The sequence below is a fragment of the Aeromonas sp. s11 genome (genome assembly GCF_040907945.1).
GTDB classification, from domain to species: Bacteria; Pseudomonadota; Gammaproteobacteria; order Enterobacterales; family Aeromonadaceae; genus Aeromonas; species Aeromonas veronii.
Genome location: NZ_JBFOCU010000004.1, coordinates 1 through 53,135 on the forward strand (window position 1 = coordinate 1; position 53,135 = coordinate 53,135).

Below are 53,135 nucleotides of genomic sequence, written 5' to 3' on the forward strand. Positions count from 1 at the left end.
CAATCTGCTCGACCAGCGCCAGTTTAAAAGTCAGCGAGTAATCGCGCTGTGTCCGTTTCACACCTTGTCCCATCGGGTTCTCCATTTATTGGGGGAAAGGTGTAAACCATATTCAGGACGGGACAAAACCATGAAAAAGGCCCCCTCGCCAACGCGAGGGGGCCTTTTTATCGGCTAGCGATCAGTGGGCTATTAGCCCTTGATGCGTTCGATGCGGCCACCCAGACCCTGCAGCTTCTGCTCGATGTCTTCGTAGCCACGGTCGATGTGATAGATACGGTCGACGATAGTGGAGCCTTCGGCCACGAAGCCGGCCAGTACCAGACTGGCGGAGGCGCGAAGATCGGTCGCCATCACCTGGGCACCCTTGAGTTGCTCGGTGTCACGGCAGATGGCCACATTGCCCTGCAGTTCGATGTCTGCACCCATCCGTACCAGTTCGGGAACGTGCATGAAGCGGTTCTCGAAGATGGTCTCGGTGACCATGCCGGTGCCTTTGGCGACGGCGTTCAGCACAGTGAACTGTGCCTGCATGTCGGTCGGGAAGGCCGGGTAGGGGGCAGTCTTGATGGTGACCGGCTTGAGGGTGCGGCCAGTCATGTCGAGGGTGATCCAGTCTTCACCCTTCTCAATCAGGGCGCCAGCCTCTTCCAGCTTGACCAGTACCGCTTCCAGCAAGGTCGGGTCGGTCTTGCGGCAGGTGATCTTGCCGCCGGTGACCGCTGCACCCACCAGGAAAGTACCGGTTTCGATGCGGTCAGGCTGCACACTGTAGTTGCCGCCGTGCAGACGCTCGACACCGTCGATGGTCAGGGTGTCGGTACCCGCGCCCTGAATCTTGGCACCCAGGGTATTGAGGAAGTTGGCCAGATCGACCACTTCCGGCTCGCGCGCAGCGTTTTCGATCACGGTGCGGCCATCAGCCAGGGTCGCAGCCATCATCAGGTTTTCGGTACCGGTCACGGAGACCATATCCATCAGGATGTGGGCGCCTTTCAGGCGGCCATCGACACGGGCCTTGATGTAACCATCTTCGATGGTGATCTTGGCACCCATCAGCTCCAGACCGTGGACGTGCAAGTTGACCGGACGGGCACCGATGGCGCAGCCGCCGGGCAGGGAGACATCAGCAGCGCCGAAACGGGCAGCCAGCGGGCCCAGCGCCAGAATGGAGGCGCGCATGGTCTTCACCAGCTCGTAGGGAGCGACATGGTTGTTCACCGCACCGGTCAGCACGGTGACGTTGCCGTTGACCTTGGTGGTCGCGCCCAGCATCTCCAGCAGCTTGATGGTGGTGCCCACATCTTTCAGGCGCGGCACGTTGGAGAGGTGTACCTCTTCATCACAGAGCAGGGTCGCGAACAGGATCGGCAGGGCGGCGTTTTTGGCGCCGGAGATGGTCACTTCGCCGTTGAGAGTACAACGACCATCGATTTTGAATTTGTCCATTTTTTACTTCGTTACCAAATCAGGAGGGCAATAGGAATTTACGTTCGCGTTTCCACTCGGCGTCGGTGAACGCCTTGATGGAGAGGGCGTGAATGGCGTTGCTGGCGATCTTGTCCATCAGCGGGGCATAGATGGCCTGCTGCTTCTTGACCCGGCTCATGCCGTCAAACATGTCACCGACGGCGATCACTTGGTAGTGACTACCGTCCCCTTTGACATGGACTTCGGACAATGGCAGAGCCTCAAGGAGTATCGCTTCAATTTCAGAGACTTGCATTATGCGTCCTCAGTTGTGAGCGGGGTTGACTGAAACAGCCCGGCCACCCCGTAGAGGTTGGCCAGGGTATAGAAATCACTGGAGGCGCCCACCAGTTGCGGTGTGGCGCCTCGCGCTAATACGGCTTTGGCCCATTTGACCAGCAGGGCCAGTCCGGCGGAGTCGAGGGTGGTGACGCCGCCGAGCTCGAGCTGGTCGTCCTGCCACCATTCGGCGCGGCGTTGCCACAGGTCATTGACCTGTGGCGCCTGCAGCTCACCGCTGAGAGTCATGGTTTCAACACCAGCGGCTTGGCGTTGTGTTCGCGCAACTGGGCGATCACCGCATCGATGCCATTCTGGCGAATGAGGCCGCCCAGCTCGCTCTGCTTGGCGGAGAGCAGGCTGATCCCCTCTGCCACCATGTCGAAGGCTTTCCACTCGCCGGTCTTGTTGTTCTTGCGCAGCTTGAACTCGAGGAAGATGTCCGGCTTGCCGGCCTCTTTCACGCTGACGTTGACGGCGGTGATGTTGCCGCTGGGAGCTTTGCCCGGCTCGACCTTGACGGTCTGCTTGTCAAAATGGGCCAGCGCATCTGCGTAGGAGCTCACCATGTACTCGGTGAACACCTCGACGAAGGCATTGCGCTGCGCTTCGGTGGTCTCTTTAATCTGGTTGCCAAGCACCTTGTAGGCGGCGAAGCGGTTGTCCACATAGGGCAGCAGCTCTTCGCGGATGATCACCCGCAGGTGATCCGGATTGCTTTTCACCTGGGCCTGATCGGCCTTCAGGCGGGCAAAGGTCTGCTTGGCAGCCTGATCCACCAGCGCGTTGGGGTCGGTGGCATCGACTGCGGCCTGGGCAGACAGGGAAAAGAGCATGCTGGTCATCAGACCCAGCAGCAGGGCGATTTTCTTGAACATGGTTACTCCTTCTTGCTGTCTGATTTGCTGTCGGAGGATTGGCTGTAGAGGAATTTGCCAATCAGATCTTCCAGCACGATGGCGGATTTGGTGTCTTCAATCAGGTCGCCATCCTTGAGCATCTCGGTGCCCATCTCCTCATCGCTGAAGCCGGGGGCCAGACCGATGTACTGCTCGCCGAGCAGACCGGAGGTGAGGATGGAGAGGGAGCTGGTATCGGCGAACTCGCCAGCGCTCTTTTGCATCATCAGGGTCACTTCGGGCACCTGGGTTTTCGGGTCCAGTACGATGTCGCTGACCCGACCGACCACAACGCCGCCGACCTTGACCGGCGAACGGACTTTCAGGCCGCCGATATTATCGAAATGCGCGCGCAGGGTATAGGTTTCTCCTTCCGGTTTGAAGCTCAAACCGGCCACTTGCAGGGCCAGTGCCAGAATGGCACCGATGCCAGCCAGCATGAAGGTGCCGACCAGGAATTCTACTTTGCTGAACTTCATCTTTACCTTATCCAAACATGACTGCAGTGAGTATAAAATCCAGGCCGAGCACGGCGAGGGATGAGTGGACCACAGTTCGGGTCGTGGCCTGACTGATCCCGGCCGAGGTCGGCTTGGCATCATAGCCGTTAAAGAGCGCAATCCAGGTGACCACCAGGGCGAAAATCAGGCTCTTGATGGCGCCCTGCATGATGTCTTCATGCCAGTCGACGGAGGCCTGCATGGCAGACCAGAAGCCCCCTTCGTCCACGCCGAGCCAGTCCACGCCGACCAGCTTGCCGCCGAAGATGCCGATCAGGCTGAACATAAAGGCCAGCAGCGGCATGCTGATGACGCCAGCCCAGAAGCGGGGGGCAACCACCCGGCGCAGTGGGTCGACCGCCATCATCTCGAGGCTTGAAAGCTGCTCGGTGGCCTTCATCAGGCCGATTTCAGCGGTCAGGGCCGAACCAGCACGGCCGGCAAACAGCAGTGCCGTGACCACAGGACCCAGCTCCCGCAGCAGGGAGAGGGAGACCAGCGGCCCCAGACTCTGTTCGGCGCCGAAATCCTTCAATACGTTGTAACCCTGCAGCGAGAGCACCATGCCGATGAACAGGCCGGAGACAAGAATGATGGCCACCGATTGCACGCCCACCACATAGAGCTGCTGGACAAGCAGCGGGAAGTGCTTGCGCGGCTCGGGTTTGCCCGCCAGCGCATGGAACAACATGATGGTGGCGCGACCGACGGAGCTGATAAACCGCACTCCGACCCGCCCCAGCTTGCTTATTTGACTTATCAACATCAGAGATCCTGTAGCAGATCGCCTGCCGGAAAATGAAACGGAACAGGACCATCGGGCAATCCTTTGAGGAACTGCTCGACTTCGGGATTGTGCTCCTCGCGCAGCTGATCCGGCGTACCGTGCGCCACCACCTTGCGATTGGCGATGATGTAGGCGTAATCGGCGATGCTCAGCACCTCTTTCACATCGTGGGTGACGATGACGGAGGTGATACCGAGGGCATCGTTCAGCTCCTTGATCAGTTTGACCAGCACCGCCATGGTGATGGGGTCCTGCCCGACAAACGGCTCGTCATACATGATGAGGTCGGGATCGAGCGCGATGGCCCGAGCCAGCGCCGCCCGGCGCGCCATGCCGCCGGAGAGCTCGGAGGGCATCAGTTTCGCCGCGCCGCGCAAGCCCACCGCCTGCAGCTTCATCATGACGATGGTGTGGATCAGCTCCTCCGGCAGGCCGGAGTGCTCCCGCAGCGGGAAGGCCACGTTGTCGTAGACCGTCATGCCGGTAAACAGGGCGCCGCTCTGGAACAGCATGCTCATCCGTTTGCGCACTTCATAGAGACGCGAACGGGAGAGGGTGGGGATATCTTCCCCGTCAAACAGAATGTGACCGGACTCCGGCTTGAGCTGGCCACCGATCAGCCGCAGCAGGGTGGTTTTACCGATGCCGCTCGGGCCCATGACGGCGGTCACCTTGCCACGAGGAATGGTCAGGTTGATCCCGTCATACAACAGCCGATCTCCGTGACTGAAGGTCAGATCGGAGATGGTGATCAGGTCATTGTTCAAACAATTGTCCATCCGGTGTAAATGAGGTGCGAATTTTATGGGGTAGTCTAGGTCTAAGCAACAGCAAGGAACAACTATTGAACAGGCTGCAAGCCCATTTGCACGACAGTTTTCTGTAACAAAGTGCGTCATTGAGAGCGGGACTTGCCATCCGATTCGCTTATCCGGGCAGACTTTTTTATAATCCCGCAGCTAATTTCGGCCCGGAGCTGTGTCTTTATGTCTGTAAAGCCTGAGAAAGTGTCTGAACTGTTCGATTTTCGTCGCAGTGCCCGCGCGGTGCTGGACACAGAAAAGCAAGCCATTGATGGACTCTATCAGTATCTGAACGACGCCTTCGACAAGGCGTGCGAAATGGTGCTGCGCTGCGGTGGCAAGATAGTGGTCACCGGCATGGGCAAATCGGGCCATATCGGCAGCAAGATCGCCGCCACCCTCGCCAGCACCGGCACTCCGGCCTTCTTCCTCCATCCGGGGGAAGCGAGTCATGGCGATCTGGGGATGATCTCCAGCGGCGACCTTATCATCGCTATCTCCAACTCCGGCGAGAGCGACGAAATCTTGGCCTTGCTGCCGGTACTCAAGCGCCGCGGCATTCCGCTCATCTGCATGACCGGCAATCCCGCCTCCACCATGGCCAAAGAGGCCAACGTGCATCTGTGCATCAAGGTGGAGAAAGAGGCCTGCCCGCTGGGGCTGGCACCCACTTCCAGCACCACGGCAACCTTAGTCATGGGCGATGCCCTGGCGGTCGCTCTGCTGGAAGCGCGCGGTTTTACCGCAGATGACTTCGCCCTCTCTCACCCGGGCGGTTCCCTTGGCAAGCGTCTGTTGCTGCGGGTCGGCGATCTGATGCACAGCGGTGAGCTGTTGCCCCGGGTAGGGATAGATGCCACCATCAGCCAGGCGCTGCTGGAAGTGAGCCGCAAGGGGCTCGGTATGACAGCTGTGGTCGATGGCAATGGCCTGCTGGCCGGGCTCTTTACCGATGGCGACCTGCGCCGCATTCTTGACCAGCAGATCGACATCCATCACACCCCCATCAGCCGTGTGATGACGGCCAACTGTGTTACCGTAGGTCCAGAGATGATGGCTGCGGAAGCCGTCAAGCTGATGGAAACGAGAAAAATCAACGGATTACTGGTCGTGGATGAAGAGAAACGCCCGCTCGGCGCCTTCAACATGCACGACCTGCTGAAAGCCGGAGTAATTTGATGCAAAACGTACCGACCCTCTATGGTCCGGTGACGCGCAGCCAGTTCGACAAGGCGGCGCAAATCCGCCTGCTGGTGTGCGATGTGGACGGGGTGCTCTCCAACGGCCTTATCTACATGGGAAACAACGGCGAAGAGCTGAAAACCTTCTGCACCCGTGATGGTGCGGGCATGCGAGCACTGCTCAATGCCGGGATCGAGATCGCCATCATCACCGGGCGCAACTCCCGAATCGTCAGTGATCGGATGAAAAGCCTGGGGGTGGCTCATGTGGTGCAGGGGGCTGATAAAAAGCTGCCTCACTTCGAAGCGCTGCTGGCCAAGCTGGGGCTGACTGCTGAACAGGCCGCCTATATGGGCGATGACACCATCGATCTGCCGGTGATGGCCGCCTGCGGCCTGGGTATCGCGGTGGCCGATGCCCATCCGCTGGTGCTGAGTCGTGCCGATATGGTGACCCGGCTTGGCGGTGGCATGGGCGCGGTGCGCGAGGTGTGTGACCTCATTTTGCAGGCGCAGGGCCACGACGATTATCAGCCCGAGGCCTCGGTATGAGCAGACAGACCCTGTTGTTTGCCCTGCTGTTTCTGGTCGCGCTGGTTGCCTGGCAGTTGGGCAAGGTTGAGCTGGTGCCGGAGAGCGCCGTCAAAATCGAAAACTATCAGCCGGATTTTGTCGCCAAAGATCTGGTGACCACCCGTTTTGATATCAATGGCAAGCGAACCGAGCGGTTGGAGTCGACCTACGCCGAGTATTATCAAATCCTCGAGCAGGCCACCTTCGACAAGCCGGTGGTCTACATGTATGACGATCAGGGTGCTGCCGAGTGGAAGGTGACCGCCGAAACCGGCGTGCTCAACACTGGCGACAACGTCATCCTGCGGGACAAGGTGCATCTGGATGGTCTGCTGCCCACCTCCTTTATCTCCACACTGGATACCCCCTATCTGGAGCTGGATCTGGTGACACAGGATGTGCGCAGCAACCGGGAAGTGAACATTCTGGGTCGGGATTTCCAGACCCAAGGGGTTGGCCTCAAGGGCCATCTGGACCGCAAATATTTTGAGTTACTGGATCAAGGCCATGCCATCTATTTCAATGAAAAACGCTAATCTGGCCCTCGCAGCCCTGTTGTTGTGTGGTGCGGTGACCGCCAAAGAGTCCGACTTTGCCGAGAAGGTCTACGTCGATGCCGTCAAACAGGTGGCCGAGATGCAGGACAACCGCATCACCTTCGAAGAGGATGTGACCATCAATCAGGGCACCATCAAGATCAAGGCTGACAAGGTGGTGGTGACCCGTTCCGGCGAGAAAGGGGCCGAGGTAATGACCGCCTACGGCAAACCCGCCACCTTCTTCCAGATCCTGGATAATGGCAAGCCGGTCAACGCCCATGGCAACACCATCCGCTACGAGCTGAAGAACCGGCTGGTGACCATCACCGGCAACGGTCAGCTCAAGCAGGAGGATAGCCAGGTCAATGGCGATCTGATCCGCTACGACATCGTCAAACAGAAGATGATTGCCGAGAGCAAGAGCCCGAACCAGCGGGTCAAGACCGTGTTTCTGCCGGATCAGGTAGAGAATTTCGACAAGCCCGCCGATCAGCAGAAGCAGGGAAAATAAGCCATGGCAGTGTTAAAAGCAGTGGGCCTGCAGAAGAGCTACAAACGCCGCATGGTGGTGAGTGACGTCAGCCTGGAAGTGGGCACCGGCCAGATTGTCGGCCTGCTCGGCCCCAACGGTGCCGGCAAGACCACCTCGTTTTACATGATCGTGGGGTTGGTGCAGCGCGATGCCGGTCTCATCACCATCGACGATCAGGACATCAGCCTGCAGCCCATGCATGTGCGGGCCCGCAACGGTATCGGTTACCTGCCGCAAGAGGCCTCCATCTTCCGTCGCCTGTCGGTGTTCGACAATCTGATGGGGGTGATGCAGACCCGCAAGGGGTTGAGCCGCGAGGAGCGTGAGGACAAGGTTCAGCAACTGCTGGAAGAGTTCAACATCACCCACATTCGCGACAACCTGGGTCAGAGCCTCTCCGGTGGTGAGCGCCGCCGGGTCGAGATCGCCCGCGCACTGGCGGCCGAGCCGCGTTTTATTCTGCTGGATGAGCCATTTGCAGGGGTTGACCCGATTTCTGTGATAGACATCAAGAAGATCATTCAGCATCTGAAAGATAGAGGCCTTGGCGTCTTGATTACCGACCACAACGTCAGAGAGACTCTGGACGTATGTGAGAAGGCCTATATCGTCAGCCACGGCAAGATGATTGCCGAAGGTGCACCGGCTGACATCCTTGCCGATGAGCAGGTCAAGCGCGTCTATTTGGGCGATCAATTCAGTCTATAGTAAGGGGGCATGCCTTCATTTCCTTTGACGAGTGCCTCGCTGAACATAAGGATATCCCGACGTAGATGAAGCCGACATTACAGTTGCGTCTCGGTCAGTCCCTGACCATGACGCCGCAATTACAACAAGCGATTCGTCTGCTCCAGCTCTCCACTCTGGAACTTCAGCAGGAAATTCAGCAAGCGCTCGAAAACAACCCTCTGCTGGAGCAGGAAGAGAGCGAGGCGCAAGAGACCAGTCCGGAAGCGCCGGTCGATGCCAGCCAGCTGGATTCCAGCGATGCCATGGCCCAGGAGCAGATGCCGGATGAGTTGCCGGTGGATACCACCTGGGACGAAGTTTACTCTGCCGGCACCGCCCAGAGCGCGGGCCCCATCCACGATGGGGAAGATAGCGTCTATCAGGGTGAAACCACCGAAAACCTGCAGGATTATCTGCTGTGGCAGATGCGGCTCACACCGTTCAGCGATGTGGATGCCGCCATCGCGCTCGCCATCATCGACGCCATCGACGAATCCGGCTATCTGACCGTTGCGCTGGAAGACATTCAACAGGCGGTGGGTAGTGACGAGCTGGAGGTCGAACTCGACGAGGTCGAGGCGGTGCTCAAGCGTGTGCAGCATTTCGATCCGGTCGGCATTGCCGCCCGCTCGGTGCAGGAGTGTCTGCTAATTCAGCTGGAGCAGTATGACCCGCAGACCCCCTGGCTCAATGAGGCCAAGGAGGTGATCCTCGAGCACATGGAGCTGCTCGGCAACCGCGATTATCGTACCCTCGCCCGCAAGACCAAACTCAAGGAGAGCGACCTCAAGGAGGTGCTGGATCTGATCCAGCTGCTGGAGCCGCGCCCCGGTAACGGCATCATCCAGAGCGACTCCCAGTACGTGATCCCCGATGTTTCCGTGGTCAAGAAGGGTAACAAGTGGGTGGTCGAGCTCAATCCCGATTCCGCTCCCCGCATCCGGGTCAACGAGACCTATGCCGCCATGGCCCGCAACGCCCGCAGTAGCACCGACACCCAGTTTATCCGCTCCCATTTGCAGGAAGCCAAGTGGTTCATCAAGAGCCTGGAGAGTCGTAATGACACCCTGCTGAAAGTAGCCAGTTGTATTGTCGAGCAGCAACAGGGCTTTTTCGAGTATGGTGAAGAGGCGATGAAGCCCATGGTGCTCAACGACATCGCCGAAGCGGTGGAGATGCATGAGTCGACCATCTCCCGGGTGACGACCCAGAAGTACATGCATACCCCCCGTGGTATCTTCGAATTAAAGTTTTTTTTCTCCAGCCATGTGAACACCGAAGGAGGAGGAGAGTGCTCATCGACCGCAATTCGCGCGCTCATCAAAAAGCTGGTCACGGCAGAGAACCCTGCCAAGCCGTTAAGTGATAGCAAGATCGCGGATTTGCTGGCCGAACAGGGTATTATGGTGGCGAGACGCACGATCGCTAAGTATCGCGAATCCTTGTTTATCCCACCTTCCAATCAGCGCAAACGCCTGGTTTAGGCAAAACAAAAGGATGATGTTATGCAAATTAACCTGACCGGACACCATGTCGAGATCACCGAAGCTCTGCGTGATTATGTGAACAACAAATTTGCCAAACTCGAGCGTCACTTCGACCACATCAACAATGTTCACGTGGTGCTTAGCGTGGAAAAACTGAACCAGATAGCGGAAGCCAAATTGCACGTCAGCGGTGGCGAAGTGTTTGCCAACTCTGAACATGCCGATATGTATGCTGCGATAGACACCTTGCTCGACAAGCTGGACAGGCAGATCATCAAGCACAAAGATAAGTTAAATAAAAAATAACCATGCAACTTGAACACATACTGAGTCGGGACTGCACCAAGAGTGCAGTCCCTTGTACCAGCAAGAAACGCGCCCTCGAAATCATCAGCGAGCTGGCCGCCGAACGCCTTGGCACCTCCCGCCAGGCGCTGTTTGAATGCTTGCTGGCCCGCGAAAAAATGGGTAGTACCGGGATCGGTGCCGGTATTGCGATCCCCCACGGTCGCATTGACGATGAGTTCCCGCCAACCGCGATCCTGATGACCTTTGCCGACCCTATTCCTTTCGACTCCATCGACAATCAACCGGTTGACCTGCTGTTTGCCTTGCTGGTGCCGGAAAGCGAGTGCAAGCAGCATCTCAAGACCCTTTCTCTGATGGCTTCCAAGCTGGGTGACAAGGCGGTTTGCCGCCAGTTGCGTCAGGCAACCAGCGACGAAGAGCTCTATCAGATCATGACCTCGGCCTGACAGCAGGCCAAGGATGAGACACCCGTTTTGGCGTGAGGGAACAAGATGCAGTTAATCGTGGTAAGTGGACGTTCGGGCTCCGGTAAAACGGTAGCCCTGCGAGTGCTGGAAGATCTGGGTTACTACTGTGTGGACAACCTGCCGGTCAATCTGCTGCCCCAGCTGATTGTTTCGGTCGAGAGCCAGTATGACAAGCTGGCGGTCAGTATCGATGTACGCAACCTGCCGAGCGATCCGGAGAAACTGGAAAATCTGCTGGTTCAGGTGCGCAATGAGGGGCGGGTAGAATTCTCCAGCTTCTTCTTTGACGCCGACAACGGCACCCTGCTCAAGCGCTATGGCGAGAGCCGCCGTTTGCACCCCCTCTCACGCAACAAGCTGTCGCTGGATGAGGCTATTCGGGAGGAGACCCACCTGCTGGCGCCCATCTCCTCGACCGCTGACCTGCGCATCGACACCACCACCCTCAGCATTCATGACCTGAGCGAGCTCATCAAGACCAGGGTGCTTGGGAAGAAAGAGAACGAGCTGGTGCTGGTGTTCGAGTCGTTCGGCTTCAAGTACGGCATTCCCAAGGATGCCGACTTCGTGTTCGATGCCCGCTTCCTGCCCAATCCGCACTGGATCCCCGAGCTCAAGCCGTTTACCGGCAAGGATGAGCCGGTTGCCAACTACCTCTCGGCGCAGGCCGACGTGATGCTGTTTACCCAGCAGATCGAAAATATGCTGGCGACCTGGTTGCCCCATCTGGAGCGCAACAATCGCAGCTACCTCACGGTCGGCATCGGTTGCACCGGCGGTCAGCACCGCTCGGTCTTTATTGCAGAGCGGCTGGCCAGTGCATTCCGTTTGCTTGGCAAGAACGTGCAGATCCGCCACCGCACTCTCGACAAGAGTGCCCCCCAATCCTGACGGACCAATAGGACGACCCGATGACTGTTTCCGCCTCGGTTGAAGTGAAAAACAAGCTGGGTATTCATGCCAGACCAGCCATGATGCTGTTCGAGCTGGTGCAGGGTTTCGATGCCCACGTGCTGCTGCGCAATGAAGATGGTGTGGAGGCCGATGCTGACAGCATCATCGGCCTGCTGATGCTGGATTCCGCGCAAGGGCGGCAGGTGGAAGTGCAGGTTGAGGGGCCCGAAGAGGTCGAGGCCCTGGCCGCCGTGGTGGAGCTGTTCACCTCCGGCTTCAATGAGGAGTAGTCACTCCTCGTTTTATGTTATGAACCGGTACGCGCCAGCGCTTTGAAGCTGGCAAAATCGCGACAAGCCAGCAAATTCCTGCTGGCTTTTTCGTTCATCAGTGCCAGAAACAGGTCGTAGAGACCCATCGCCTCCTCGTAGTCGGCCTTGCTGATGGCCAGCACGAAGATGAGCGTCGCGATTTCTCCGTTGCCCCAGTCGATCCCCTGCGGGGCCAGTACGGTGTAAACCAGAGTGCGGCGCGCCAGCAGACCGAGGGAGTGGGGCAGGGCGATCCCTTCTCCCAACATGGTGGAGACGATCCGCTCCCGCTCCTGCAGTGAGGCTCTGAAGCCGCTTTCCACCAGCTCTTCCGCCTCCAGCTGATCACAGATACGGGTAAACAGTTCGGCCTGGGTTAGGTGCTCTTTGACCACCATGAAGTGGTCGGCATCGAAATATTTGTCGAGCATGTAGGGGCGGGTGCGGTCGATCAGCACCAGCTTGCCAAGCTGCTCCAGCTGGTATTGGGTCGGGAAGGGGGCAACGAGTACCACGGGGGCGTTTTTTTCGTTCACCTTGACGGTACTGATGACAAAGTCCTGCGCGATCTGCGCCAGACCTTCGTAATCCTGCACCGATTCAAGCGTGGTCAGCTGTAACTGGGGATACTCCCGCTTGATGCGTGCTTCCAGTAACCGGAAGGTGGCGTTTCCTGCATCGCAAAGCAATAGCGCCTGCGGGCGTCTGGTGTAGCCGATATCGTAGTGGCGCTCCAGCCCGACCCCGATATGGATCACCAGATAGCCGATCTCGTGGTGGGTCAGTCTGTAGGGGGTCTGCTTGATCCACTCCGAAATGGCCGCCAGCGTGATGTCGTAGGCGAGGGGGTAGTACTGCTTGATATGATCTGCCAGCGGGTTGTGGTTGCCAATCTGGTATTTGACCCGTAGCAGCATGGCGCTGATATGGGTTTGCAGGTCGGCCCGCAGCTGTTGGTCGCCTCGCAGGTCGTAAGGGTAGTGTTGATGAATGTAGGTCAGCAGATGCTCCACCAGCTGTTCGCTCTCGGCGGCCATCGCCGGGCTGAGCTGGGGAGTATCGGCAATCAGGCGCGCCTGGATCTGGATGGCGAGACCGGCGATCTCGTCCTCTACGGGGGGCGTCAGGGTTGGCAATACCGCATATATATCGCGAGATACTGCCAGCAGCGGCAGAGTCAGATCCTCGCTGGCGAAGTGGCGCAACTCGTGACCGGATGCCTGACGCAGCAGGGCAACGGCGCAGTAGATGGCGAGCTGCTGCAAGCTCTCGTCAGCGAGACGCAGCTGATGTCGGGCAAGCTGGGCATGGATATGATTGCCCACTACCTCCATCGTCTTGCTGGGGCAAAGGTTGGGCAACAGGGTTTGCAACTGGTTGTTGTGCAGCAACTCCTGATAGAGCAGTTGGGTTAAACAGGCACGGATCGCCGTCTCCTCCCCCTGAATGCGCATCCCCAGGCGGGGTTTGCTCTCGACGCTGAGCCTGAAGTGGCTGAGTTGCTCACGGACTTCCGCCATATCCCCTTGCAGTGCCGCCCGGCTCAGATACCAGGTATCAGCCAGCTCATCGAGCTTGATCCCCTGCTCTGCCGTCAATAGCAGGATCTGCAGGTGCAGCACCCGCTCCCGGCTGGTGCGTGGCAGGCCGCTATCCTGACCCTGGGCCGCCAGCAGAGCCTCGAACAGTCCCTGATTGTAGATTTTCAGCTGATAGCCGCTGCCACGCTGGTGGATCAGGTGAGCGCCGTGCGTGGCAATCAGTTCGTTGAGGGTCGCCACATCGGTGCGCACCGTGCGGGTGGAGACATTAAGGCGACGAGCCAGCTCCTCCTGTGGCAGTGGTTCGGCATGGAGCTGGATCAGCAGTTGATGGAGCCTGGGGTGTGGCAGCTTGATCATAGGGGGTATGCAAGACTCCTGTTGCGAGATAAAGGGTCGATGTTAACAAGTGGGTCATCAACAAGCCAGGCACCGGTCAGTGATTGAACCGGCGCCCGTGACTGCCATCAGGCCAACAGTCGTTTCACTATGGCCAGCAGAGTCCGCACATCCTCGGGGCGAGTGTGCCCGCTCGCGCTGTCGATGATGGAGCTGTAGACGTGCGGGATCACCTTCTCGACTCCGGCGTCCAGCGCAATCCGCACTATCTCCTCGAAGTTCTCTAGATCGATGCCACCAGTCGGCTCTAGCCAGAAGTTGTTGCGGGCACAAGCCTCGGCCACTGCCTGATACTCGTCGCGGCAGGCCAGCCCACCCATGGGGAAGAACTTGACCGAGCTGCCGCCCATGTCCTTGAGCAGGGCGATGGCGGTATCGATGGGCACTATGCCATCCGGCTGCCCGGCGCTGAGTGGACCGGTGGAGATCTTCACCATGCCCGGCATGCCGGTAGGGGAGATCAGCCCATTCACCAGCGTTTGTGATTGGCCGAGCAGCGCCCGGCTGGCGCCAACACCAGTGAACACCTGGTTGACGTGCTGGGGCTGCAGCTGGCAGGCCAGTTCGGCAACCATGGCGGATTGGCGCGGATCGCCGGCGCCCAGCCCGATGGAGAGGGCGTTGTCGATAAGCTTGGCGTACTCCTTCATATCGGCAACTGCGGAGGGAATATCCGGGTAGTTTTTGGAGAGCACACCGACCAGCACGTGGCCTTCGGCTGCGTCGTACACCTCGACGGCATTCTCTTTGGAACCTGCCAGCACGTTGAGACAGATCCGATCACGGTAGTAGTTGGGGGTAAGGGACATCAGCGATTCTCCTGAACAAGGTTGGCAATGGCGGAGTGGATTTGGTCGAGTTGGGGCACGGTGACGCTGCGCACATCGATCTCGATATGCCCCTCGTTGGCCTTGTAGCCGCGGCAGTAGATGGCAGGCGTGCCCTGTTGCAGACGGGTGACGACCTGCACTGTGGTCATGCCGAGCTGCTGGTGGTCAAAAGCGATATCGGTGCGGGCAATGTCGCGTCCTGCGCTGTCCCATACCACCTTGGCGGTGACGCCGGGCAGCTGGTTGAGGCGCTCGATAAAGGGGCTCATCTTGGCGACCATGGCGGCTCCGCTCTCTTTCTCTTTGGCCAGATAGCGCTCGATGGCGTGGGTCAGGCCGAGGATACCCTCCTTGCCCACCTTCATGGCGCGACCGATACCATTGGCCTGCTGTTTGACCCACTCCACGTACTGACGCTTGCCGAGCACCAGCCCGCTGGTGGGCCCTTCAATGGCCTTGGCGCCGCTGTAGATGACCAAGTCCGCACCCTGGTTGTAGTAGAGGCGCAGATCCTCTTCGGCAGCCGCATCGACGATGAGCGGGAGCCCGTGGGTCTTGGCGACCTCGGCGGCCTCGGCCACCGACAGAATGCTCTTCTGCACGCAGTGGTGGGATTTGATGTAGAGGATGGCTGCTGTGTTGGCATTGATGGCTGCTGCCAGCTGGGAAGGGGAGCACTCGTTGGCGTAACCGGCTTCCACTACTTTGCCGCCCCCCAGGTTGACCATGGTACCGACCGGGGCGCCGAAGTTGACGTTATGCCCCTTGGGCAGCACGATTTCGCTTGGCACGTCATGGGGGTGGGCATGCAGGTGCTCAAGGCGATAGGGGTCGCCGCGCACTATCACTGCGGCCACTGACTGGGCGATGCCGGCGCTGGCACACGAAATGACCACTGCATCTTCCACTCCCAGCAGGCCAGCCAGGTAGGCGCCGGTCTTGTTGACCAGATCCTTGACCTCGAAGTAGTGGCCGAGGCCGAAATTGACCGCATCGACCACCTCCTGCTCGGGGGTGGAGACGCCGAGAATGGTCATGCGCCCGGAGGCGTTGATCACCGGTTTGAGCTGATATTTCTCATAAACAGAAGGCATGGTGTGATTTCCCATAGTGAGTCAGAACCAGTTCGCCACCGACCAGGGCGGCGAGGGGCTGCAGTTGTTGGTCACCGCTGCGGGACTGGGCTTCGGTATCCATAAACAGGGTCGGGCCGCTGGCGACCTCGAACAGGGTCAGATCGGCATCGGCGCCCACCTCGAGCCGCCCCTTGCCGGAAAGGCGCAGGGCATCGGCGGCCTGATGGGTGACGCAGGCGAGCACCTGCTCCAGCGTCATGCCGATGGCGAGAAACTTCGACATCACGTGGGCCAGACTGTAGACCGGCCCCTTGATGCGGTTCTTGCAGTAGATGTCTGAGCTGATGGTGCGGGGCAGGATCCCCTGCCGGATAGCCAGCTCCGCCACCTCGAAACTGAAGCTGGCGCCGCCGTGGCCGATGTCGAGCAAGAGGCCCCGTTTCATCGCCTCGCGCACCGCGACCCGCAGCTCGCCATCCCCCAGCAGGGCGACGATCTCGTCCAGATCCGGCGGCGTGTTGCCCACGTGCACCATCAGCGGTAGCTGGCCGTGGGTCTGTTGCAGCGCCTTGGCCATGCGCAGCGGTTGCAGACCGTTCTCACCTACCACGCTACCGCTCATCCGCGCCTTGATGCCGACGATAAAGTCGGGGTGGCGGCGAATGGCTGCCGAGGCGAGATCCATATCCAGATCCTGGCTATCCGCCAGCTCGTTCTGGCGTAGCAGACCGATGCGGGAGATGTTGAGCAGGGCATGCACCCGGGTCTTGCAGCCCGCAGCGATCTGCTGGAAGTCATCCACATCGTCGGCTCCGGTGCTGCCGGCGTCGATGACGGTGGTGACGCCGGACTCTACGCCCACCTTGTCCGGCTCATCGTGATAGATGGGGGAGGCGGGGTAGCAGTGGGTGTGGCCATCGATCCAGCCAGCGCTCACATGTACCCGGCCGCCGAGATCCAGGATCTGCCGCGCCGTTGCCATCTCCGGCAGGGAGCCGATGGCGGCGATTTTGCCCTCCTTGATGGCAATATCGACGAGCTGGCCATCTCCCTGGCGCCCGGCTCTGATGATCATGTCGTACATGCTGATAACCTCTGGCGAGCCGCCCCGCAGGGCGGCTGGTACTTACACAAGGGCGACCGGGAAGAAGGTACCCAGCAGCATGGCTCCCAGGATGGCACCGCCGGTGATGGGTTTGCCCCACACGTAGAACAGCAGCGCACCCAGCAGGGAACCGATACCGATGGGGATGGAAGCGCCCATGGCAGAGAGGATGATCAGGGGGCCGAGGAAGCGGCCAGAGCTGTTGCCAGCACCCATCATCACGTCAGCACCGTAAGTGGAGTTGCTCTGGTTGATGGTGAACTTGCGCGCCAGAATGATGACGTAGCCGATGGCCAGACCAATCCCCATGCCGGTTGCCAGCGAGGCGCCGAAGTTCTCCACCGGATAGACGATGCCGGCCCCCAGCAGCAGGGCGGGAACGCCCAGTCCGACCCCGGTCTGGATGGCACCGCCGATATCCAGGATCCCCACCAGGGATCCCTCGATGATGCGGGCGAACAGGAAGCTGGCACCGAACGCGGCCACCGCGCCGTAGGCACCCGTGTCCATTCCGGCTTTCAGCATGGCGACGAAGGCTACCTCGTTGAAGGCACCAACCCCGTACAGATAGAACATGTGGGTACCGGCAAAGACCCCGGCCGAGAGCAGGCCGACGAAGATGGGGAATGACCAGTCGGCATACCAGAAGTTGTTTTTCAATTTCTCATCCATGGTGTGACCCCTTATTTGCCGCTCAGCAGGTTATGGACGTTTTCCAGCCACAGGGGGACGCCCATATGGAAGGATTCAATCAGTTTCATGTCGAAGCCGCGGAAGAAGCCGCTCAGCACGAACAGCAGGACGATGGCAGCCATCATCACCTTGGTGACATGGTTCCAACCGCTCTCTTCCACACCCTTGCCGATCAGGATGCCGAGCACCAGACCCGGTACCGCGTTGCCCATGATGAGTTGGGCCAGACCGCCGAAGATGGTGGCCCAGAAACCGGATTTCTTGCCCGCTTCGATGGCGGCCAGCCAGAAGATCACCGGCATGACGGTGTTGACCAGCAGGTTGGCGGCCGGTACCAGCACCTTGACCGCAGTGACCTGCAGGGCGGCCGGGACGGCTGCGGCCGTGCTGTTGAGGAAGGCAACCACGATGGCACCTATGATGCCGCCGGCGATGGCCATCTTTTTCGGGTCGTGCAGAGTGGTGGCGAGATCCCGATTTTTGAACAGCAGTGCCGCCGTGGCCCAGTGCGGGATGATGCGGTGATCCACATCCTGGGTGAAGGCGCCTGCCGCCACGGTGGAGGCCCAGGCGTTGAAGAAGAAGCCGAGACCAAACGAGAAGTGGGAAGCGGGATCCCCTTCGCAGGAGTTAAGTTCGCCCAGGGTGCGGAAGGCACCCATGCCCTGTACGGTCGGGGCGTGGAACATCCGCGCCGCGCCGGCCCCCACCCCGACGCCAACCAGGCCGCCAATGATGAGTGACTTGATAAAAATGATTAGAAACATCCAACGCATCCTTCTTGTGGGGTTGTGCCTGCGCAGGCATCACACCTGGGTGAACGTCACCTTGGCGACATCCAGACTGGTGACCTGAACCTTGATCTCCAGCTGGACGCGGTATTCGCGGCGCTGGCGCGGCAGGAAGAAGAACAGGAACTTCTCCACCCGGACCGACTCCTCGGCTTTGAGCACCTGTACATCGACCGGCTCAATGCGCAGCAGTACCTGCTGGTTGTCCTTGAGCAGTGTGGGTTGCACCTGGCTGAGGGCGGAGGCAAACGCCTGCTGGCGGGTCGTCCCCTTGCCGTTGACGGTGACCTGGGTGGTGAAGTTCTCTTTCATCAGGCGCGTCCGTGCTTCTTGGCGAAGGCTTCGACCAGCTTCTGGCCCAGCTCTTCCTTGTCCATGAAACCGAAGCCCAGCACCACGCACCCTTCGTTGATGGCGGTGACGCCCTCTTCAACAGAGCGCATGCCGTAGCGGCACTTGTAGCCGTATTTGGTCTGGGCGGTGATGGCACCGGCGCCGCCGCTGCCGCAGAAGGAGATGCCGAGATCCGCCTGCTCCTTGTTCATCACGTCGCCGAGCTTCATGTCAGCGGCCATGCCTGGGATGATGGTCACGTTGGCTCCGGCTGCTTCCGCGCCTGCGCCCACTTTCTGACCCTTGCCGAGACGGTCTCCAATCACGAGTTTGATGGCTGTCATATCGATTTCTCCTTGAGTTACGGGTTCTGCACCGAGCTGAGTTCGTTTTCTTTGGCGACTTCAAAATGGACGGACAAGAGGTGTGCCTCCTCATAAGCAAGCTGATCCAGCCAGCTGACGACCTGTTCGGCGAGACGCAGTGAGAGGGGGGAGATCTCTTCAAACAGGCTGAGGTCAACCTCCGGCAGGGGCTCGCCACTGTGGGAGCGCCACACCATGGCTTTGACATGGGAGGCCAGCATCTGCCGTTGCACCTCGTTGGGGGTGATGCCCTGTTCGGCCAGCAGGGGATAAATGCGCGCGAGGATATGATCGGTCTGGCGCAGCAACTCCGGGCTGTTCGGGGTCAGGGTCTGGTCGTGAGTCTCTGTTTGCAATGTCTGCTCTCCAAGGCTGGCAGAAGGTATGGCGTTACCCTAAGCCTGCGCGTCGATGTGGAGGAGGCAGCGTTTTTCCGATTCGAAGCGGAAATTCCTGAGGAAATGGCCCCGAAGTGATCGTTTGGATACTAAAAAGGCAAAAAGAGTGCTTATTGAAGCTGGTTTTGTGTGATCGGTAGCGCACAAATCGGGGGGCGGGGGCAGGGCAAGCGTTGCGGGAAACTGTGAGTCATCTCACGGTAGAAACGTTGCCGAGAGGGCAGATATGGAAAAGGGCGGTTTCCCGCCCTTCTCATAACAAGGAGTGACGCTAGCTGGCCGATGCTGCGCTCGAGCTGGCCGTTCTCTGCTGATAGCGCAGGTCTTCCTCTATAGTGACCACCACTTCCAGCGGCTTGCCGGAGCGGAATACCGAGATGGTCAGCTTGGTGCCTGGGCGGCTCTCTACAATCTTGTCCATGGCGCTGCGTACGCCACTGATGGCCTCTCCGTTGATCTTGAGCAGCACATCCCCTCGCTGCAGGCCGCCTTTGGCCGCCGGGCCGTTGGGATCCAGACTCTCCACCACCAGACCACGCAGGTCGCCGAGGTTCATCATCCGCGCGACTATGGGGTTGATCTCGACACTGGAGATCCCGAGGTAGCCGCGGATCACCCGGCCGTTGGCGATCAGCTCATCCATGATCCGTTTTGCCAGCCGGTAGGGGATGGCGAAGCTGATGCCGTAGCTCTCCTGATTGCCGTTGAGGTGATAGGTTGCGGTGTTGATACCCACCAGATCGCCACGGCCGTTGACCAGCGCGCCGCCCGAGTTGCCCTCGTTGATGGCGGCATCGGTCTGCAGCAGATCCTGACGGCCATTGCTGTCGGGCCCCATGCTGGAGAGGCCGGTGCGGCCGGTCGCACTGATGATGCCCTGGGTGATGGTCTGGCCGACGTTGTAGGGGTTGCCGATGGCGAGCACCACATCTCCCACTTCTGGCAGTCGTTCGGGATCCTGCGGGATCACCGGCAGGTTGTCTGACTCGATATAGAGCACGGCGAGGTCGGTGAGCTGATCGGTTCCGACCAGCTCGGCACTGAAGACCCGACCATCCTGCAACGCGACGATGATCTGGTCGGCATCGGCAATGACGTGGTAGTTGGTCAGCACATAACCGCGTTGGTTCATGATGACGCCGGAACCCAGCCCTTGCGGGCGCAGTTCCCCCTGATTGCCCTGATTGGGGGCAAAGCTGCGGGTGTAGATGTTGACGACGGCAGGGCCTGCCCGATGGGCGGCATAGGAGAAACTCAGTTCACGGGCATTGGTGATGATGCCGGGCAGTTGGGCACCACCGCGAAAATGGGGAAACAGCAGCAACAGCAGCGCCGCGACGGTCAATCCAAAACCGACAGACTTGCCCAAGTAACTGACTAAAGGGGGGATTTTCATGTCATTCTCATCCGTACAGGCTGCGCGCAGAGAATAACACTATCGATGGATAAAAATCACCCGCGGTGAAGGCCGCGGGTGATAGAGGGGTTGGCGAACAACTTGAGCGTTAGCGGATCACCAGATAGAGCGAGGAGTCGCCGCGCTGGATGTTGAGTGCCAGTACGTCAGGCTTGTTCTTGAGCGCCTTGGTCAGCTCGCCCAGGGTGTTGATGCGCAGGCGGTTGACCCCGATGATGATGTCACCCTTCTGCAGGCCGGAAGCAGCTGCCGGAGAGCGAGGATCAATATCGGCCACCGCGACACCGGAGACCGGGTCGGTAGTGGTGCTCAGCTTGGCCCCTTCCAGTGCCGGATGCAGCGCGCTGGCGCGTACTTCGCTGTCATCGGCCTGCTTCAGGGTCACTTTGGCAGTTTGTGACTTGCCATCGCGGATCAGCCCCAGTTCGACCTGCTTGCCAGCGCCCATGGTAGCGATCTTGGCGCGTAGCTCACCGAAGGAGCGAACCGGTTTGCCATCGATGCTGACGATGATATCGCCAGCCTTGATGCCCGCCTTGTCGGCCGCCGAATCAGGCATGACCTGATTGACGAAGGCACCATCCTTCTTGTTGTAGCCGAAGGTTTTGGCGATGTCTGAGGTAAGCTCGGTGCCGGTAATCCCCAGCTGGCCGCGACGCACTTCACCGTACTTGACGATCTGCTCGGTCAGATCCCGCACCATGTTGGAGGGGATGGCAAAGCCGATGCCGATGTTGCCGCCGTTCGGGCCCAGAATCGCGGTGTTGATACCGATCAGCTCGCCACGCAGGTTGAGCAGGGCTCCGCCGGAGTTACCGGAGTTGATGGCCGCATCGGTCTGGATGAAGTTCTCCAGATTCTCGATGTTGAGGCCGCTGCGACCCAGCGCACTGACAATACCGGAGGTGACGGTCTGACCCAGACCAAACGGGTTGCCGATGGCCAGCGCATAGTCACCCACCCGCAGCTCGTCGGAGTCGGCAAACTTGATCTGCACCAGATCCTCGGCCTTGATTTGCAGCAGGGCGATGTCGGACTGTTTGTCTTCACCGATCTTCTTGGCCGCATATTCACGACCATCCTTCAGGTTGACCTTGATCTCGTCCGCCTCGTGAACCACGTGGGCGTTGGTGATCACGTAACCCTTCTTGGCATCGACGATGACACCGGAGCCGAGCGCCTGGAACGGCTGCTCGCTCACCTGTTCATCGGGCATGTTGGGGCCGAAGAAGAACTTGAACTGTTCCGGCAGACGCTGACGGGTAATTTTTTTGCCAGAAACCGAGATATTGACCACCGCCGGGGTGACCTGTTCGAGAACAGGCGCCAGGCTTGGCATCTCCTGATTTGAACCTAACAGGGAAGGCAGTGCAGCCTGAGCAGGGGCCGCAGACATGGCGATACCGACACTGAGGGCTAGCACACTGAGCATGGAAAGAGGTTTACGCATATGAAAAACAGCTCCCAGAAAAAGTTGCATTGCAATCGTCAAGGTCAGACCACGGGACTGGCCAATTAGTTCCGCGAGGAACTAGTTTGGTTGCTTGAGCAGTCCGGAAGAGGCGCCAGCATAGTCGCGAGGCGGAACGCCCGGTTCTTCTGCCACATTGGCAGGGGCTTCTTCTACCAATGACTCGCGGAACAGCGGTTCCTGCGCCTTGGCCAGGAATTTGCTCTGCTCGGCCATGTGGCGATAGAGGGTCTGATACTGCTCGGCCAGTTGCTCCATCAGGGCGGCACTGTCGGCGAAGTGGGTGTTGATCTGGCCCTGATAACTCTCGAGCTCCTTGTGGGCCTTCTTCAGTTCCTGTTCCAGACGGCCAGCATCGCGGCTACGTACCGAAAAACGGCCGAGAACGATACCGATAATCAAGGCCGCGACAGCCAGCAGGATTCCAGTTAACAGACTCATAGATGCTCCTTGTTACAGCTAAAACAGAGTGGGTTTATGCGGTCGTCATAACCGCCATGCCTTGATGGCACTATACCGTGCGTCCTGAGGCCGTGATACCATTTTGTCCTCGATTCAGGGACTTGGAGAGGCGCTCAAGGATGACACCGCAGCAAAAATACCAGCAGGATCTGCTGCGCCCCGGCTTTGTGGCCGACCCCGCACAGGGGATGGCCATTAGCAGGCTGGAGCGACTGTATCAGGATTTGCTACGGCGCCCGACTCCGACCAGATCTCGAGGGCTGCTGGGTTGGCTGCAAAAGCCCAAGCCGCCGGAGCCCGTCCTCGGTATCTATATGTGGGGCGGAGTGGGCCGAGGCAAGACCTGGCTGATGGATACTTTTTTCGACAGCCTGCCTGGGACGCGCAAGATGCGCAGCCATTTCCACCGTTTCATGCACCGTATTCACGATGAACTGCAGGGGCTGAGCGGGCAGTCCGATCCCCTCAAGCTGGTGGCCAGCAAGCTTGCCAGCGAGACAGACATCATCTGTTTCGACGAATTTTTTGTCTCCGACATCACCGATGCCATGTTGCTGGGCACGCTGTTTCAGGAGCTGTTTGGTCACGGTGTCGTGCTGGTCGCCACTTCAAATATTCCGCCGCACGATCTTTATCGCAACGGGCTGCAGCGAGCCCGTTTTCTGCCAGCTATCGAGCTTATCGAGCGTCATTGCGAGGTACTTAACGTGGATGGCGGTATCGACTATCGCCTGCGTACGCTGGAACAAGCCGAGATTTATCACTGCCCGCTGGATTTGCAGGCAAAAGCCAATCTTGACCACTATTTTCAGCAATTAACCGGTGGGTACACGGCTTGCGAGGGGACGTTCGAGGTCAATCATCGTCAGCTGGCGTCGCTCGGGATGGGGGAAGGGGTGCTCTATATGGAATTTGAGCAACTTTGTTGTACTCCCCGCTCCCAGAACGACTATATCGAGCTGGCCAGGCTGTTCCATACTGTTCTGCTGGCCAATGTGCAACCAATGGGCACAGGCACAGATGACGCGGCTCGCCGCTTCATTGCCATGGTTGATGAGTTCTACGAACGGCACGTCAAGCTCATCATGTCGGCAGCTGTTCCCATGGCAGAACTCTACGGCGAAGGGCTGCTGAATTTCGAATTCCAACGCTGTCTTTCGCGGCTTCAGGAAATGCAATCGCACGAATACCTTGCCAGAGTGCACCTTCCTTAGTCACAATACCGCGCCTGCCAGTCGGATGGGCATCTGCGGCAGGTAGGGCCGGGCGACATTTGCTGGTTTCATGGCAGTGAAATTAGCAGGTGATATTTAAGGCAACTTCACTTATAATCGCCCGGCCCACGTTACAGCTGTCGATAAGACAGCAACACTTTAAGCTTTACTTGTATTCGAAGGGGTACAGGTAGGCCATCGTTTGTTGTTTGTGGGAGAGCCCCCATAAGCAATTGGGTCTGTAACAGGTAATTGGGTTTAACTTAATGAAAACTTTCGTTGCCAAGCCAGAAACCGTAAAACGTGACTGGTACATTGTGGACGCAGAAGGTAAAACTCTGGGTCGTATCGCAACCGAGATCGCTGCTCGTCTGCGTGGTAAGCACAAAGCTGAGTACACTCCGCACGTTGACACCGGTGATTACATCATCGTTGTAAACGCTGAGAAGGTACACGTAACCGGTAAGAAATTTACCGACAAAATGTACCACGCTCACTCCGGTTTCCCGGGTGGTATCAAGTCAATCAGCTTCGACAAGCTGATTCAGCGTAAACCGGAAATGGTAATCGAAGCAGCCGTCAAAGGCATGCTGCCGAAAGGTCCTCTGGGCCGTGCCATGTTCCGTAAACTGAAAGTTTACGCAGGCGCCGAGCATGCTCATGCTGCTCAGCAACCTCAAGTACTGGATATCTAATCGGGAACTGGCAACATGGCAGAAAATCAATACTACGGTACCGGCCGTCGCAAAAGCTCCACTGCTCGCGTATTTATCAAAGCGGGTAGCGGCAAGATCGTAATCAACCAGCGCTCCCTGGAGCAGTACTTCGGCCGTCCGACTGCCCGCATGGTAGTTCGTCAGCCGCTGGAACTGGTTGAGATGACCGAGAAACTGGACCTGTACATCACCGTTAACGGTGGTGGCATCTCCGGTCAAGCTGGTGCGATCCGCCACGGTATCACTCGTGCTCTGATGCAGTACGACGAAACCCTGCGTTCCGAACTGCGTAAAGCTGGCTTTGTTACTCGTGATGCCCGTAAGGTTGAGCGTAAGAAAGTCGGTCTGCACAAAGCTCGTAAGCGTCCGCAGTACTCCAAGCGTTAATTCGCTTTTGGTACTCACTCTTTCGAGTGTCAAAAAAGCCTGGCAACCGCCAGGCTTTTTTTATTGGTAATATTACCGACATCAATGCTAACCACGCGTCACAAAAGACAAAAAATTGTTTCTTTATTGTTTTCATTGCTCACCGCTCTTTCTTGTCAAGTTGTTATCTTTTCTTTAAAATTTCTCCTGTTTTCTGTGGCAATTGTAAATCCAGCTTCCGCCGCTGTTGTCACGGGAAAAATGGGGAACAGGGACACTATAAGAATGTGCGGAGTCCACATGGGAGAGTTTTTGGATGAGCAATGCGCCAGTTGATACCGGTCGCCGCAGATTTCTTACCTGGTCAACGGTTGCCGTTGGTGGGGTAGGAGCTGCGTTTACCGCAGTGCCGTTTATAAAGTCATGGAATCCGAGCGCCAAGGCCAAAGCAGCCGGTGCGCCGGTTGAAGTCGATATCAGCAAGTTGGAACCGGGTCAGCTCATCCGTGTCGAGTGGCGAGGCAAGCCTGTCTGGGTGGTGAAACGCACCAAACAGACGCTGGATGCCTTGGCCGCGCATGATGACAAGCTGCGGGATCCCTCATCTGAAGAGCCGCAGCAGCCTGACTATGCCCATAACGGGTACAGATCGATCAAGCCCGAAATTTTTGTCGCGGTCGGTATTTGCACCCACTTGGGGTGTTCACCTTCCTATCTGCCTGACAGCTTTGGCGAGCAGGTGCAGGGCGTTACGTCCGGCTTCTTCTGCCCGTGCCATGGCTCCAAGTTCGACATGGCCGGCCGTGTGTTCCAGGGGGTGCCTGCACCGCTGAACCTGGTCATTCCGCCCTATCAATTCATTAATGACACCACCATCCAGGTCGGTGCCGATGGCAAGGAGGCCTGACCATGTTGAGTAAACTGATGGGCTGGATCGATTATCGATTCCCGCTCACGGCCATGTACAACGACCACATGGCCAAGTATCCGGCACCGAAGAACCTGAACTTCTGGTACTTCTTCGGCTCGCTGGCCATGCTGGTGCTGGTTAACCAGATCATCACCGGCATCTGGCTGACCATGAACTACAACCCCTCAGCGGAAGGTGCGTTTGCGTCCGTGGAGTACATCATGCGTGATGTGGAGTACGGCTGGTTGCTGCGTTACATGCACTCAACCGGTGCGTCTGCATTCTTCATTGTGGTCTACATGCACATGTTCCGCGGCATGATCTATGGCTCTTATCAGAAGCCTCGTGAACTGCTGTGGATCTTCGGCATGCTGATCTTCCTGGTGCTGATGGCGGAAGCCTTTATGGGCTACTTGTTGCCCTGGGGCCAGATGTCATTCTGGGGTGCTCAGGTCATCATCTCGCTGTTTGGCGCCATTCCGGTCATCGGTGACGATCTGACCCTGTGGATCCGCGGTGACTACGTGATTTCCGGTGCGACCCTTAACCGCTTCTTTGCGCTGCACGTCATCGCGTTGCCGCTGGTGCTGGTGATGCTGGTTGCCATGCACATTCTGGCGCTGCACGAAGTAGGCTCCAACAACCCGGACGGTATCGACATCAAGAAGCACAAGGACGAAAACGGCTGGCCGCTGGATGCGGTGGCGTTCCACCCTTACTTCACCGTCAAGGATATGATCGGTGTGGCAGGCTTCCTGTTCTTCTTCTGCGCCATCATCTTCTTCAAACCGGATATGTGGGGTTACTTCCTCGAGAAGCCGAACTTTGAAGTGGCCAACGGTCTGAAAACCCCGGAGCACATTGCACCTGTGTGGTACTTCACGCCGTTTTACGCCATTTTGCGGGCGGTGCCGGACAAGCTGCTTGGCGTCATCATGATGGGTCTCTCCATAGTGGTGCTGTTCCTGCTGCCGTGGCTGGATCGCTGCAAGGTGCGCTCGGTGCGTTATCGCAGCATGCTGCACAAGCTGAACATTGCCCAGTTTGTGGTCTGCTTTATCATCCTGGGGGTGTTGGGGGTGCTGCCATCGACACCGACGTTGACGCTGGTTGCCCAGATCTGTTCACTGGGATATTTCGGGTTCTTCGTCCTGCTGTTCTTCTATAGCAAGAATGAAAGCACCAAGCCGCTGCCGGAGAGGGTGACATTTAAATGAAAAGAATAATATTTGCAGTGCTGACCCTGCTGCCATCTCTGGTATTTGCAAGTGGCGGAGCTGTTCATCTGGACAAAGCCAATTACGATCTGAGTGACAAGGCATCGCTGCAACGCGGCGCGGCCACCTTCATGAACTATTGCGCCGGATGCCACTCTACCCAGTATCAGCGTTATAACCGGGTCGCAGAAGATCTCGGGATCCCCGAAGATTTGATGAAAGAGAACCTGATTTTCACCGGCGCAAAGGTCGGTGACCTGATGAAGAGCGCCATGTCGGAGAAGGATGCCGCCAAGTGGTTTGGTGCGCCGCCCCCCGATCTGACTCTGGTTGCCCGGGTGCGCGGTGCAGACTGGATCTACACCTATCTGCGTTCCTTCTACGTGGATGAGACCCGTCCGTTCGGGGTGAATAACGCCGTGTTCCCGTCCGTGGGCATGCCCCATGTGCTGGAGCCGTTGCAGGGAACCCCCCGTGCAGAGTTCGCTACTCACACGGTCGACGGAGTGGAAACCCAGCAGGTTGTCAGTATCAAATCTGACGGTAATGGTGAAATGGATGACGAAGAGTATGATCAGACGGTACTGGATCTGGTAAACTTCTTGGTCTACTCGGCTGAACCGGTACAACAGGAGCGTGAACGCATGGGCTTCTGGGTGCTTGGTTTCATCGTGATCTTCTTCATCTTCACTGTGCTGTTGAAGAAGGAATTCTGGCGCGACGTTCACTAAGCGACCAGATCCGGGTAATATAATGCACGGCAATGAAGACCAAGATGCTTCATTGCCGTTTCTGCTTTTTAATGACGGGAGGGTTCAATGGCTGTAGCTGCCAATAAGCGTTCGGTAATGACGCTGTTTTCCGGTGCCAACGATATGTTCAGCCATCAGGTGCGTATTGTCCTGGCGGAGAAGGGTGTTAGCGTGGATATCTGCCAGGTTGATCCAGCCAATCTGCCGGATGAGCTGGCCGAGCTGAACCCGTACAACTCTGTACCGACCCTGGTTGATCGTGAGCTGGCACTCTACACCTCGCGCATCATCATGGAGTATCTGGACGAGCGCTTCCCACATCCGCCCCTGATGCCTGTTTACCCGGTTGCCCGTGGTAACAGCCGTCTGATGATGCACCGCATCGAGCTGGACTGGTACTCATTGGCTGACAAGATCATGGCCGGTACCGATGCTGAAGCTGCACGCAACGAACTGCGTGACAACCTGCTGGCCATCGCGCCGATCTTCGGTGAAATGCCCTATTTCATGAGCGAAGAGTTCGGTCTGGTGGATTGCTACATGGCACCGCTGCTGTGGCGTCTGCCGAGCCTTGGCATCGACCTGACCGGTCGTGGCGCCAAAGAGCTGAAGGCCTACATGGTTCGTTTGTTCGAGCGTGAGTCCTTCCAGGCTTCCCTGACCGAAGCCGAACGCGAGATCCGTGCTGGCGTATGAGCATGGAACCGACAATGACACCGAGCCGCCCGTACTTGTTACGGGCGTTCTTTGACTGGTTGCTGGACAACGATCTGACCCCTCATCTGGTGGTCAACGTCAACATTCCCCATGTGATGGTGCCGATGCAGTTTGCTCAGGACGGGCAAATTGTACTGAATATCGCACCCCGAGCCGTGATGCAATTTCACATGGATAACGAGGCTATCAGCTTCAGTGCCCGCTTTGGCGGCGTCTCCCAGCAGGTTTACATCCCGATGGCGGCAGTGCTGGCTATCCATGCCCGGGAGAACGGCGTGGGCACCATGTTCCCGCCCGAGCCGGGTTACGATATCTGGCTGGAGCAGGCTGAAGCGCCGGTGGAGCCTGAGCCGGAACCGCCGCGTCCAAGCGGTCGTCCGACCCTGAAGGTGATCAAATAAAAAACGCAGCCGATTGGCTGCGTTTTTTTATGTGCGGTCGAGCTTAGTTCTGGGCGAACTCGAAGGCCTTGATCACGCGCTTCACGCCGGTGACATGGCGGGCGATGTTGACTGCCTGCTCTCCCTCTTGGCGAGTCACCAGACCAATCAGGAACACCTCGCCGTTCTCGGTGACCACCTTGACCTTGGTGCTGTCGAAGTTCTTGGTGCCGAACATATCGGCTTTCACCTTGGAGGTGATCCAGGAGTCATTGCTGCGGGTGGTGAAACTGGCAGGTTGGCCGATGCGCAATTCGTTGTAGACGTGGCGAACCCCTTCGATGCGACTGACAATTTTGCCCGCCTCAATCTTGTAAACGTCAGAAGGTGTCTGGCCGACCAGCAGGACGCGGCCATTGTTGCTGTAGACGCTGATCTTGCTGGCTGCGCTGAGCGGTTTGTTGTCGGCCAGCAGATTGGCCGCTTTCAGCTCTATGGTCTGGTCATCCCACTGCGCGCCCAGGGTTCGGCGATCGCCAGAGGCCTTGGCAGTCCCTGCGGCGCCGCCAACAACCAGGGCTGCGCAGCCTTGCAGCAGCAGGGTGCTAACCAGCAGACCGAGCAGGATAGTGTGCTTTTTCATGGTTTCAATCTTCCTGTTGCGGGAAAAGTGTCTGGTCGATGAGATCACACAGGCAGTGCAGGGTCAACAGATTCACTTCCAGAATGCGAGGGCGACGGGCGGAGGGAACACGGATCTCCACATCGTTCGGGCCGAGCAGACCTGCCATTTCGCCACCGTCCCCCCCGCTCAGCACTACTATGGTCATGTCGCGGGAGAGGGCAGCCTCGGCGGCCTTGATCAGGCTGCGGCTGTGGCCAGAGGTGGTGATGACCACCAGAATGTCGCCAGGCTGGCCCAGCGCGCGGATCTGCTTGGCGTAGACTTCTTCAAAACCGTGGTCGGTGGCGATGGCGCTGATGGTCGCCATGTCCGGGGTCAGGGCCATACCGGGCAGGGAGGGGCGCTGGGTCTCGTAGCAGTTGACCAGCTCGGAGATGAACAGTTGCGCCAGTGCGGCAGAAGGACCGTTACCGCATGCCAGCACCTTGTGGCCATTGAGCAGGCAGATGGTGATCATCTGGGCTGCAGTATGGATGGCATCCGGCAGCGCCTCGGCGGCGGCTATCTTGGTCTGGATGCTTTCGGTGTAGTTCTCTTTGATGCGGTCAGTCATAGGGTCCTCTTAAAATGCGTTCTGGATCCAGGCTGGCTGGTCGCCCTCGAACGCAATCACATCGAATCGGCAGGCCTGATTGGCCTCGTTGATGGCATGTTGCTTCAAATAGTGGCGCGCTGCCAGCATGATCTTGTGCTGTTTGCTGCGGGTGACCGAGCTGGCGGCCCCGCCATGGCTGCCGGTGGCCCGGTAGCGCACCTCAACAAACACCAGGGTCTGGCCCTGGTGCATGATGAGATCTATTTCACCGCCACGACAGCGGTAGTTGCGAGCTACCGGTTGCAGGCCCCGAGCCTGCAACCAGCGTTCAGCGACTTGTTCAAAGTGCTGTCCCTTGCTCGTTGGTGAGGGGAACAGGCTCGGCAACTGCTGGCGCATCCGTTTCCATAGTTCCTTCATTGGAAGGCTCCTCCAGTTGTTGAACGGCGTTCTCGTCGACCAGTTTGCCGTTCTGGTAAGTACCCCAGCTCAGCATCCGCACGATATTGCCCTGGGCATCCACGCTCAGCTGACCGCTCATGCCAGCCTGCTGCATGCCACCCACCTTGCGCATCTGCTGCAGGTTCTCAGCCAGGCTGACGGCATCGTAGCCCATGGCAAACAGGCGCAGCAGGTCACCCTGGGTCTGCGGCCAGAGCAGGGCGATCTGCTCGCGCTGTTTCTCGTAGCCACCCAGCAGCAGCGGCATATCGGCGATATGCATGCCGTTGAGCTCGGAGGCAACCTCGGTGGCTGCGCTGTCGTAGCCACGGGAGCTGGTGTAGATGGGCAGGCTGCCCATCGGATTGACCGAGACATCCACGTAGGGCTTGATCATCCGGGTTTCCAGGCTGTTGGCCACCACATAAACGGCATCGATGCTGCGCGGTGCGGCATCAGAGAGTTGCACCACTTCACCAGCTCGGGCGGTAGAGCGGCCGCTCAGGGCATTCTTGACCATCCCCTGCACTTCGTTGCGGGCACCGAAGGTGGCAACGACCGGCTTATCCTGGCTCAGGGTGGCCCAACTCTGCTCGAACGCCTTGATACTGCTGTAACCGATCCGCCCCTGGGCGGCGATCAGCAGCGGTTTACGGTAGCCCTGGGTGTAAAGGTACTGGGCTGCCTGCGCGGCATCTGCGGCGGCAGAGAGGGAGAAGTAGTAGGTGGTGTCGTTGACGATCGGCTTGTCCAGCTCGTTGAGCGCCAGTACCGGCACGGTCGGATTTGCCTTTAGCAGCTCCTCGACACGGTCTTTCAGCAGCGGGCCGATGATCATGTCCGCCCCTTCCTGAATCGCCTGCTTGTAAAGCTCGCCGGTCGACTTGCTCTGGGTGTCGTAGAAGTTCAGGGTGAATTGCCCCTGATTTTCCTTATAAGACATCAGCATACCATTACGGATGGCGGCGCCCTGCGGCTCCAGATTGCCGGAGAGGGGCAGCAGCACAGCGATCTGTTGCACCGAGGTGCTGGCAGTTGCGGCGAGATCGCCCAATCCTGCCGGCATATCCTTCTGCGCCGGATGGTTGGGGAAGTCGCGCTTCCAGCCTGCCAGCTGACGGGCCAGCAGGTTTGGCTGGGCGCCAAACTCGTTGACCAGTGCCGCCAGTCGCAACCAGCCGGTGGTCACGTCAGGTGCTTGGGCCTCTTCTAGCGCTTGCAGGGTGGAGGGGGTCATGCTTTTGAGCAACGACCAGATTTGCTGATGGTTGGTCGCCTGCTCGCTCTGATTGAGGTAGGGCTCCAGTGCAATCAACGACTTGGCTGCGCCAAACTTGTTGTTGATGTCGAGCTGCAGCACTACGCGCTGGCGATACCAATCCTTCTGGGTATCGGCATCCAGCACCACCTCAGGTTTGCCTTCCAGCAGGATCAGCGCCTGATTGGCGTGGCCTTGCGCCAGCAACAGATGGGCTTGCAGCAGTTGCAACTGCGCCTTCTGAACGGGAGCCTTGGCCTGCTTCTGCAATTGCTGGAACAGTGCCGAGGCCGGTTTGGCCTGGCCCAGCGCCAGATAGCTGCGTGCCGCCAGCATCTGCCAGGTAAAGGCCTCGGCCGGCTTGGCCGGGTCCACCTGCTCAAGATACCACTGGGCATTCTTGGTCAGATTGGAGAACGCAGAGGGCATGCCTGACTGCCCTGACGGTTGATTGGGCTCCGACGCACAGGCGGCGAGCAGTACTGCCGCGAGTATGATGCCGAAGAGTCGTGATACACTTAGCTGCTTTGTAACCCGGTTCAAGTTCATTCCCCGACCAGTGTTGAAGTTCCCCATAGTGTAAACGGGCCAATATGGCGACACAATTGTCGGGGCACTCGGAGATCCCATGAGTGACATCCCAACCCTGTATATAGTCCCCACTCCGATCGGCAATCTGGCGGACATCACCCAGCGTGCATTGGACATTTTACGCAGTGTCGATCTGGTGGCAGCTGAAGATACCCGTCATACCGGTATCCTGCTCAGCCACTACCAAATCTCGGTGCCGACCTTCGCCCTGCACGATCACAACGAGCAGCAGAAAGCCGATGTGCTGATCGGCCGGATCAAAGAGGGCAAGAGTGTTGCGCTGGTCTCCGATGCCGGCACCCCGCTCATCAGCGACCCCGGTTATCACTTGGTCACCCGCTGTCGTGAAGCCGGGGTCAAGGTGGTGCCGCTGCCCGGTCCCTGTGCCGCCATTACCGCCCTGAGCGCGGCCGGTCTGCCCACCGATCGCTTTGCCTTTGAAGGCTTCCTGCCCGCCAAGAGCAAGGGACGTGACGATCGCCTGCAAGCCGTTATTGAAGACACCCGCTCGCTGGTGTTTTACGAATCACCGCGTCGTGTGCAGGATACAGTGGAAGCGATTGCTCGCATTCTCGGCGAGCGTCAGGTGGTGGTGTGCCGCGAGCTGACCAAGACCTTCGAGTCAATCCATGGTCTGCCTGCCTCTGAAATGCTGGCCTGGCTTGGTGAAGATGACAACCGTTGCCGCGGCGAGATCGTGCTGGTCGTGGCTGGCGCCTCCAAAGAAGAAGAGGATCTGCCAGCCGAGGCGATCCGTACTCTGGGTCTGCTGGTAACCGAGCTGCCACTGAAAAAAGCGGCCGCCCTGACCGCCGAGATCCATGGCGTGAAGAAGAATGCCCTCTATAAATACGGTCTCGAGCACTATTGAGTCGGTTAATAGGTCGTCAGACTGTTTTTTGACCTGAGCAATCCCTTGTATCGATAATCAGTCAGCCTGTAAACGGGGGCCAAAGCGCGATAAATGGCTGTAAACGGGAATTGCCGGTTTACCCCGTGCGTATCGCAAGGCTATAATCCGCGCCTCGGAGTTGGCTGGGCAATCGCTGCTTCGTCGTTGTGTCCCTCGGGACAGACGGGCGGAGGGGAGGAAAGTCCGGGCTTCACAGGGCAGGGTGCCAGGTAACGCCTGGGGGGCGTGAGCCTACGACCAGTGCAACAGAGAGCAGACCGCCGATGGCCCGCAAGGGATCAGGTAAGGGTGAAAGGGTGCGGTAAGAGCGCACCGCGCGACTGGCAACAGTTCGTGGCACGGTAAACTCCACCCGAAGCAAGACCAAATAGGCCCCTATTGGCGCGGCCCGCGTTGGGGGCGGGTAGGTTGCTTGAGCCAGCGAGCGATTGCTGGCCTAGAGGAATGATTGCTACCCGGGGCAACCCGGTACAGAACCCGGCTTACAGGCCGACTCCGACCTCATTCCGCGTGAACCGTCACGCTAAAATCCCGGTGCCTAACGGCACCGGGATTTTTATTATTCATGCCGAGATGCACTGCATGGCGGCTTTCTGGAATTTGTAATAAAGTTCTCACCCTTTTTGGTCGATATACGTCGGCTGGACTGTCTGTATCTATCACACTGCTGGCCTGATGAGCGACCCTGTGGCAGTAAGGCGAGATGAAATGGTTAAGGTGGATTATTAATGTCATCAAGCAGCGCAATGCTCACACCTTCCCGGCTGCTTAGCGCAGAACGGGGCAGAACCCTGCCTCATTATGATCTGTTGGGTGTCGAGCGGCTTAATCACGCCCGCTTGAAGCAGGTCAATGGCCAGTTGAGCACATTTTCCCTGCAAGCTGCGAGTTGTATGGCCCAGCTGTTCAACAGTGCGGAGTGCGAACTGAATTATGGCGAGTTTGCCTTTTCCGGTCCGGCAGAGACAGATGGCGCTGATATCTGGGTCGAAGCGAGAAGTCCGCTTGAACCACAGCGTGCCGTCTATTTCTCGATCGCACCTCTGGTCATCTATCGTCTTGCGGTCCTCTTTTTCGGCGGCACCTTGCAGCAAAAAGAGGAGCATGTTCAGTCTGGCAAAGGGCTGACCGATACCGAACAGCGGCTGTTATTGCGGCTTTGCCAGTATCAGGTTGATATCTGGTGTGCTTGTCTGGGGTTGGGGGATCTGAAGTGGCAGTTGCATGTCGTGCCGCGTGATTCCATCGCCCACCGCCAGCTCTGGACCACGCAGGCAACCCTGCAGGCAGGTAATTGCACTCATCACTGGCAGATGTGGTTGCTTCCCCCCGAGGAGTCCATTTCTCCGGTCAGTCATTCATTGCCGGCAGGTCAGTTGGAACAGGCTCTGACTCATGTCCCGGTTCGTCTGCGGGTGGTGATGGGCCAGTTGTCCATGACGCTGGCGGATCTCGAGTGTCTCAAGGTGGGTGATGTGCTGTCACTGGACTTGCCTGAAGTTGTGCCAGCACTGATTGGCAGCCGTCCCTGCTTCAGTGGACGAATCGCAGAACACAAAGGCAGCCTGGTCTATCAGGTTGCGACGGTTGTAGAGGAGTAAATTGAATCATGAGCGAGCACAATATGAATGATCCGCTGGATCTGGATGGACTGGATCAACTGTTTGGTGACGACATCAGCATGCCTAGCGCCGCAGACTACTTGGCCCCCACCAGTAGCAGCAAACAGCGGGATCTCTCCTTCTTTCGCCAGATCCCGGTCAAGGTGACGCTGGAAGTGGCCAGTACCGAAGTGCCACTCGGCGATTTGATGCGCGTCGAGGAGGGGGCTGTCATTGAGCTGGACAAGCTGGCGGGTGAACCGCTGGATGTGCGGGTGAATGGCCGTCTGCTTGCCAAGGGTGAAGTCGTCGTCGTGAATGGCAAATATGGTCTGCGCCTGGTCGATGTCATCGATACCAACCTGCTGGGTGGCATGGACGACTGATGCGCTATCTGCTGCTGACGCTGCTGTTATTTTCGCTGCCCGGCTGGGGGGCGGACATGACCCTGTTCTCGGTATCGCCAGGCGCTTCAGGGGGCGAGGACTACAACATCAAGTTGCAGATCCTCTTCTTCATGACCCTGCTGGGTCTGCTCCCGACCTTGTTACTGATGATGACCAGTTTTACCCGGATCATCATCGTACTGGCCATATTGAGACAGGCACTTGGCTTGCAGCAGAGCCCTCCCAACCGGGTGCTGATCGGCATCAGCCTCATCCTGACTGTGGTGATTATGCGTCCGGTCTGGACGGACATGTATCAAAATGCATTTGTCCCTTATGACCAGAATGAAATAACCCTGTCAGAGGGGATCGCCAAGGCAGAAAAACCCCTGCGTAAATTCATGCTGGCCCAGACCCGTGAACCGGATCTGGAGCAGATGCTGCGCATCGCTGGCGAACCAACTACGGTCGCCAAAGAGGATGTGCCTTTCGGTGTGCTGTTGCCCGCGTTTGTCTTGAGTGAGTTGAATACCGCATTTCAGATTGGCTTTATGCTGTTCATTCCCTTTCTGGTGATCGATTTGGTGGTCGCCAGCGTCTTGATGGCGATGGGGATGATGATGCTCTCACCGCTGATCATCTCCTTACCCTTCAAACTGATGGTGTTTGTGCTGGTCGATGGCTGGTCGATGACCGTCGGCACTTTGGCTGCCAGCTTTGGTGGGGGAGGCTGATATGACCCCTGAGCAGAGCGTTGCCCTGGTTGGTGGCGCGGTCAATCTGGTGGTGACTATGGTCTCGGTGCTGATTGTACCGGGCCTGATCGTAGGTTTGGTGGTCAGTATTTTTCAGGCGGCCACCCAGATCCAGGAACAGACGCTCAGTTTTCTTCCCCGTTTTATCGTGACTCTGATGACCCTTATCTTTACGGGTAACTGGCTGTTGTCGCAGATCACCACCTTGTTCCAGGATCTTTTTCTTAAAATTCCCGGGTTTATCGGATGAATTCGCTGCTGTCCCTCAGTGCTGCTGACCTGACCGCATGGTTGGGACAGTGGTGGTGGCCGTTTATCCGGATCGGTATGGCATTCTGGGTGATGCCGGTCTTTGGGGATACCCGGGTGCCTGCGCAAGTTCGCCTGATGCTGGCGTTTATTATCAGCCTGCTGCTCGCCCCCATGATGAAGGATATGCCGGTTGTCGATCCTTTCAGTGCCGGTGCGCTGGTCCTGGCGGTGGAGCAGCTGCTGTTTGGTTTGCTGTTTGGTCTGTGTGTCCAGTTGCTCTATATGGTGATGACCACTGCGGGGCAGATCCTCTCCATGCAGATGGGGCTCGCGATGGCGGTGATGAATGATCCGGTCAACGGGGATTCTGCCCCCATCATCAGTCAGGTCATGATGGTGTTTTGCGCCTTGCTCTTTCTGGGGCTAAATGGCCATCTGGTGGTACTGGATATTCTGGTTCAGAGCCTGCGTAGCTGGCCGCCGGGTTCATCTCTGGATCTGATCGATATGAAAGGTGTGATCGGCTTGTTTGGTTGGTCTATCGGTGCCGCCCTGTTGCTGACGTTGCCTGCCGTTGTCGCCATGTTGATGGTTAACCTGACCTTCGGGGTGATGAACCGGACCGCCCCTTCGCTCAATATCTTCTCTCTCGGTTTTCCCATGACCCTGTTGCTCGGGTTGCTCACCATGGCGCTCTCCATCAGTGGTGTGCCCTCCCGTTATCTGGATTTGGTGACCCATGTGCTTGAACAGCTGCGAGGCTTGACCCCGGCATGAGTCAGAACAGCGCACAGGACAAAACCGAAGAGGCCTCCAGCCAGAAACGCCAGAAAGCGAGAGATGAGGGGCAGATCGCCCGCTCAAAAGAGCTCAGTTCTGCCGGTTTGTTGCTGCTTGGCGGGTTGGTGATGCAGTGGATGGTGCCGGGGTTTGGCCAGTTCTTTGCCGAGTTGATGAAGCGTCCGCAGCGTTTTGACTGGCAAGGTGCCCGTGACCCGCAGATGATGATCCATTGGTTGGGTGAAGCGCTGATAAACATGCTGTGGGTGCTGCTGCCCCTGTTTGGTTTTCTGGCCCTGATGCTGGTGTTGCTCAGCATAGTACCGGGCGGTATGGCGCTGACCTGGAAAAAGCTGCTACCCAGTGGCGAGAAGATGAACCCTTTGAAGGGGCTGGGGCGGATGTTCTCCAAGAACAGCCTGATGGAGTTGCTGAAGTCACTGCTCAAGGTGACGCTGATCGGCGGCACGCTGGCGTTGATGCTAAATCATCAATGGCCTTCCTTGTTGATGATGAACCGGATGCCCCCTCAGGCGGCCCTCGAGCAGGCGCTACGGATCCTCTCCCAGGCATTTATTCTGCTGGGGAGCGTTCAGATGCTGATTGCCGTGCTGGATGTGCCCTATCAGCGCTGGTCGCTTAACAAGCAGCTCAGGATGACCAAACAAGAGGTCAAGGATGAGCACAAGAACAGCGAAGGGCGTCCCGAGATCAAGGCCAAAATCCGCCAGGTACAGGGAATGCTTGCTCGTGCGCGTATCGAGCAGCGTGTGCCACAGGCGGATGTGATCATCGTTAACCCGACCCATTATGCGGTGGCCATAAAATATGATGCGGCTCGCGCCAATGCCCCTTTCGTGATTGCCAAAGGGGTCGACAGTATGGCCGAGCGGATCCGTCAGGTTGCCAAGCAGCATGACAAGATGGTGATGAGCTTGCCCGAGTTGACGCGAGCCATCTATCACTCGACCAAGGTGGATCAGGAAGTCCCCGCAGGTCTGTACACGGCAGTTGCCTATGTATTGAACCATGTATTGCAGTTAAGGGCGTATGAGGCAGGCAAGGGGAGGAAACCGACCCCTCTTGCCCCGTTATATGTACCGCCCGAGTTACGTCAACCTGAGAGGTAAGTTGTGAACTGGCGTGTATTCACCCAATCCTATACCGCAATTCCGCTGATGTTATTGGCCATTCTGGCCATGATGATCCTGCCTCTGCCCGGTTGGCTGCTGGATGCGCTCTTTACCTTCAACATCGTGTTGGCGGTTCTGGTGTTGCTGGTATCCGTCTCGGCCCGCAGACCACTCGATTTCTCGGTATTCCCAACCGTGTTGCTGGTGGCCACCTTGATGCGGCTGTCGCTGAACGTGGCCTCTACCCGGGTTGTGTTGCTGCATGGTCACGAAGGGCATGAAGCAGCCGGTAAGGTCATCCAGGCATTCGGTGAAGTCGTGATCGGTGGCAACTATGTCGTCGGTCTGGTGGTCTTCGTGATCCTGATGATCATCAACTTTGTGGTGATCACCAAGGGTGGCGAGCGGATTTCGGAAGTATCCGCCCGCTTCACTCTGGATGCCATGCCCGGCAAGCAGATGGCCATCGATGCCGACTTGAATGCCGGCACCATGGATCAGCATCAGGCCAGGGCTCGCCGTGAGGAGATCGCGCGCGAGGCGGACTTCTATGGTGCGATGGATGGTGCTTCCAAGTTCGTTCGTGGTGACGCGATAGCTGGCATGCTGGTGCTGATCATCAACCTGGTGGGTGGGTTGGCCATCGGTATCTTCCAGCATGCCTTGCCCGTCGCGGAGGCCTTCCAGCGCTATGCACTGTTGACCATTGGTGATGGTCTGGTTGCCCAGATCCCGTCCCTGCTGATGTCGACTGCTGCGGCTATTATCGTGACCCGGGTCAGCGATGAGGGGGAGATGGCTGATCAGGTTGGTCAGCAGATCCTGGCATCGCCTCGCGTTATCTATACCTCTGCAACCATCATGCTGATCCTGGGTCTGGTGCCCGGAATGCCGATGCTCGCATTCCTCAGTTTCGCAGCTGTACTGGCCTGGACTGGCTGGAGTGTCAGCAAGCGAGCCGTCAATGTGCCGGATCTGGATGCAGCGCAAGAGCTGACTCGTCAAATGATTCAGCCTGAACAGCAGGCACTGGAGTGGCAGGATTTGCCGCCAGTTGATACGGTCGCCATCGAGCTTGGTTATCGTCTGGTGCCATTGGCTGAAACGGATAAAGGAGCTGAACTGCTTGCCCGGGTGCGCGGGATCCGTAAAACCCTCTCCGAGCAGTACGGTTTTCTGCTCCCCGAGATCCGGGTGCGCGACAATCTGCAATTGCAGCCTGATCAGTACCGGATCAAGCTGTCCGGCGTCGCGTTAGCGATGGGGAATGTGGATTGTCAGCGCTTGATGGCCATCAGCAGTGGTGAGACCTATGGCGCTTTAGATGGCGAGTTGACTCAGGACCCGGCCTACGGCATGAGTGCGGTCTGGATCTCCCCAGAGCAAAAGGCCAAGGCCCTTAATCTTGGTTACTCGGTGGTGGATTCGGCCACCGTGATTGCTACTCACGCCAGCAAGCTGTTGCGTGAACAACTTGATGCACTGTTTGGTCACGATGAAGTTGGCAAACTGGGCCAATATCTGGCCAGTCAGTCCCCCCGGTTGGCTGAAGAGCTGAATCTGGCGCTGACCCAGATGCAGCAATTGAGAGTGTTTCGTCAATTGCTAAAGGAGCAGGTCAGTCTTACCGATATACGAACCGTTGCCACGACGCTGCTGGATGCGAGCGAGCTGACCAAAGACCCTGTCTTGCTGGCATCCGATGTGCGCTGTGCCTTGAAGCGCCAGATTGTGCGGCAGGCCATTGGTAATCGCGATGTGCTGGCTACGTTTACGCTGGATGATCGCCTTGAGCAGACATTGCTGGCTGCAATGAATCAGTCACAACAGCAGGGCAAAATCCAGCTGGACAGCTTCCCGGTCGATCCGCAACTGCTGGCCCAATTGCAGCAAAATATGCCGTTGGTGAAGGAGCAGTTGCAGCAGTTGGGACATGCCCCCGTATTGGTTGTTATGCCGCAACTGAGACCGTTAATAGCCCGTTATGCCCGATCATTTTCAAAGGGACTCAAAGTGCTTTCCTACAATGAGATACCTGAAGAGCTACGGGTGGAGGTAATTGGTACACTTGGTTAATTACTGTTGGATAAATATCCTGAAGGGAAGTGTTTTTTCCGCCCCAGCTTGAATTGCCGTATGAATACTATATGATGTGGCGAAAATTGACGCAGCAATGTGTGAAAGTTAAATAACAAAAACAATATTAATTGTGTTGCCACACGCTGAGCCCATCAGGCGGGGCGTGTTATCACATTGTAAGGGCAAACTGAACTGAAAAGTCAGGACGCAAAGCCTCCGGTCTAACAGCATGAAAGCTAATGACAGCGGGGTTACCAAGGTGAATTTGGATACAATATTGTTACCATATGGATACAAGGTTGTGCTGTTTTTCAGTATTACCTTGTATTGATCCTTTGTGTCTGATGCTTCAGCTCTATTGATTGTCCTATCCACAGTCACAGGTATCAGACGTCTATGTCTTCGGGATTATCAATAAATAAAACAATCGGGTTGTGTGGTGATAGCTTGGCTGGGCCCCATATATTATTGATTCAGCCGCTAATAGTTGCCGAAAATGAGGTTGAAAAAATCCTATCCAAGGAAGGCATCAGGGTATCAAGCGTTAATTCTGTTAAACAATCAAAGGGCATTATTGCTGATGGTAATGTCAATTTGATCCTGCTTGATATGGATGCTATGACCGAGCTTGGGCCGCGTATTCTGCGTGAATTCGAAGGACTTGATTGTGTCATCATGGTCAATGAGCACCAGGCTACCATTGCTGCGGAAGCTATGTGTGCCGGGGCTGTTGACTATATTGTCAAACCCTTCTGCCCCCAGCAATTGCTCGATGCTGTCCGTGGTGCTCTACGCCTTCGTCAGGCGATCCCCAATCTTATCGCTGTGTCGCCCATGAGCCTGCAGGTCTTGCAACTGGCCCGACGAGCAGCCAAAACCTCTGCCACCATTCTGATCGGTGGTGAGTCAGGAACCGGTAAAGAACGGTTGGCCCGTTATATTCACGAAATGTCTGCCAGAGCGGAAAAACCATTTCTGGCGATTAATTGTGCAGCAATTCCTGAGGCAATGCTTGAGTCAATTCTTTTTGGCCACAATAAAGGTGCATTTACCGGTGCTGTTTCTGCCCAGCCCGGAAAATTTGAGTTGGCTCAGGGGGGAACCCTGTTGCTGGATGAAATATCAGAGCTTCCTTTGAACCTGCAGGCTAAATTATTACGGGTGCTGCAAGAAAAAGAAGTTGAGCGACTTGGCAGTAATCAAACGATTGCTCTTGATGTTCGAATCATTGCCGCCAGCAATAAAGATCTGCGCAAACTGGTTGCATGTGGGCTATTTCGTGAAGACCTTTTCTATCGTCTTGATGTATTGCCAATGAATTGGCCTGCATTACGTGAACGTCCTGAGGATATTATTCCGCTGGCCAACTACTTTATTGAGCGTTATGCATCCCAACAGGGCTATCGCCTGAGTGAACGTGCCTGTCAGTTGTTGCTGTCATATGAATGGCCAGGAAATGTACGAGAGCTGGATAATGTCATTCAACGGTCATTAATCATGGCGCGTGGTTTGCATATACAGTCCGTCGATTTGATGTTGCCAAATTGTATTCTTCCCGAAGAAACAGTCGCAGCAGACACGTGGCATGCTCCCGAGGGGTTAAGTGAAACCCGGCGGCATGCCGAGTTCCAATTTGTATTAGAGACCTTGCGCCGCTTTCGTGGCCATCGTACCCGCACAGCCGATGCACTGGGCATGACAACCCGGGCACTGCGCTACAAGCTTGCGGCGATGCGTGAGCAAGGCATTGATATTGAACAGCAGATTCAAGCAGAGGGATAAAAAGTGAAGATTCAGATGATGTCATCACAGGTGACGCTACTGCAGCAGATGCAGGAGATGCAGCGTGTCGCAAGCCAGACCCCTTCTATCGAATCCAATGATCTATCTGGAGCATCATTTACCGATGCCATGCGGGATGTGGTCGGGCGCGTCAATGAACAGCAGAATGTCGCGTCAAAATTAATGGCATCCGTCGATGCCGGGCAGAGCGATGATCTGGTGGGCGCCATGGTGGCGAGTCAAAAAGCCGGCTTGAGTTTTTCAGCCTTGATGCAGGTTCGCAACAAGCTGATGACCGGTTTTGATGACATTATGCGTATGCCGCTCTGAGGTAACAGATGACTGAACTGGTAACGTCTCCTCAGGGGGCCGCCCCTGATTCGCTCAAAATCAGGCTACAAGAGGGATTACGCAATTGGCGTACCCTCTCCCGTGACAACAAATCGATCCTGACCATTGCTCTGCTGGCTGCCATTGTGGCCGGTACCATAGTCGTTATCCTGTGGACCTCCAGCAAAAACTATGTGCCCCTGTATGGCAAACAGGAGCTATACGATACCGCCAACATCATGGAGATGCTGGAGAAAGAGCAGGTACCTTTCCGTCTGGAAAAGAGCACCGGTCAGGTACTGGTTCCTGAAAATCAGCTGGCTCATGTCCGGATGGCACTTGCTGCGCGAGGGGTGCGTGCAGCTATGCCGTCTGGTTTGGAAGGGCTGGACAACGTAACCGGACTGGGTACCAGCGAATTTATGGAAGGGGCGCGTTATCGTCATGCCCTGGAAGGGGAGCTGGCTCGCACTATCATAGCCCTCGATGCCGTACGCAGTGCCCGTGTTCATCTTGCTATTCCGAAGCGCACGCTATTCGTGGGGCGCGATGAGGAGAAACCCAGCGCATCGGTAATGCTCGATATGCAACCGGGCCAATCCATCGAGGCGGGTCAGGTCGAGGCGATTGCCAATCTGGTGGCGGGCAGTATCTCCGGAATGAAACCTGGTGCCGTGACCGTGGTGGATCAATCCGGCCAGTTGCTCAGCGCAGAGCTGGGGGACAAGGTCGGTTTTGGCAAGCAGAGCGTTCAACAGATGGAGTATGTCCGCAAGCTGGAACAATACATTCGTCAGCGTGCCAATGACATGCTCTATCCCATGCTGGGCAGCACCAATTTCAAGGTGCAGATTGCGGCAGACGTTAACTTCAACGCTGTCGAAGAGACCCAGCAGCAGCTCGATCCGCAAGGTGTGGTGACTCGCGAGTCGAACAAGTCAGACAAGACCATCGATGCGTTGGCGATGGGGATCCCGGGGGCGTTATCCAACCGCCCGCCTGAAACGGCGGCAAAAGATGAAAAGGCTGGTGCTGACAAAGGCAATGCCAATACCGCGACACAACAGAATGACACTCGTACCGAGCGTCAGGAAGTCAGCAAGCAGTACGAAAACAGTCGCACCATAGTGCACACCCGTTACCAGCAGGGACGTCTGGAGCGAATTAACGTCTCCATTCTGCTCAATCAGCAGATCGCTCCGAAAGGTGGTTGGAGTGCCGAGCAACTGGAACAGATCCGTCAGATGGTAGAGCGTGCTGTCGGTTTCGATGAGACGCGTGGCGATCAGATCAGCCTGCAGGCCTTCGATTTCAATGGTGCGGTACCAGTAGCTGCTCCCGAATCCAGCTGGTGGGAAACCCCTTATTGGCAAGACTCCTTGCGTTATCTGGTCGGTGGTTTGCTTGGCTTGACACTGGTCTTCTTCGGTATTCGGCCGTTGGTGAAACATCTGGTTCGTACCCAGCAACAGCCGGATATGGAAATAAGTGAGACTGAGGAAGATCTGGAGCCCACAGTCGGATTGTCCATGCGCAGGGATGACGATGATCCCCAGCTGACTTCTGCACTTTCAAATAGTCTGATCCGTACTGACAACAAGATGGAGCCCCAGTTCTCGTCACTCGATATGGAGTCGTTGCCGGAACCTGGATCCGAGCTGGAGGTTCAGCTCAAGCATTTGCAGTTGCTGGTTGAAAAAGATACCGCCCGGGTGGCGGAGGTTGTCAGAGCATGGGTGAGTGGCAATGAACAGCGTTAACTTGAATCAGAGTGCCGTTGATATCGATATCGACAACCTTGAGAAGGCCGCCATCTTGTTGCTGAGCATGGGGACCGAGTCTGCTGCCAAGGTGATGCAGAAGCTCTCCCGCGACGAGGTGCAGCGTTTGATTTCCAAGATGGCCTCTCTCTCTGGCGTCAGCTCGATGGAAGCCAAGTGGACGTTGCAGCAGTTCTTCAATCACTACCGTGAGCAGAGCGGAATTGGCAGCGCTTCACGGGAGTATCTGGAACAGACGCTGGATCTTGCTCTGGGGCAACGACTCTCCCGTAGTCTGCTCGACAGTCTGTACGGCGATGTGATGAGCCAGGATATCCAGCGTCTGCAGTGGGTACCTGCCGATGTGCTGGCCCGTTTCTTCCGCAACGAACATCCCCAGATGCAGGCTGTGCTGCTGGCCTTCCTGCCGCCCCAGACTGCGTCCGCCGTGCTTGATGCCTTGCCTGGCTCGGTGCATGACGATTTGCTGGTGCGCGTCGCCAGTCTCAGCAGTGTCAGTGAACATGTGCTGGGCGAACTCAGGCTGACACTGGATCGCTGTCTCACCTACGTGGCGGATCAATCCGGTGCCAAGGTAAACGGGGTGCGGCAGGTAGCCGATATTCTCAACCGTTATCAGGGAGACAAGGAGCAGATGCTCTCCCTGTTGCGCGAACACGACGGTGATATGGCGCTTGAAATCGAAAAGAACATGTTCGATTTCATGGCGTTGCGCCGTCAGAGCGACGACACCTTGCAACGTTTGGTACAGGAGCTGCCCAGCGAATTGCTGGCATTGGCTCTCAAGAACACCGAAACCAGCTTCCGCAAAGTGGTGTTGGGTGCTATGCCGAAGCGGATGGCTCAGGCGCTGGACGATCAGATCCAGAACCAGGGCAGTGTCTCTTTGCGCAAGGTCGAGCAGGCAAGGGAAGAGGTCATGCAACTGGTCCGCGAGTTGGTGGAGCAGGGCGAGATCGAGTTCCAGCTGTTCGAAGAGCCCACCGTCAGTTAACAGGAGGCATTCATGAGTCACAATGTGCGCAAATTGATGCCTGGGGCGACCCGTCTGTATCGTTTCCCTGCGCTCGGTCAGAGTGGGGAAGAGGCACGGAGTCAGCAAGAACAGTTTGAATTCGGCTATCAGCAGGGGCTGGAGCAAGGTCATGACGAAGGTTATCAGGCCGGCTATCAGCAAGGGCTGACTAGCGGCCTGCAGGAAGGCGAGAGCACCGGTTTGCAACAAGGGCAAACTCGCGGATTTGCTCAGGGCCTTTCGGAGGGGCGAGCCGCCTTCGAACAGGCAATGGTGCCATTTGCCAAGCTGCAAGAGCAGTGGGAGTCACTGAGCCGGGCCCGGATGGCCGAGCAGAAAGAGCTGATTGCCCAGCTGGTGGCGCAGGTTGCTAAACGAGTCATCATGGCGGAGTTCACCCTCAATCCGCAGCAGGTGATGAATCAGGTCGAGCAGGCGTTGGCTACCTTGCCGAGTGGGTCGGAAGAGCTGGTGATCTACCTCAACGAGGGAGACCGACAGCGACTCGCCGAGCAGGGGGTGACTCGCTGCGAAGGGTGGCCATTGCAAGTCGATGCAGCGCTCGGGGTAGGCGATGCCCGCATCGAAACGCGCGCTGCCGTCGTCGAGGTAAGCACCAGCTCCCGCCTGGCAACCTGCATCGAACAGCTCAACAGCTCGCTGGACGTGCCGCAAGATGCATGAAGCCTTGCAGCAGGCACTGACCAGTGCGCTGGACAATCTGGATGAGCTACCCGCATTTCGTCGCTTTGGCCGGTTGGTGCGAGTCACCGGTTTGACTCTGGAAGTAGTCGGCTGCCAACTTGTGATGGGGCAGCGTTGTCGTGTCAGCACGGCAAGTGGCGCCCCCTTGCTGGCCGAGGTCGTCGGTTTTAACCGGGATATCTCTTACCTGATGCCGCTGCAGCCGATGAGTGGCCTCTTCGCGGGGGCTCAGGTCGAACCGATCGATGGAGAGGAAACCGTTCGGCTTGGTCGTCATCTGCTGGGGCGGGTACTCGATGGACTGCTGCAGCCCCTCGACGGGCAGCCGTTACCCGATGTTGGTGACAGTGTCCCCCTGTTTGCTCTTCCCCCCAATCCGCTATTGCGAACTCCGGTACGTGAGCCGCTGGATGTCGGTATCCGCGCCATCAATGGCCTGCTGACGGTTGGCAAGGGCCAGCGTTTGGGGCTGTTCGCCGGCTCGGGGGTAGGCAAGAGTATGTTGCTGGGCATGATGACCCGCAATACCGCAGCCCAGATTGTGGTGGTGGGACTGATTGGTGAGCGGGGCCGTGAAGTGCGCGAGTTCATCGAACACAGTCTGGGGGCTGATGGTCTGGCTCGCGCCGTGGTCATTGCGGCGCCAGCGGATCAATCTCCCCTGATGCGGCTGCGAGCGGCCCAGCTATGCCACCGGATTGCCGAGTATTTCCGTGAGCAGGGGCAGGATGTGCTGCTGCTGATGGATTCGCTGACCCGCTATGCCCAGGCACAGCGGGAAATTGCGTTGGCCATCGGTGAACCTCCTGCCACCAGAGGGTATCCACCCTCGGTGTTCAGCATGCTGACCCAGCTGGTGGAGCGAGCCGGTAACGGCACACATCCGGATGGCAGTCTGAGTGCGTTCTACACAGTGCTGGCTGAAGGGGATGACCAACAGGATCCGGTGGTCGATGCGGCGCGCGCCATTCTCGATGGTCATATCGTGCTGACCCGCCGTCTTGCGGAAGAGGGCCACTATCCCGCCATCGATATCGGTGCCTCGGTCAGTCGGGTCATGCCACAAGTCGTGCCTGCCGAATGGCAAAAGCTGGCGGTCACCTTGCGCCAGCTATGGGGACGCTATCAACAGGTGCGTGAACTGTTGCCACTGGGCGGTTATCAACCCGGGGCCGATCCGCAGATGGATGAAGCGGTTCAGCGTTATCCGGGGATTGCGGCATTTCTGCAACAAGGCCTGCATGAAGAGATGGCCTTTGAACAGGTGATGGTTGGTCTCAAGCAGGTGCTGGGACAGGGATAAGGATTCGTTATGCTGAAGTCTTATCTGGGGTTGCAACAGGAAGAGCTGGAAAATCTTGGCGCCGAGCGTCGACGCTTGCGGGAGCTGGCGTTGCGGGAAGAGCAGCGAGCACACAAATTGCAGGAAGTGATCTCCTCGCTGCGGCCCGGTTCCGACAAGTTTCACCCTTTGCTATGGCAAAACAAGCAACAGATGGATGGCCAGTTGCGCCGTTTGCTCTCCCATCAGGTGCAGCAATCTGCGCTGGCCAGACTGGATCTGGAGCGCCACGAAGGAGAACTTGTCCGGCAGTTCGGGCGGGTCAAGGGGCTGGAGCTATTGCTGGCACGACGTGATGATGTTGCTCGCCAGCAGCAAGAGAGGCGGGATCAGCTACAGCTGGACGAGCTGGCGAGTTTGCGTCACCTGACCCGCAAAGAGTAAGACGGAGGGTTAATCCGTGATGCTGTCCGGGTCACGATAACCTGACTCTTGTCCCAACAGCGAATGAATCGTCTCCATCTGGCCTGCCAGCAGGCGGCCATTGAGATCATTCTGGCGCAGACACTGGTGCAGCAGCTGTTCAAGCTGTTGCCATTGATTGGTTACCGTGGTGCGCAGGGGAAGTGGCAGCTTGGCTATCAGGGTGGCCATCCCCTTCTCATCGGGTTTGAGGCCCAATGTCTGCAGCTGCTGGCAGCGTAACTTTGCCTGTTGTGTCACTTTGGCCATCAGCGCTGTCTGCTGCTCGTTATGGACTTGCAGGCCATCGACATCATGGCTTGCCAGCAGTGCATGTTGGCGCAGCAACAGGGCGGTGAGTTCGGTATAGTGGCCGTAATCCTGCTGGATCCCGAGGATCAATGCCTTGACGGTGGCCTTGGTATCCACGCTCATCGGCGATGCATATCCAGAATGGCCTGACCCAGCGCATCCAGATCGATTTCCAGCTTGCCTTCACTGATGGCTTTGCGGATCTCGTTGACCTTGTCCATATCGACATCCGGGGTTGTTGCAAGCTGGCTGCGGGCGTTGGCTACTGACTGTGCTGTGCTGCTGATCCGCGCTTCGGATGACTGTGCAGGTCTGGTTTCCGGCTTGGTCGTTACATCCGGTTTACGGCCAGACTGGTTTTGAATATAGAGCGGGTCAGTTCGGGTAATTTTCATAACGTAACTTCCTGATGGTCTGTTTATGACTAGCGACCTAAGGCTTGTCGAACTTGAATCAAATTGCGATCTTGGTTCAAAAACGGGTTTCAACTTCCCCTATATCAGTCACCCATGCCTGTATCTGCTTGCCAGAGCTAAGATTTTTCACTCTGATCCCGTCGCCTATTGCGCCATTATCGAGGGCCTCCCCTCTGGTTGTTGCGGAGAACTCACCTTTCCCTGCACGAATTAGTACCCCTTCCCCCTGTTTGACCGCCCAACTCTTTTGTAAGTCCAGCTCACCGATGAGCTGTCCGCTTCTCAGATGCCGGTTGCTTTTATGGCCCAGCAGGGAGTGATTGCTCGGGGTGAACCCGCGCTGTATGCGGCTGACATCCAACTCTTTCTCCACCAGATCGCTGGCGCTGATGCCCTGACCTTTTGCGATATCCCGTGCAGCAACCCAGACCGGCAACAGTAGCGAGACCTCTACCCGCCCGCGCACCTGCCAGACGGGATCTGTGCATTCGATGAGATAGGGGCGTCGTCCCCAGGGTTGCCGATACTGGCCACCTGCTTGTAACGAGAGTGACTGTGAGGGACAGGGAGGAAGGTGCTCGGCGGAAGGAGCAAGCCAGACCTTAAACTCCCCTGAGGTTGCAGGCCATCCCTGTTGAGTGACGTAGTCATCAAGACTCTGGCGGGCATCTTGTTCAAGCAACTGTTCAAGCATGGTGCTTTGCTCCTGCGGGGCACCGTGCGCGAATGCGCTCAGCAGTAGCCAGAAGATGCCACTCCATTTCCACACGGGAAGTCGCACTTCCTCATTTCTCATCTGCTTGCGGCGGATGGAGCATGGTAACCGCTTGAAACTAGGTATCTTAATGGTTGGCATGAGTCTTGATAAGGGTAACCCCGGTCTGAGTGAACGATAAAGGATGAAGCATGACTATCTCATTTGACAGCGCCCTCGGCGTACACCCTTATGCCCTCGATGTCAGGGCGGAGCGGGCGCGTATTCTGGCGGGAAATCTGGCCAACGTGGATACACCGGGCTATCTGGCTCGGGATGTCGATTATAAGACGATTCTGGGCCGTGTCGCGCAGCAAGTTGCTGCGGGCGAGGAGAGTCAGGCCATCAGCCAGGGCGCCATGCGTGACGACATGCGTCACCCCCTCTATCGCATTCCTTATCAGGTCTCCATGGATGGCAATACCGCCGAATTGGGGGTTGAGCAGGGCAAATTTGCCAACAACGCCACCGATTTTCAGACCAGTCTCACTTTCCTCAATATGAAGATTACCGGGATCGCCAAGGCGATCGAGGGCCGTTAACCATGTCGTTCAACAAGATTTATGACATCGCCGGCAGTGCCATGCGCGCCCAGACCGTGCGGCTGGATACCGTTGCCTCCAACCTGGCCAACGTGGATAGCGCGGCCGCCAGTGAAGACGCCGCGTTTCGTGCCATCAAGCCGGTTTTTTCCACTCTCTATCAGAAGATTCAGGATACCGATGGCCTCGGGGCTGCGTCGGTGCAAGTGGCGGGTATCGTGCAGTCCGACCGTCAGGTAGAGAAACGGCTGGAGCCGACCAACCCGATGGCCGATCAGGATGGCTTTGTCTACTACTCCAACGTCAACGTGGTGGAAGAGATGGCTGACATGATGAGCGCCTCTCGCGGTTTTGAAACCTCGGTGGAGGTGATCAACCGGATCAACAGTATGCAGCAAGGTTTGCTGCGTCTTGGTCAGGGAGTCTAAGTCATGAGTTTGCCACAGATCAGTAGCCTGGATACGGCGCGTGGTACGGGTCAGGCTGTTGCTGACCCCAAGATCGCCAGCAATGGCGCCGGTGCTGCTCAGGAAACGCAAGCCAATCAGAATAGCGGGATGCAACTGCGTAACGAATTTCTGCAGATGATGGTGGCGCAGATCCAGAACCAGGATCCCACCAACCCACTTGATGGAGCCCAGTATGTTGCCCAGCTGGCCCAGTTCAGCATGGTAGAGGGCGTCGAAGGACTGAAGAAGCTTCAGCTACAGAGCAACACCAAGATGGATACCCAGCAGGTGTTGCAGAGTACCGCTTTGGTCGACAAAGAGGTCATGGTGCCGAGCAAAACCCTTAAACAACAGCAAGAGCACAAGATCCGCGGTCAAATCGAGCTGCAAGGTGCGGCGGAGCAAGTGGATCTCAAAGTGTATGACCAACACGGCGTGCTGGTGGCCAGCAAGAGTTGGGGTGAGAGCAAGGCGGGCGGGCTGGATTATGAACTGCCCCCCCTTCCTGCCGGAGAGTACCGCTTTGAGATCAAGGCCTCGGCGGGCAAGACCTTGGTGGCGACCAAAAATTATGTAGCGAGCAAGGTTGAACGTGTTGCCTTGCCCGGTACGGGAGAAATCATGCTGCAGGTTGCCGGTGTGGGCGATGTCCCGCTGTTCAGTGCAATCCAGTTCGGCAAATCAGCGTAATCAGAAAGGAGCGACACTGTGTCTTTCAGTATCGGATTGAGCGGCCTGCGTGCCGTAAACCAGGAATTGAGCGTTATCAGTAACAACGTTGCTAACGCCAGTACCGCAGGCTTCAAATCCAGCCGTGCCGAGTTTGCTGCCATCTATGGTGGTGGTCAGGCTGGCGGTGTCGAGATGAACAACGTCTCCCAGAACTTTGATCGCAACGGTGATGTGATGCGCACCGGGCGCGGGTTGGATCTGGCGATTTCTGGCAGTGGTTTCTTCGTGCTGAAAGATGGCAGCGGACAAACCTCCTACACCAGAGCGGGCATGTTCCAGCGTGATAGCGGTAACTACCTGACCACGGCGAGTGGTACCCGTCTGCAGGGTTATACCACGGATGACGCCGGCAAATTGCAATCCGGTGTGGTCGGGGATATTCAGGTCAAGGCGGGCAGCCTGCCAGCCAAGGCATCCGACAAGCTGGAGTTTGTGGCGAACCTGAAGGCTAATGCCACCGAGATTGATACCAAACCACCTTACGATTTTGATCCTAAGAAATCTGAAACTTTCAGTTATTCACAGTCCAGTAAGGTCTATGACTCGCTGGGGGTTGAGCACACAGTTACTCAGTATTTTGTCAAAGAAAAGCCTAATGAGTGGGCTGTACACTACACCTTCGATGGTGACAAAACGGGACTGCCCACCACCGCACTGACTTTTGAGAAAGATGGCACGCTTGCTAAGTCTACCGCTATGCCCATTCTGGACTTGACTCCGCCAGGTGCCATGGATATCAAGCTCACCGTCGATATCAGCAAGGTGAGCCAATATGCCTCCGATTTTAACGCCACTCGTAACCAGTCCAATGGTTATACCGCAGGTGACCTGACCGGTGTACGGGTTGATGCCGATGGCGGTGTCTATGCCACCTTTACCAACGGTCAGAGCCTGTTGCAGGGCCAGGTCGTGATGGCGAACTTCACCAATCCCAATGGTCTGCTGCAGACCAACAACACCACCTGGCAACAGTCGTTCAGTTCCGGCCAGCCGGTACTGGGGGCGCCGGGAACCGGCACCATGGGCAAGCTGACTGCTGGGGCCTACGAGAGCTCCAACGTGGATCTGACCGGTGAACTGGTAAGCCTGATGACTTCCCAGCGTAACTATCAGGCCAACGCCAAGACCATCAGTTCCGCTGACAAGATGACCCAGGTTCTGTTCAACTCCTTCTAAGGGTAACCCGTGGAAAAGCTTATCTACACCGCCATGTCCGGGGCGCAACATACCCTGATGGCCCAGCAAATCCGGGCCAATAACCTGGCCAACGTCAATACCGCCGGTTTTCGGGCTGACTTTGAGCGGGTTTCTGCTTATGCCCTGACGGGCGATGGTTACCAGAGCCGGGTAATGGCCCGAGAAGAGATGGCAGGTACCAACTTCAAGGCTGGCCCTCTGATGCAGACGGGGCGCAAGCTGGATGTGGCGATTCGTGGCGAGGGTTTTCTGGCGGTGCAGACGCCTGATGGCAAAGAGGCCTATACCCGTGCTGGTAACCTGGAGGCCGATGCCGACGGGCTGTTGACCCTCAATGGTCGGCCGGTGCTGGGGGAGGGTGGCGAGCTGGTGCTGCCCGCTTATCGTGACATCAGTTTCGGCAAGGATGGCACCCTGAGCATCACCCCTCCGGGTGGTGGCGCCCGACTTGATGTAGGCCGCCTGAAGCTGGTCAATCCTGATCCGGCTGAGCTGGTAAAAGGCCACGATGGTCTGTTCCGGATGCGCCAGGGGGGGGATGCCGAAAGCAGCGAGCAGGTGGTGATGGCATCCGGCTTTTTGGAAGGGGCCAACGTCAATGCCGTGGATGAGCTGGTCAGCAGTATGTCATTGACCCGCAATTTCGAACTGCAGGTCAAGTTGATGAAAGCGGCGGATGATCAGGCTCGACAAGGGGCCAAATTGATTTCCGGTCAGGGTTGATATTGACGGCATCGGGCAGATATCCGATGCCTTGCCACATCCCTGTGGATGAGGCTTGATGAACAAGGTGAAATAACAATGCACGCAGCATTATGGGTCAGTAAAACGGGTCTATCGGCACAAGATGCCAAGATGTCCAGCATCTCCAACAATCTGGCTAACGTGAACACGGTCGGCTTCAAGCGCGATCGAGTTGCTTTTGAAGATCTCTTCTATCAGGTGCAGCGCCAGCCGGGTGCCCAGCAAGATCAGCAGAATCTGGCGCCTATCGGTATTCAGATGGGTAATGGTGTGCGGGTAGTCGGTACCCAGAAGGTCTTCACCTCCGGCC

The 53,135-nt window shown here is 57.4% G+C and carries 65 protein-coding genes, 1 other RNA gene and 1 riboswitch (1 of these 67 running past the window's edge); of the genes, 40 read left to right on the forward strand and 26 right to left on the reverse strand.

Going from position 1 to position 53,135, the window contains the following annotated elements; all coding sequences use genetic code 11:
- Positions 1-192: 192 nt before the first annotated feature.
- The 7 genes from murA to mlaF are packed head-to-tail and all read right to left on the reverse strand — an operon-like array spanning position 193 to position 4,714.
- On the reverse strand, positions 193-1,449 hold the full coding sequence (gene murA / locus AB5Y84_RS00020; RefSeq protein WP_005336355.1) for a UDP-N-acetylglucosamine 1-carboxyvinyltransferase: 1,257 nt from the start codon (positions 1,447-1,449) through the stop codon (positions 193-195).
- Between the two features lie 19 nt (positions 1,450-1,468).
- A complete protein-coding gene (gene ibaG, locus AB5Y84_RS00025) occupies positions 1,469-1,726 on the reverse strand; it encodes a BolA family iron metabolism protein IbaG (protein WP_005306001.1) in 258 nt (85 codons plus the stop codon).
- Positions 1,726-1,998, reverse strand: coding sequence for a lipid asymmetry maintenance protein MlaB (locus tag AB5Y84_RS00030; protein WP_005336352.1), 273 nt, complete (start codon positions 1,996-1,998; stop codon positions 1,726-1,728). The genes ibaG and AB5Y84_RS00030 overlap by 1 nt, the downstream gene beginning before the upstream one ends.
- Positions 1,995-2,627: a phospholipid-binding protein MlaC gene (locus tag AB5Y84_RS00035; RefSeq protein ID WP_005336350.1), complete on the reverse strand. Its 633-nt coding sequence runs from the start codon at positions 2,625-2,627 to the stop codon at positions 1,995-1,997. Before AB5Y84_RS00035 ends, AB5Y84_RS00030 begins: the two co-directional genes overlap by 4 nt.
- A 2-nt stretch (positions 2,628-2,629) precedes the next feature.
- Positions 2,630-3,127 carry an outer membrane lipid asymmetry maintenance protein MlaD gene (gene mlaD, locus AB5Y84_RS00040; protein ID WP_005336348.1) on the reverse strand — a complete coding sequence of 166 codons (498 nt, stop codon included), beginning with the start codon at positions 3,125-3,127 and terminating at the stop codon, positions 2,630-2,632.
- A 7-nt stretch (positions 3,128-3,134) separates the two neighbouring features.
- Positions 3,135-3,914, reverse strand: a complete 780-nt coding sequence (gene mlaE, locus AB5Y84_RS00045; protein WP_005336345.1) for a lipid asymmetry maintenance ABC transporter permease subunit MlaE — start codon at positions 3,912-3,914, stop codon at positions 3,135-3,137.
- Positions 3,914-4,714: a phospholipid ABC transporter ATP-binding protein MlaF gene (mlaF, locus tag AB5Y84_RS00050; RefSeq protein ID WP_005336343.1), complete on the reverse strand. Its 801-nt coding sequence runs from the start codon at positions 4,712-4,714 to the stop codon at positions 3,914-3,916. Before mlaF ends, mlaE begins: the two co-directional genes overlap by 1 nt.
- A 207-nt stretch (positions 4,715-4,921) precedes the next feature.
- On the opposite strand from mlaF, the gene AB5Y84_RS00055 reads away from it, so the two are divergent.
- The 10 genes from AB5Y84_RS00055 to npr all read left to right on the forward strand — a co-directional run bounded on the left by AB5Y84_RS00055 (position 4,922) and on the right by npr (position 11,739).
- Positions 4,922-5,917 (forward strand): KpsF/GutQ family sugar-phosphate isomerase, encoded by a 996-nt coding sequence (locus AB5Y84_RS00055; protein WP_058057518.1) that lies wholly within the window; start codon positions 4,922-4,924, stop codon positions 5,915-5,917.
- Entirely contained in the window at positions 5,917-6,471 is a 555-nt protein-coding gene (gene kdsC, locus AB5Y84_RS00060) for a 3-deoxy-manno-octulosonate-8-phosphatase KdsC (protein WP_047438734.1), read from the forward strand. Before AB5Y84_RS00055 ends, kdsC begins: the two co-directional genes overlap by 1 nt.
- Positions 6,468-7,028 (forward strand): LPS export ABC transporter periplasmic protein LptC, encoded by a 561-nt coding sequence (lptC, locus tag AB5Y84_RS00065; RefSeq protein WP_005336338.1) that lies wholly within the window; start codon positions 6,468-6,470, stop codon positions 7,026-7,028. The genes kdsC and lptC overlap by 4 nt, the downstream gene beginning before the upstream one ends.
- Positions 7,015-7,542, forward strand: a complete 528-nt coding sequence (gene lptA, locus AB5Y84_RS00070) for a lipopolysaccharide transport periplasmic protein LptA (RefSeq protein ID WP_042061528.1) — start codon at positions 7,015-7,017, stop codon at positions 7,540-7,542. Before lptC ends, lptA begins: the two co-directional genes overlap by 14 nt.
- 3 nt (positions 7,543-7,545) lie before the next feature.
- Complete coding sequence (lptB, locus tag AB5Y84_RS00075) at positions 7,546-8,271, forward strand: LPS export ABC transporter ATP-binding protein (RefSeq protein ID WP_005336333.1); 726 nt, start codon at positions 7,546-7,548, stop codon at positions 8,269-8,271.
- 65 nt (positions 8,272-8,336) lie between these two features.
- A complete protein-coding gene (locus AB5Y84_RS00080) occupies positions 8,337-9,776 on the forward strand; it encodes an RNA polymerase factor sigma-54 (RefSeq protein ID WP_368176141.1) in 1,440 nt (479 codons plus the stop codon).
- Positions 9,777-9,797: 21 nt separating this feature from the next.
- Entirely contained in the window at positions 9,798-10,085 is a 288-nt protein-coding gene (gene hpf, locus AB5Y84_RS00085) for a ribosome hibernation promoting factor (protein ID WP_005336323.1), read from the forward strand.
- 2 nt (positions 10,086-10,087) lie between these two features.
- Positions 10,088-10,534, forward strand: coding sequence for a PTS IIA-like nitrogen regulatory protein PtsN (gene ptsN / locus AB5Y84_RS00090; protein WP_005336322.1), 447 nt, complete (start codon positions 10,088-10,090; stop codon positions 10,532-10,534).
- Positions 10,535-10,579: 45 nt separating this feature from the next.
- A complete protein-coding gene (gene rapZ / locus AB5Y84_RS00095; protein ID WP_368176142.1) occupies positions 10,580-11,446 on the forward strand; it encodes an RNase adapter RapZ in 867 nt (288 codons plus the stop codon).
- A 20-nt stretch (positions 11,447-11,466) separates the two neighbouring features.
- Positions 11,467-11,739, forward strand: a complete 273-nt coding sequence (gene npr / locus AB5Y84_RS00100; protein WP_005336318.1) for a PTS phosphocarrier protein NPr — start codon at positions 11,467-11,469, stop codon at positions 11,737-11,739.
- A 17-nt stretch (positions 11,740-11,756) separates the two neighbouring features.
- On the opposite strand, the gene AB5Y84_RS00105 is transcribed toward npr, so the two are convergent.
- The 12 genes from AB5Y84_RS00105 to AB5Y84_RS00160 all read right to left on the reverse strand — a co-directional run bounded on the left by AB5Y84_RS00105 (position 11,757) and on the right by AB5Y84_RS00160 (position 22,620).
- Positions 11,757-13,661 (reverse strand): transcription antiterminator, encoded by a 1,905-nt coding sequence (locus AB5Y84_RS00105; protein ID WP_368176143.1) that lies wholly within the window; start codon positions 13,659-13,661, stop codon positions 11,757-11,759.
- Positions 13,662-13,768: 107 nt separating this feature from the next.
- Complete coding sequence (locus tag AB5Y84_RS00110) at positions 13,769-14,509, reverse strand: KDGP aldolase family protein (RefSeq protein ID WP_368176144.1); 741 nt, start codon at positions 14,507-14,509, stop codon at positions 13,769-13,771.
- Positions 14,509-15,624, reverse strand: a complete 1,116-nt coding sequence (locus tag AB5Y84_RS00115) for a DgaE family pyridoxal phosphate-dependent ammonia lyase (RefSeq protein WP_368176145.1) — start codon at positions 15,622-15,624, stop codon at positions 14,509-14,511. Before AB5Y84_RS00115 ends, AB5Y84_RS00110 begins: the two co-directional genes overlap by 1 nt.
- A complete protein-coding gene (locus AB5Y84_RS00120) occupies positions 15,608-16,690 on the reverse strand; it encodes an amidohydrolase family protein (RefSeq protein WP_368176146.1) in 1,083 nt (360 codons plus the stop codon). Before AB5Y84_RS00120 ends, AB5Y84_RS00115 begins: the two co-directional genes overlap by 17 nt.
- A gap of 42 nt (positions 16,691-16,732) precedes the next feature.
- Positions 16,733-17,383: a DUF4310 family protein gene (locus AB5Y84_RS00125; protein ID WP_005355144.1), complete on the reverse strand. Its 651-nt coding sequence runs from the start codon at positions 17,381-17,383 to the stop codon at positions 16,733-16,735.
- 11 nt (positions 17,384-17,394) lie between these two features.
- The gene (locus AB5Y84_RS00130) at positions 17,395-18,171 is read right to left on the reverse strand and encodes a DUF4311 domain-containing protein (protein WP_005341754.1); all 777 of its coding nucleotides are present in this window, start codon (positions 18,169-18,171) and stop codon (positions 17,395-17,397) included.
- 39 nt (positions 18,172-18,210) lie between these two features.
- Positions 18,211-18,507, reverse strand: a complete 297-nt coding sequence (locus tag AB5Y84_RS00135; protein ID WP_088868296.1) for a DUF4312 family protein — start codon at positions 18,505-18,507, stop codon at positions 18,211-18,213.
- The gene (locus AB5Y84_RS00140) at positions 18,507-18,872 is read right to left on the reverse strand and encodes an SFCGS family glycine-rich protein (RefSeq protein WP_005355141.1); all 366 of its coding nucleotides are present in this window, start codon (positions 18,870-18,872) and stop codon (positions 18,507-18,509) included. Before AB5Y84_RS00140 ends, AB5Y84_RS00135 begins: the two co-directional genes overlap by 1 nt.
- Positions 18,873-18,889: 17 nt before the next feature.
- Positions 18,890-19,249 (reverse strand): transcriptional regulator, encoded by a 360-nt coding sequence (locus tag AB5Y84_RS00145; RefSeq protein ID WP_088868297.1) that lies wholly within the window; start codon positions 19,247-19,249, stop codon positions 18,890-18,892.
- A gap of 313 nt (positions 19,250-19,562) precedes the next feature.
- Positions 19,563-20,687 carry an outer membrane-stress sensor serine endopeptidase DegS gene (degS, locus tag AB5Y84_RS00150; RefSeq protein ID WP_005336297.1) on the reverse strand — a complete coding sequence of 375 codons (1,125 nt, stop codon included), beginning with the start codon at positions 20,685-20,687 and terminating at the stop codon, positions 19,563-19,565.
- 109 nt (positions 20,688-20,796) lie between these two features.
- The gene (locus AB5Y84_RS00155) at positions 20,797-22,158 is read right to left on the reverse strand and encodes a Do family serine endopeptidase (protein ID WP_005336295.1); all 1,362 of its coding nucleotides are present in this window, start codon (positions 22,156-22,158) and stop codon (positions 20,797-20,799) included.
- A gap of 81 nt (positions 22,159-22,239) precedes the next feature.
- Positions 22,240-22,620 (reverse strand): YhcB family protein, encoded by a 381-nt coding sequence (locus AB5Y84_RS00160; protein ID WP_005356646.1) that lies wholly within the window; start codon positions 22,618-22,620, stop codon positions 22,240-22,242.
- Positions 22,621-22,760: 140 nt separating this feature from the next.
- Here AB5Y84_RS00160 and zapE point away from each other — a divergent pair, with 140 nt between their 5' ends.
- The 8 genes from zapE (at position 22,761) to AB5Y84_RS00200 (ending at position 28,934) form a co-directional block, all read left to right on the forward strand.
- Positions 22,761-23,855 carry a cell division protein ZapE gene (gene zapE / locus AB5Y84_RS00165; RefSeq protein WP_368176147.1) on the forward strand — a complete coding sequence of 365 codons (1,095 nt, stop codon included), beginning with the start codon at positions 22,761-22,763 and terminating at the stop codon, positions 23,853-23,855.
- A gap of 266 nt (positions 23,856-24,121) precedes the next feature.
- Positions 24,122-24,550, forward strand: a complete 429-nt coding sequence (gene rplM / locus AB5Y84_RS00170; RefSeq protein ID WP_005336289.1) for a 50S ribosomal protein L13 — start codon at positions 24,122-24,124, stop codon at positions 24,548-24,550.
- A gap of 15 nt (positions 24,551-24,565) precedes the next feature.
- Positions 24,566-24,958, forward strand: a complete 393-nt coding sequence (gene rpsI, locus AB5Y84_RS00175; protein ID WP_005336286.1) for a 30S ribosomal protein S9 — start codon at positions 24,566-24,568, stop codon at positions 24,956-24,958.
- 295 nt (positions 24,959-25,253) lie between these two features.
- Positions 25,254-25,844, forward strand: coding sequence for a ubiquinol-cytochrome c reductase iron-sulfur subunit (gene petA / locus AB5Y84_RS00180; protein ID WP_005336284.1), 591 nt, complete (start codon positions 25,254-25,256; stop codon positions 25,842-25,844).
- Between the two features lie 2 nt (positions 25,845-25,846).
- On the forward strand, positions 25,847-27,064 hold the full coding sequence (locus AB5Y84_RS00185; RefSeq protein ID WP_005336282.1) for a cytochrome bc complex cytochrome b subunit: 1,218 nt from the start codon (positions 25,847-25,849) through the stop codon (positions 27,062-27,064).
- Positions 27,061-27,795, forward strand: coding sequence for a cytochrome c1 (locus tag AB5Y84_RS00190; protein WP_005336280.1), 735 nt, complete (start codon positions 27,061-27,063; stop codon positions 27,793-27,795). Before AB5Y84_RS00185 ends, AB5Y84_RS00190 begins: the two co-directional genes overlap by 4 nt.
- 87 nt (positions 27,796-27,882) lie before the next feature.
- The gene (sspA, locus tag AB5Y84_RS00195) at positions 27,883-28,512 is read left to right on the forward strand and encodes a stringent starvation protein SspA (protein ID WP_005336279.1); all 630 of its coding nucleotides are present in this window, start codon (positions 27,883-27,885) and stop codon (positions 28,510-28,512) included.
- The gene (locus AB5Y84_RS00200; protein ID WP_005336278.1) at positions 28,509-28,934 is read left to right on the forward strand and encodes a ClpXP protease specificity-enhancing factor; all 426 of its coding nucleotides are present in this window, start codon (positions 28,509-28,511) and stop codon (positions 28,932-28,934) included. Before sspA ends, AB5Y84_RS00200 begins: the two co-directional genes overlap by 4 nt.
- 43 nt (positions 28,935-28,977) lie before the next feature.
- On the opposite strand, the gene dolP is transcribed toward AB5Y84_RS00200, so the two are convergent.
- Genes dolP through AB5Y84_RS00220 form a run of 4 tightly spaced genes read right to left on the reverse strand, consistent with a single transcriptional unit; the run spans position 28,978 to position 32,261 of the window.
- Positions 28,978-29,556, reverse strand: a complete 579-nt coding sequence (gene dolP / locus AB5Y84_RS00205) for a division/outer membrane stress-associated lipid-binding lipoprotein (RefSeq protein ID WP_005336277.1) — start codon at positions 29,554-29,556, stop codon at positions 28,978-28,980.
- Between the two features lie 4 nt (positions 29,557-29,560).
- Positions 29,561-30,151, reverse strand: a complete 591-nt coding sequence (locus AB5Y84_RS00210) for an SIS domain-containing protein (RefSeq protein ID WP_005336275.1) — start codon at positions 30,149-30,151, stop codon at positions 29,561-29,563.
- Positions 30,152-30,160: 9 nt separating this feature from the next.
- Positions 30,161-30,553, reverse strand: coding sequence for a YraN family protein (locus AB5Y84_RS00215; protein WP_085941981.1), 393 nt, complete (start codon positions 30,551-30,553; stop codon positions 30,161-30,163).
- Complete coding sequence (locus AB5Y84_RS00220; RefSeq protein ID WP_368176148.1) at positions 30,474-32,261, reverse strand: penicillin-binding protein activator; 1,788 nt, start codon at positions 32,259-32,261, stop codon at positions 30,474-30,476. The genes AB5Y84_RS00215 and AB5Y84_RS00220 overlap by 80 nt, the downstream gene beginning before the upstream one ends.
- Before the next feature lie 199 nt (positions 32,262-32,460).
- Between AB5Y84_RS00220 and rsmI the strand changes: the two genes are divergently transcribed.
- From rsmI to lfiJ, 16 genes are all read left to right on the forward strand, one after another.
- Positions 32,461-33,294 (forward strand): 16S rRNA (cytidine(1402)-2'-O)-methyltransferase, encoded by an 834-nt coding sequence (rsmI, locus tag AB5Y84_RS00225; RefSeq protein ID WP_005336254.1) that lies wholly within the window; start codon positions 32,461-32,463, stop codon positions 33,292-33,294.
- A gap of 156 nt (positions 33,295-33,450) precedes the next feature.
- Positions 33,451-33,837: RNase P RNA component class A (rnpB, locus tag AB5Y84_RS00230), an RNA gene on the forward strand.
- Positions 33,838-34,064: 227 nt separating this feature from the next.
- Entirely contained in the window at positions 34,065-34,937 is an 873-nt protein-coding gene (gene lfiM, locus AB5Y84_RS00235) for a lateral flagellar motor switch protein LfiM (RefSeq protein WP_167566511.1), read from the forward strand.
- Between the two features lie 8 nt (positions 34,938-34,945).
- Complete coding sequence (lfiN, locus tag AB5Y84_RS00240; protein WP_019444828.1) at positions 34,946-35,323, forward strand: lateral flagellar motor switch protein LfiN; 378 nt, start codon at positions 34,946-34,948, stop codon at positions 35,321-35,323.
- Positions 35,323-36,057, forward strand: coding sequence for a flagellar type III secretion system pore protein FliP (gene fliP, locus AB5Y84_RS00245; RefSeq protein ID WP_088868301.1), 735 nt, complete (start codon positions 35,323-35,325; stop codon positions 36,055-36,057). The genes lfiN and fliP overlap by 1 nt, the downstream gene beginning before the upstream one ends.
- A gap of 1 nt (position 36,058) precedes the next feature.
- The gene (gene fliQ / locus AB5Y84_RS00250; protein ID WP_005336246.1) at positions 36,059-36,328 is read left to right on the forward strand and encodes a flagellar biosynthesis protein FliQ; all 270 of its coding nucleotides are present in this window, start codon (positions 36,059-36,061) and stop codon (positions 36,326-36,328) included.
- Positions 36,325-37,107 (forward strand): lateral flagellar biosynthetic protein LfiR, encoded by a 783-nt coding sequence (lfiR, locus tag AB5Y84_RS00255; RefSeq protein ID WP_005336245.1) that lies wholly within the window; start codon positions 36,325-36,327, stop codon positions 37,105-37,107. The genes fliQ and lfiR overlap by 4 nt, the downstream gene beginning before the upstream one ends.
- The gene (gene flhB, locus AB5Y84_RS00260; RefSeq protein ID WP_100646895.1) at positions 37,104-38,240 is read left to right on the forward strand and encodes a flagellar biosynthesis protein FlhB; all 1,137 of its coding nucleotides are present in this window, start codon (positions 37,104-37,106) and stop codon (positions 38,238-38,240) included. The genes lfiR and flhB overlap by 4 nt, the downstream gene beginning before the upstream one ends.
- A gap of 3 nt (positions 38,241-38,243) precedes the next feature.
- On the forward strand, positions 38,244-40,319 hold the full coding sequence (gene lfhA, locus AB5Y84_RS00265; RefSeq protein WP_021231850.1) for a lateral flagellar biosynthesis protein LfhA: 2,076 nt from the start codon (positions 38,244-38,246) through the stop codon (positions 40,317-40,319).
- Positions 40,320-40,493: 174 nt separating this feature from the next.
- Positions 40,494-40,581, forward strand: a riboswitch (cyclic di-GMP riboswitch).
- A gap of 137 nt (positions 40,582-40,718) precedes the next feature.
- Entirely contained in the window at positions 40,719-42,104 is a 1,386-nt protein-coding gene (gene lafK / locus AB5Y84_RS00270) for a lateral flagellar response regulator transcription factor LafK (RefSeq protein WP_368176149.1), read from the forward strand.
- Between the two features lie 3 nt (positions 42,105-42,107).
- Entirely contained in the window at positions 42,108-42,434 is a 327-nt protein-coding gene (gene lfiE / locus AB5Y84_RS00275; RefSeq protein WP_005336241.1) for a lateral flagellar hook-basal body complex protein LfiE, read from the forward strand.
- Between the two features lie 17 nt (positions 42,435-42,451).
- Positions 42,452-44,194: a lateral flagellar M-ring protein FliFL gene (fliFL, locus tag AB5Y84_RS00280; RefSeq protein ID WP_193556697.1), complete on the forward strand. Its 1,743-nt coding sequence runs from the start codon at positions 42,452-42,454 to the stop codon at positions 44,192-44,194.
- Complete coding sequence (gene fliGL / locus AB5Y84_RS00285; protein WP_005336238.1) at positions 44,181-45,209, forward strand: lateral flagellar motor switch protein FliGL; 1,029 nt, start codon at positions 44,181-44,183, stop codon at positions 45,207-45,209. Before fliFL ends, fliGL begins: the two co-directional genes overlap by 14 nt.
- A 12-nt stretch (positions 45,210-45,221) precedes the next feature.
- Positions 45,222-45,914: a lateral flagellar assembly protein FliH gene (lfiH, locus tag AB5Y84_RS00290; protein WP_118854511.1), complete on the forward strand. Its 693-nt coding sequence runs from the start codon at positions 45,222-45,224 to the stop codon at positions 45,912-45,914.
- A complete protein-coding gene (gene lfiI / locus AB5Y84_RS00295) occupies positions 45,907-47,238 on the forward strand; it encodes a lateral flagellar FliI-like assembly ATPase LfiI (protein ID WP_139478374.1) in 1,332 nt (443 codons plus the stop codon). The genes lfiH and lfiI overlap by 8 nt, the downstream gene beginning before the upstream one ends.
- A gap of 9 nt (positions 47,239-47,247) precedes the next feature.
- A complete protein-coding gene (gene lfiJ, locus AB5Y84_RS00300) occupies positions 47,248-47,661 on the forward strand; it encodes a lateral flagellar protein LfiJ (RefSeq protein ID WP_005336226.1) in 414 nt (137 codons plus the stop codon).
- Between the two features lie 9 nt (positions 47,662-47,670).
- Here the strand turns inward: lfiJ and AB5Y84_RS00305 are convergent, their stop codons facing one another.
- The 3 genes from AB5Y84_RS00305 to flgA all read right to left on the reverse strand — a co-directional run bounded on the left by AB5Y84_RS00305 (position 47,671) and on the right by flgA (position 49,101).
- Complete coding sequence (locus AB5Y84_RS00305; RefSeq protein ID WP_047438702.1) at positions 47,671-48,114, reverse strand: flagellar protein FlgN; 444 nt, start codon at positions 48,112-48,114, stop codon at positions 47,671-47,673.
- Positions 48,111-48,386, reverse strand: coding sequence for a flagellar biosynthesis anti-sigma factor FlgM (flgM, locus tag AB5Y84_RS00310; RefSeq protein WP_139494761.1), 276 nt, complete (start codon positions 48,384-48,386; stop codon positions 48,111-48,113). Before flgM ends, AB5Y84_RS00305 begins: the two co-directional genes overlap by 4 nt.
- A 76-nt stretch (positions 48,387-48,462) precedes the next feature.
- On the reverse strand, positions 48,463-49,101 hold the full coding sequence (flgA, locus tag AB5Y84_RS00315) for a flagellar basal body P-ring formation chaperone FlgA (RefSeq protein WP_272868843.1): 639 nt from the start codon (positions 49,099-49,101) through the stop codon (positions 48,463-48,465).
- Positions 49,102-49,313: 212 nt separating this feature from the next.
- On the opposite strand from flgA, the gene lfgB reads away from it, so the two are divergent.
- The 6 genes from lfgB to lfgG all read left to right on the forward strand — a co-directional run.
- Positions 49,314-49,703 (forward strand): lateral flagellar basal body rod protein LfgB, encoded by a 390-nt coding sequence (lfgB, locus tag AB5Y84_RS00320; protein WP_139494762.1) that lies wholly within the window; start codon positions 49,314-49,316, stop codon positions 49,701-49,703.
- 2 nt (positions 49,704-49,705) lie between these two features.
- Positions 49,706-50,131, forward strand: coding sequence for a lateral flagellar basal body rod protein FlgCL (flgCL, locus tag AB5Y84_RS00325; protein ID WP_005336216.1), 426 nt, complete (start codon positions 49,706-49,708; stop codon positions 50,129-50,131).
- Positions 50,132-50,134: 3 nt separating this feature from the next.
- Positions 50,135-50,842 (forward strand): flagellar hook assembly protein FlgD, encoded by a 708-nt coding sequence (locus tag AB5Y84_RS00330; protein WP_076493213.1) that lies wholly within the window; start codon positions 50,135-50,137, stop codon positions 50,840-50,842.
- Positions 50,843-50,860: 18 nt separating this feature from the next.
- Entirely contained in the window at positions 50,861-52,060 is a 1,200-nt protein-coding gene (gene flgEL / locus AB5Y84_RS00335) for a lateral flagellar hook protein FlgEL (RefSeq protein WP_076493211.1), read from the forward strand.
- A gap of 9 nt (positions 52,061-52,069) precedes the next feature.
- Entirely contained in the window at positions 52,070-52,804 is a 735-nt protein-coding gene (lfgF, locus tag AB5Y84_RS00340; RefSeq protein WP_005336213.1) for a lateral flagellar basal-body rod protein LfgF, read from the forward strand.
- A gap of 78 nt (positions 52,805-52,882) precedes the next feature.
- Positions 52,883-53,135, forward strand: partial view of a lateral flagellar basal-body rod protein LfgG gene (lfgG, locus tag AB5Y84_RS00345; protein WP_005336212.1) — the start only. It continues 533 nt past the right edge of the window; only the first 253 of its 786 coding nucleotides appear in the window; its start codon is at positions 52,883-52,885; the stop codon falls past the right edge of the window.

Excerpts from the sequence above, each read along its gene's own strand:
- AB5Y84_RS00305 (WP_047438702.1), bottom strand. The coding sequence starts at position 48,114 with ATGAGCGTGGATACCAAGGCCACCGTCAAGGCATTGATCCTCGGGATC.
- AB5Y84_RS00080 (WP_368176141.1), top strand. The coding sequence starts at position 8,337 with ATGAAGCCGACATTACAGTTGCGTCTCGGTCAGTCCCTGACCATGACG.
- lfiJ (WP_005336226.1), top strand. The coding sequence starts at position 47,248 with ATGCTGAAGTCTTATCTGGGGTTGCAACAGGAAGAGCTGGAAAATCTT.
- mlaD (WP_005336348.1), bottom strand. The coding sequence starts at position 3,127 with ATGAAGTTCAGCAAAGTAGAATTCCTGGTCGGCACCTTCATGCTGGCT.
- AB5Y84_RS00140 (WP_005355141.1), bottom strand. The coding sequence starts at position 18,872 with ATGACAGCCATCAAACTCGTGATTGGAGACCGTCTCGGCAAGGGTCAG.
- AB5Y84_RS00030 (WP_005336352.1), bottom strand. The coding sequence starts at position 1,998 with ATGACTCTCAGCGGTGAGCTGCAGGCGCCACAGGTCAATGACCTGTGG.
- dolP (WP_005336277.1), bottom strand. The coding sequence starts at position 29,556 with ATGAAAAAGCACACTATCCTGCTCGGTCTGCTGGTTAGCACCCTGCTG.
- AB5Y84_RS00160 (WP_005356646.1), bottom strand. The coding sequence starts at position 22,620 with ATGAGTCTGTTAACTGGAATCCTGCTGGCTGTCGCGGCCTTGATTATC.
- rapZ (WP_368176142.1), top strand. The coding sequence starts at position 10,580 with ATGCAGTTAATCGTGGTAAGTGGACGTTCGGGCTCCGGTAAAACGGTA.
- AB5Y84_RS00035 (WP_005336350.1), bottom strand. The coding sequence starts at position 2,627 with ATGTTCAAGAAAATCGCCCTGCTGCTGGGTCTGATGACCAGCATGCTC.
- hpf (WP_005336323.1), top strand. The coding sequence starts at position 9,798 with ATGCAAATTAACCTGACCGGACACCATGTCGAGATCACCGAAGCTCTG.
- AB5Y84_RS00155 (WP_005336295.1), bottom strand. The coding sequence starts at position 22,158 with ATGCGTAAACCTCTTTCCATGCTCAGTGTGCTAGCCCTCAGTGTCGGT.
- sspA (WP_005336279.1), top strand. The coding sequence starts at position 27,883 with ATGGCTGTAGCTGCCAATAAGCGTTCGGTAATGACGCTGTTTTCCGGT.
- ibaG (WP_005306001.1), bottom strand. The coding sequence starts at position 1,726 with ATGCAAGTCTCTGAAATTGAAGCGATACTCCTTGAGGCTCTGCCATTG.
- lfiI (WP_139478374.1), top strand. The coding sequence starts at position 45,907 with ATGCATGAAGCCTTGCAGCAGGCACTGACCAGTGCGCTGGACAATCTG.
- AB5Y84_RS00055 (WP_058057518.1), top strand. The coding sequence starts at position 4,922 with ATGTCTGTAAAGCCTGAGAAAGTGTCTGAACTGTTCGATTTTCGTCGC.
- AB5Y84_RS00210 (WP_005336275.1), bottom strand. The coding sequence starts at position 30,151 with ATGACTGACCGCATCAAAGAGAACTACACCGAAAGCATCCAGACCAAG.
- mlaE (WP_005336345.1), bottom strand. The coding sequence starts at position 3,914 with ATGTTGATAAGTCAAATAAGCAAGCTGGGGCGGGTCGGAGTGCGGTTT.
- AB5Y84_RS00330 (WP_076493213.1), top strand. The coding sequence starts at position 50,135 with ATGAGTTTGCCACAGATCAGTAGCCTGGATACGGCGCGTGGTACGGGT.
- mlaF (WP_005336343.1), bottom strand. The coding sequence starts at position 4,714 with ATGGACAATTGTTTGAACAATGACCTGATCACCATCTCCGATCTGACC.
- AB5Y84_RS00125 (WP_005355144.1), bottom strand. The coding sequence starts at position 17,383 with ATGGATGAGAAATTGAAAAACAACTTCTGGTATGCCGACTGGTCATTC.
- AB5Y84_RS00120 (WP_368176146.1), bottom strand. The coding sequence starts at position 16,690 with ATGTACGACATGATCATCAGAGCCGGGCGCCAGGGAGATGGCCAGCTC.
- ptsN (WP_005336322.1), top strand. The coding sequence starts at position 10,088 with ATGCAACTTGAACACATACTGAGTCGGGACTGCACCAAGAGTGCAGTC.
- AB5Y84_RS00110 (WP_368176144.1), bottom strand. The coding sequence starts at position 14,509 with ATGTCCCTTACCCCCAACTACTACCGTGATCGGATCTGTCTCAACGTG.
- AB5Y84_RS00185 (WP_005336282.1), top strand. The coding sequence starts at position 25,847 with ATGTTGAGTAAACTGATGGGCTGGATCGATTATCGATTCCCGCTCACG.
- degS (WP_005336297.1), bottom strand. The coding sequence starts at position 20,687 with ATGAAAATCCCCCCTTTAGTCAGTTACTTGGGCAAGTCTGTCGGTTTT.
- lfiN (WP_019444828.1), top strand. The coding sequence starts at position 34,946 with ATGAGCGAGCACAATATGAATGATCCGCTGGATCTGGATGGACTGGAT.
- rsmI (WP_005336254.1), top strand. The coding sequence starts at position 32,461 with ATGAGTGACATCCCAACCCTGTATATAGTCCCCACTCCGATCGGCAAT.
- petA (WP_005336284.1), top strand. The coding sequence starts at position 25,254 with ATGAGCAATGCGCCAGTTGATACCGGTCGCCGCAGATTTCTTACCTGG.
- fliP (WP_088868301.1), top strand. The coding sequence starts at position 35,323 with ATGCGCTATCTGCTGCTGACGCTGCTGTTATTTTCGCTGCCCGGCTGG.
- zapE (WP_368176147.1), top strand. The coding sequence starts at position 22,761 with ATGACACCGCAGCAAAAATACCAGCAGGATCTGCTGCGCCCCGGCTTT.
- lptB (WP_005336333.1), top strand. The coding sequence starts at position 7,546 with ATGGCAGTGTTAAAAGCAGTGGGCCTGCAGAAGAGCTACAAACGCCGC.
- fliGL (WP_005336238.1), top strand. The coding sequence starts at position 44,181 with ATGAACAGCGTTAACTTGAATCAGAGTGCCGTTGATATCGATATCGAC.
- AB5Y84_RS00190 (WP_005336280.1), top strand. The coding sequence starts at position 27,061 with ATGAAAAGAATAATATTTGCAGTGCTGACCCTGCTGCCATCTCTGGTA.
- npr (WP_005336318.1), top strand. The coding sequence starts at position 11,467 with ATGACTGTTTCCGCCTCGGTTGAAGTGAAAAACAAGCTGGGTATTCAT.
- flgCL (WP_005336216.1), top strand. The coding sequence starts at position 49,706 with ATGTCGTTCAACAAGATTTATGACATCGCCGGCAGTGCCATGCGCGCC.
- flgM (WP_139494761.1), bottom strand. The coding sequence starts at position 48,386 with ATGAAAATTACCCGAACTGACCCGCTCTATATTCAAAACCAGTCTGGC.
- murA (WP_005336355.1), bottom strand. The coding sequence starts at position 1,449 with ATGGACAAATTCAAAATCGATGGTCGTTGTACTCTCAACGGCGAAGTG.
- lafK (WP_368176149.1), top strand. The coding sequence starts at position 40,719 with ATGTCTTCGGGATTATCAATAAATAAAACAATCGGGTTGTGTGGTGAT.
- flhB (WP_100646895.1), top strand. The coding sequence starts at position 37,104 with ATGAGTCAGAACAGCGCACAGGACAAAACCGAAGAGGCCTCCAGCCAG.
- AB5Y84_RS00200 (WP_005336278.1), top strand. The coding sequence starts at position 28,509 with ATGAGCATGGAACCGACAATGACACCGAGCCGCCCGTACTTGTTACGG.
- rpsI (WP_005336286.1), top strand. The coding sequence starts at position 24,566 with ATGGCAGAAAATCAATACTACGGTACCGGCCGTCGCAAAAGCTCCACT.
- lfgB (WP_139494762.1), top strand. The coding sequence starts at position 49,314 with ATGACTATCTCATTTGACAGCGCCCTCGGCGTACACCCTTATGCCCTC.
- flgA (WP_272868843.1), bottom strand. The coding sequence starts at position 49,101 with ATGCTTGAACAGTTGCTTGAACAAGATGCCCGCCAGAGTCTTGATGAC.
- lptA (WP_042061528.1), top strand. The coding sequence starts at position 7,015 with ATGAAAAACGCTAATCTGGCCCTCGCAGCCCTGTTGTTGTGTGGTGCG.
- lfiH (WP_118854511.1), top strand. The coding sequence starts at position 45,222 with ATGAGTCACAATGTGCGCAAATTGATGCCTGGGGCGACCCGTCTGTAT.
- lfiR (WP_005336245.1), top strand. The coding sequence starts at position 36,325 with ATGAATTCGCTGCTGTCCCTCAGTGCTGCTGACCTGACCGCATGGTTG.
- AB5Y84_RS00115 (WP_368176145.1), bottom strand. The coding sequence starts at position 15,624 with ATGCCTTCTGTTTATGAGAAATATCAGCTCAAACCGGTGATCAACGCC.
- AB5Y84_RS00220 (WP_368176148.1), bottom strand. The coding sequence starts at position 32,261 with ATGCCCTCTGCGTTCTCCAATCTGACCAAGAATGCCCAGTGGTATCTT.
- AB5Y84_RS00215 (WP_085941981.1), bottom strand. The coding sequence starts at position 30,553 with ATGAAGGAACTATGGAAACGGATGCGCCAGCAGTTGCCGAGCCTGTTC.
- AB5Y84_RS00105 (WP_368176143.1), bottom strand. The coding sequence starts at position 13,661 with ATGATCAAGCTGCCACACCCCAGGCTCCATCAACTGCTGATCCAGCTC.
- lfiM (WP_167566511.1), top strand. The coding sequence starts at position 34,065 with ATGTCATCAAGCAGCGCAATGCTCACACCTTCCCGGCTGCTTAGCGCA.
- kdsC (WP_047438734.1), top strand. The coding sequence starts at position 5,917 with ATGCAAAACGTACCGACCCTCTATGGTCCGGTGACGCGCAGCCAGTTC.
- AB5Y84_RS00130 (WP_005341754.1), bottom strand. The coding sequence starts at position 18,171 with ATGTTTCTAATCATTTTTATCAAGTCACTCATCATTGGCGGCCTGGTT.
- AB5Y84_RS00135 (WP_088868296.1), bottom strand. The coding sequence starts at position 18,507 with ATGAAAGAGAACTTCACCACCCAGGTCACCGTCAACGGCAAGGGGACG.
- rplM (WP_005336289.1), top strand. The coding sequence starts at position 24,122 with ATGAAAACTTTCGTTGCCAAGCCAGAAACCGTAAAACGTGACTGGTAC.
- fliQ (WP_005336246.1), top strand. The coding sequence starts at position 36,059 with ATGACCCCTGAGCAGAGCGTTGCCCTGGTTGGTGGCGCGGTCAATCTG.
- lptC (WP_005336338.1), top strand. The coding sequence starts at position 6,468 with ATGAGCAGACAGACCCTGTTGTTTGCCCTGCTGTTTCTGGTCGCGCTG.